Source organism: Phyllobacterium sp. 21LDTY02-6, from assembly GCF_023554255.2.
GTDB lineage: Bacteria > Pseudomonadota > Alphaproteobacteria > Rhizobiales > Rhizobiaceae > Phyllobacterium.
This window is the reverse complement of sequence record NZ_JAMJWD020000005.1, coordinates 345,206-402,876: the sequence shown is the minus strand read 5'-3', so window position 1 is coordinate 402,876 and position 57,671 is coordinate 345,206. Positions and strand designations below refer to the sequence as shown.

Here is a 57,671-nt window from a genome sequence, read left to right as displayed (position 1 = left end):
CTCGCGAAATTCCCTCATCCGGGCCTGTCGGTAGGCCGCAAGACCGACCGTCTCTCCATTATAGGCAACTTCAGTGCCGACATATTTTCCAAGGCTGTCCCAGTCCTGAGTATTGAGACAGTCGATATATTCTTGGTACAAATCGGCAAGTGCAATCGTCATCTTGGTTTTTCCCTTGCTTCAAGTGATCTGCTCTCGGACCCTGATGACAACGCTCGCGAAATCCTCGGGCCGCTCCTGCGGCACGTTGTGAGCCGCGTCAGCGACGCGGTGTACCCGCGCCGCCCCGGCCTGCGCCAATATCGGTGCGACGTCATCAAACGCGCATGCAAAAGGACCACCGGCCATCCGTCAGCCACGCCATATTCGAGGTAGGCGACGGACAAGGTCTCGGTATTCGCGGTCCGTGTCGAAGTCATTTCTGTCGCCCTCAACGCCTGCCGCCCTCAATCTTGGCGATGAAGGCGCGCAGGTCCCCAAGCAGCAACTCCGGTTGCTCGAGCGACGCGAAATGGCCACCCTTCTGCATGTCGCTCCAATGAACGATATTATAGGTCTTCTCGGCGAACGACCTCGGCGGTGGAAGGAATACTGGATCGGGAAACGCCGCTACGCCCGTCGGGACCTTGATGCGCGTACCCTCTGGAAAGGTCTGCGATCCTTCCAGTCGTTTGCCGTGATAGATCCAGGTCGACGTGACGACAGAGGACGGTGCCAGGTAGAGCATGATGTTTGTGAGCAGTTCATCTTCCGAGAACTTGGTCCAGATATCCGGACTGCCGTTTGTCGTCGTGCCCAGGTCGGCCCACTTGCCAAACTTTTCCAGTATCCACCCCGCGGTGCCGACCGGGCTGTCGGCGAGCGCTGCCCCCAGCGTCTGCGGGCGGGTTTCCTGCTCGTGATTGTAGCCTGTCTCCCAGTCGAGTATTTCAGCGCGCCTCCTGAACAGGTCCTTCTCGTCTGGAGTCGTCGGTTCAGCGTCCTTGGCAATGACGCTGACCATGTTTAGATGAAAACCGAGCAGTGCGTCCGGTTGGCTGTAGGCCATCCAACTCGCGATCCCTGCTCCCCAATCTCCTCCCTGGACGACGTATCGGCGACTCGGAAACAGCCGTGTCATTAGTACATGCATTAGTTCGGCTGCCCGTCGCGGTCCGATGACGCCGGTGATCGGCTGCGAGAATGCGAATCCAGGCAGGGACGGAACGACGACGTCATGACCGTCCGCGACGAGCGGATCGATAAGCCGTTCGAATTCGAGGTAGGAGCCCGGCCACCCATGCAGGAGAAGGAGGGGTGGCCTCGTTCCGTCGCCCCTGGCGTGCAGGAAATGTATCCCTTCGCCCTCGACATTGGTTTTGAAATTGGGAAGTTGATTAAGACGCTGTTCGACCTCGCGCCATTCATATGTGTCGAGCCAGTAAGCCACCAGGCGCTTGAGGTCATTCACCCCGACGCCGGCCGACCAGCCGCCTGCATCGGTAAGCTGGGACCAGTCATACGCCTCGACCTTCGTGCGGATGGCCGACAATCGTTCATCGGGTATGTGGATCGTAAAGGGCGAGATCATCGTATTTTCCGCTTCAATCAATTGCCCGACGGGAAAGCCCAGCGGGCAAGTAATTTCCATTGACCTGTCAGATGCAAAGATGGACATTTTTTCCGCCGTGTGTAAGCCTTTTTTCTATCAAACACTTTTGCACAGGACGCACAAATGGCCGGGATGGAAGTAATCGATGATCTCGAGGTGTTTACGCTTGTCGCCGCTGCGGGAAGTTTTTCCGCTGCTGGCCGCCGCATTGGTCTTGCGCCCTCTTCAATCGCGAGGATCGTCGATCGCATCGAAGCAAGGCTCGGCGTTCGCCTGTTGCTGAGGACCACCCGTCTGCTGACGATCACCCCGGAAGGCATGGCATATCTGTCTGCTGCCCGTAGAATCCTTGCGGACCTCAGGGAAACCGAGCAAATGATTTCGGACCGGAGTTCTCCGCGCGGGCGCCTGCGGGTGACAACATCTATACAGTTTGGGAGGCTGTCACTGGTTCCGCTCCTTGGCGAGTTCATTCGGCGTTATCCCGACATCATGCTCGACGTCAACCTTACCGACGCGGTCGTGGATATCGCTGCCGGGCAGGCGGACGTCGGTATCCGTTTTGGGCCGCTTGCAGACGGGCCACTGACGGCGCGAAAGCTCGGCGAAACTCGCAAAGTGATTGTCGCTTCTCCAGAATACCTTGCGCGTCGGGGCATACCGAGAGTGCCGGAGGACCTGCATGGCCACGACTGCCTTGGTTTCAACTTCAAGCGTGCTGCTCCGACGTGGCCGTTTCGGAAAGACGGGCGCGACTATCCACTGACCATCAAAGGCAGCGTGGAGGCAAACAACGGCGAGACGCTAGGACAACTTGCCGCCGACGGCGTCGGTATCACGCGTGTCGGAACCCAGACGGTGGAGGATGCGATCCGATCGGGGCAGCTCGTGCCGCTTCTCGAGGATTTCAATCCCGGAGACGTCGAAGAAATCCATGCGGTGTTCGTCGGTGGCACGCACACGCCGACGCGCGTCAGGTGCTTTATCGACTACCTCGTAGAACACTCACGCCTGCTCGGCACAGGGCGCCCTGTGCGTCCGGATGACGAATACACCTAGCAAATTCCGGAACTGCCGGATGAACTTGCTCCCGGTCCTCTGCACACGCATTCCTTATGAGCTCCCCATTTATCGGGGCGGGGGGCATGCCGCTACCTTGTTCAAAGGAGGGGCGTGTCAACCCAGAAGGCAAGATTCTGTTGTCCGGGTCAGCGTTCGCTGGGATCTTTCCAATCGAGCCGCAGCGAAGTCTTGCCGATCCCAGGATTGAACGAATTGGTTGGATCAAGCTGGCGATAGAAACTCTTTAGACTGTCGGTCGCTTCATATTGGTGGCCCACATTGTGCTCGGCCGGATATTCGGCGCCGCGCGCCTTGAGCAGCGACAGGATCGTATCCTTGACCGCGTCACAATCTTCGCCCTTCTTGACGAGATACTCCTGATGCAGGACGTGGCAGAAAAAATGCCCGCAATACATGGTAAAGTCGATCTTCTGCGTGATTTCGGGTGGCAAGTTTTCGAACCAGTCGATGGTGTTGCGTGGAAGTGCGACATCGAGCGCGACTATGTCTTCGACTGTCCTTGGATGCACGGCACGGTAGCGTACGATCGAGCCGCCAACCGCGAAGCGATTCAGGAAAGCCGCCTGCCCCTCTTTTTGGGTGCACTCAAAATAGCCGCTCTGTTGCGATGGAAAACGAGATGCAAGGTAGCTGCGGGCCTCATCGATGCCGTCATTGCCCATTTTCAGCAGAAGGTGATGTTCGTATCGGTCGCGATATTCATTGAGACGTCGGGGTAGGTGATTTGGGAGCACATCGGAGATGAACTGCAGAATCCGGTCGCTCACCGCTCCACCCAGGCCAAGCTTTTCGCTGACCCCGTCGAAACGGCTTTTCAGCGCAAAGGCGAGCGGAACCTTGTCCGTACCGAAAGCCTGGATGAACAGAAACAGGTCCTTGCCATAGCGCTTGCTGGCATCATAGGCGGAGCGATGCATATATTCGCCCGCGATAGGAAGCGAGTTGAAACCGCTTAGGATGTCCCGCCGGATTGCCTCGAGTTCAGAGGGGTCGTTGCTTCCAATGTAGAAAACCTGACTCTTCTCGTCAGTTGCAAACGTATCGAGCCGCACCGCGAACACGGCGATTTTGCCGGCAGAACCCGATGCTTCATACAACCGCCGCGGGTCAGCGTTGAAGCGCGCCGGTGTATTCGCCGAGATGTCACGCACGTGGTTGCAATATTCATGATCCGAAGCATGGAGATCCGACATGACGATATCCGAGTCAGAAATCCTCCCCTCGTCGAGCCTGGCCAGGATAGTTTCTGGCGTGGCGCCCAATTCAATACCCAGATTGTTCACCAGTTTGAGTTCTCCGGCAGCATCAATTCTGGCGAACAGGGCAAATTGCGTGAACGCCGGTCCGCGCCTTATGAGAGAACCGCCTGAATTGTTGCAGATACCGCCGACTACCGACGCACCTATGCAACTTGAACCGATGACCGAGTGGGGCTCCCGCCCGATAGGACGCAATCTCTTTTCAAGCTGATCGAGGGTGACGCCCGGTTGCGAGACAATTTGGGCACCATCTTTCAATAGATCGAGCCGACGAAGCCGCAGCGTGCTGATGATGACGACGGGCCGATCGTAACCTTCGGTGGCTGGGGTCGATCCGCCCGTCAGGCCGGTATTGGCAGCCTGGAAGATGATGATCATTTTTGCCTTGTGGCAAGCCTGAAGGACGCGCCACATTTCCACCAGCGTTCCTGGTCGGATAACCGCCAGCGCGTCGCCGCCTCCGTAGCGATAGCCCAGCCGGAACCGACGCGTCTCAGCATCGCCCGTCAAGACATGCCGGCGGCCGACGACAGCGCGAAGTTGCTCAAGAAAATCGTTCATGTGCTCAGCTCGGTCTATTGGTCGGTCCGCCATTGACCTTCAGAAGGTGCGCAACGGTCGGCTCCGCAATTTGGCTTGGGAGAGTATCAGGCGAAGTAACGTACTCGGATGGCGTCGATGGCCACGGCGATGAAGATCATGAAGCCGCCGATCATGCCGACATAGAAGGATGGCACATTGGTAATCGCGAGACCAACCTGGATCACGGTCAGAAGAAGCACGCCACCGAGAATGCCCACAACATTGCCGCGTCCGCCAAACACACTCACACCGCCGATGATGGGCGCGGCGATTGCGTAGAGCAGATAGCTCGAACCCTGGTTGGACGTTATCGCCATTTGCCAGGATGCGAGGAGAAAGCCGGCCACGCCCGCCAGGAAACCGGCGATCGTATAGGTGATGATCTTGATGCGGTTGACGCGTATGCCGGCCGAGTTCGAGGCAAGCGGATTGCCGCCCACTGCATAGATCGACCGGCCGAGAATTGTCATGCGCAACATGATGCCAACAACTGCAAGTGCGATCACCAGGATCAACGGCATCAGCGGCCATCCGCCCAACGTCGTAGCCTGGCCAATCCAGACGTAACCGTCGGAAAGGTTAGTTAACGTCTTGCCTTGCGTCAGCGCGAGCAGCGCACCCTGTAGAATGATCATCATCGACAGTGTCTGGATCAGCGACACCATGCGCAGTTTGGTGATGCAAAGCCCGTTAAAGAAACCGACTAGTGTGGCGACGCCCACACCAACCAGCATTGCCAGGAACCAGGGCATTCCCAGGTCCGAGTAGGCAAGTGCACCGATCGCAGACGAAAAGCCCAAATTTGCCGGGATCGAAAGATCGATCTCGGCTACCAGCAGGGGCAAGGCAACGGCGAGTCCAAGCATGCCGAGAACTGTCGCCTGCACGGTGATGTTCTGCATGTTCAGCACGGTCAGGAAAAATTCGTTGAACATGCCGAAGCCGATGACAAGTGCTACCAACCATATCCAGACCACGTTATGCAGAATCCAGCCGATCATCTTGTGCATCCCCGCATTTTTCTCGGCGGCTGCTTCTTTCGGTATGGATGTGGTCGTGACAGTGCTCATTTCTTGTTCCTCTACCGTTGCTTGATCACACCTGCGCGAGGCGGCGCAAACTTTCGGTTGTAATGTCATCGCCAGTTAGGGTTTCGTAGATGGCGCCGTTTCGAAATACGCAGACGCGATCGACGGAGCGCACCAGCTCGTCCGTATCGGTCGAGACGATGATGACGCTGACGCCGGTCTTGCTCAATGCATCGATAATGCGAAGCACGTCCTGCTTGACGCCGACGTCGATGCCTCTTGTTGGTTCGTCAAGTATCAGAAGCCGCGGCTCCGTCGCCAGCACACGGCCCAGGCAAACCTTCTGCTGATTGCCGCCGCTGAGCGTGTTCACAACGGCAGCAGCGTTTGGCGCCTTGATCCCCATGCTGGAAAAATAGCCGTCACAGAGATTCGCTTCCTCGCCGCGCTGTATGAAGCCGAACAGCGCGCGGCGCTGGAGCGACGAAAGAGCAATATTCTCAGCGATGGAAAGATGTCCCACGACACCGTCCCTGCGTCGGTCGTCCGAGAGATAGGCGATACCGTTGTCGAAGGCTGCCTGCGGATGGTTCGGCAACCCCTGCCCGGCCTTCCCCTCGAAGCTGATGCTTCCGGATCTTGAACGATTCAGGCCGAAGATGGCCTTGGCAAGCTCCTTCGCACCAGCACCGGGAAGTCCAGTGAAGCCGACGATTTCTCCCTTCCTGATATCAAGACGGTCAAGATCGACATCGTCCGCAACGACGTTGTGTAAACTAACGGCCACAGGTTCGGCTTCGAAGCTCCGCCGCTCTCGCTGGAACAAAACCAGACCACGTCCAAGCACAAGTTCCGAAAGTTGCGCCGACGTCATCGACCCAATGTCCTCGCTGCCACCGGCAAGAGAACCGTCGCGCAAGACCGATACGGCATCGCAAATTTCGAGGATTTCGTCGTTGTAGTGGGAAATGAAAATGAATGTAACGCCGTCATTCTTCAGCTGACGCATGAAATCGAAAAGCTGACGGCGATCCGGAACGGTCAAAGCAGCCGTTGGTTCGTCCAAAATGATGACCTTGCCGCCTGAGAACATAGCACGCAGAATGTTGAGCTTGCGGCGCGCAACGGCATTGAGCCTACCGGCGTTAATGTCAGGGTCTATACCCGAATCTTTGAGCATGCGCGCGGCGTCCGCTTTCAGCTTGCTCCAGCGTACGAAGCCGCCTTTTGCTGGCCAGATACCGAGCATGAGGTTTTCCGCGGCCGACATGTGATCAATGATCATGGGCTCCTGCGTGACGAGGAACACACCAGCCTGCTCCATGGCGCGCACGTCGGCGTCGGCTACATTGATGCCATCCAGGTAAATGGCGCCGCTGCTGGGAGCTCTCTGGCCGGAGATAATCCCGACCAGCGTGCTTTTCCCTGCACCGTTTTCGCCGAGCAGGCCATGAATGCTGCTGCGGCGAATATTGAGACTGACGGAGCGGAGTGCATAGAAGAGGCCGTACACCTTGCTTACATTTTCGACACGCAAGACGAACTCGGCGTCAGGCGCAGTGCTCGCTGCAGCGCCCATTGTCCTGTGTTTGGTCGTTTCGACTCTCAATTCGGTCTCCTCCCTACATCTCCTACCGTTCGATACGGTAACCCGGCCGCCAAAACGGAGCGGCCAGGCAACCGCCGAATATCACGTGTAAGGAACGCCCCATTCCTTTTCAGCGACATAGCCCCAGTGGCGCTTGTCAGAGGCGTTTTCGCCATTGATGATGAATGGCGGAATGATCAGCGTCGGGCCGGTAGTGCCCGCGACGATTTCGCCCTTCTCCCAGAAATACTTCTTGTTTTCATAGGTGCCGGTCGGAACCGCCTCGCCCTTCATGGAATGCTTCTCGAGCATCTCGACAGCGATCTCGCCATAGGCGATCGGATCCTGCGAAACGCAGGCATCCATGTAGCCTTCCTGCAGCAGCTTCACCGCAACGGGCTCACCGTCGATCGTCACGAAGATTACGTGGCCTTCTTCTCCGACCTTCTTCCAGCGCCCCTTCTGCTGAAGGGCCGTGGCGATACCGCGAGCGGGAGAGTCGCTTGGCGCGTGAACGGCATCGAGATCCGGATGCTCGGACAGTGTGGCCAAGGTAACGGATAACATCAGGTCGAGCTGACCTTCGGTCGGACGGGTGATATAGGTAATATCAGGATACTTGGCGAATTCTTCGTCCATGCCTTCCTTGCGCTGACGCCACGCGACGCTCGCCAGGGAGCCAAAGCAATTCAGCACCTTGCCACGCGCGGCGCCATGTTTCTTCGTCAGACGATCTATGATCTCGCGTGCCGCCATGACACCCCCGAGATGATTGTCAAAGCTGACAGTGATGGCAACGTCGCCGCCATCGGCCGGCGTATCTATGATGGCTACCGGGATTTTCTTCTGATTGTAGCGGCGGATGGCACTGACGATCGCCTGACTATCGATCGGATCAGCAACCATGGCGGCGGGCTGTGAGAGCATCAGGCTCTGCCACTGCTCCAGTTGCTTGGTATTGTCGAAGTTCGCATTGGTCGCCTGGAAAGCCCATTTCCGGCCCTCAACGGCGCGCTTGACGGCTTCTTCCTCGATGACGAAAAAATAGTAGTCGAGGCTTTTATTGCTGAACGGCAGGAACACCCGGTCTTGCGCATACGCCATGCGCCCCGCTGTCGCACTCACACCCAATGCAAGCCCTGTCGCCAGGACCTGGCGACGGTTCACTCTGAAATCATTTCCCACGTTTCAACCTCCCTGTTTTCTTGATATAGTTTCACTACATTTTGCCCGTCAGTGTCAAGTCACTTCCGCTCACACGCTAACTCCTCCGCTTAAAAACGACGCCTTTCGACTGAAAATGCCTAGATGTCCAGCGGTTTGGCTAGGTGGGTACCGGTGGTGTCGGGAAATGCGCTAAGGTCGACCTGAAGTTTTACTACATTTCTCGCATTTTTACATAGGACGATCCGTCCAAGCAGCCGACGACCATTCCTGCGGATTCGCGGGTGAAAAGACCATTCTCAACCACACCGGGGATCTGGTTGAGCGCGATCTCGAGAGACCTGGGATTTGAAATCACTCCACATTTGCAATCCAGAATAAAATTGCCGCTGTCGGTCACCACAGGTTGACCATCACGCATGCGTCGATCGATGCTTGCCTGGATGCCATGCTCGGCTAGCACGCGCGCAATCATCCTTTCGCTCTGCTTCCATGCAAACTGCACCACTTCAACCGGCAATGGAAACGCCCCGAGGCTATCAACGATCTTCGTTTCATCGCAGATCGTGATCATCCGTTTGGACGCGTGCGCAATGATCTTTTCCCATAGAAGACAAGCGCCGCCGCCCTTGATCATGTTGAACTGACGGTCAATTTCGTCAGGTCCGTCGATCGTCAGGTCCAGTTCGCCAATGTCGTTTGGGTCAGTAATGGCAATGCCAACTTCGCGTGCAACATCAATGGTCGACCGGGACGTGGTCGTACAGGTCAGCTTCATGCCATTGGCAACATGCTTGCCGAGTTCACGAACGAAGAAGTGGGAAGTCGTGCCGGATCCCAGCCCCAGCTTCATGCCGTCGTGGACGAACTCTTCAATGACCCTGCGGCCCGCTACTTTCTTGGCTTCATTCTGCTGGTCGGACATTTCTATTCCTTGATGACGAGTGAATTCAAATCTTGTCGGTCAGCCACGAATCGAGTGCCGGTAGCTGGTCCGGGAATTCGCTGCCGCTCGAGACGGCGATAGCTGTAACGAGCATGTTGATGACGAGGTGGTGGTTCAGGCGCGAGGCAAGCGGCGTCATGAGTTCCGTCTGATCATAGGGAAGGACCGCAATCAGAGCGTCGGTCACGTGGGCCAGCGGGCTTTGCGCAGCTGTGACCGAGACAACGCGGGCTCCGCCCGCTCGCGCCGCGATCGCGAGTTCCACCATCTGCTTCGTATGGCCCGATTGCGAAAAGATAAGCGCAACCTCGCTCGGGCGCGCGCTTTCAGCATGCATCCACTGTTTGTTCCGGCCAAGAATCGCCGCGCAACGCATGCCGAGCCGCTGGAATTTGTGTTCGGCGTCAATTGCCGTCACCTCGGATATGCCGCTTGCATAAATTCCGGTCCATGCCGCATCGCGCAGCAAGAGCGCCGCGCTCTCGATCTGCTGTGGGACCAGATCTTCCATTGCACGCTGTATTGCATTCAGCGAATTGCGGCACGTTTTACGCACAATATTATCAATGCCGTCATTCGGAATGATCTGCTCGTAAGCAAAGGGCGCGGAGGGAACCAGACTCTGGGCGAGTTTGAGCTTGAAGTCTTGGTAGCCTCCGTAGCCGAACCTACGGCAAAAGCGCATGATCGTGGGATCGCTGACGGAACAGCTTTCGGCCAGTTTTGCCATACTCATATGGATAACGTCGCCGGGCGATGTATTCACGAACGTTGCGATGCGCTGTTCGGCAGCGCCCATCTTGTCCATTTCCTGGTAAATGCGCTGCAGCAAGCTTACCGTCATGCGATCCGCCCCCTGCCAACGGCAGACTCTTGAGTTGTCGATGGGCGGTACGCCATAAGGTCGGAAATGCGTGTCAGACGCTGCCTGGGCTCAACATCGACACCGGCGCCGCCACCCCACGGCACCACGAAGAATGTCGCCTTGATGGCATCCGCCGTTGCCTTGTCGACATTCGTGTCTCCGACATAGGCCCAGCTTCCCTTGTTCACGCCCATGCGGTCAGCCACGGCCAGAAGGTGACGCGGATCGGGTTTGCAAGCGGGAACAGCATCGGCACCGAGCGCAACTTCAATAATATTGTCGAGTCCGAGAATTTGGAGAATTTGCTGTGTCAGCGCATGCGGTTTGTTCGTGCAGATACCGAGGCGAAAGCCGGCTTCATGAAGACTTTGCAGGTCCTCGTGAACATTGCTGAAGAAGCGCGTCCGACTGGCTGGGTCCCGTTCGTAATTCGCAATATAGCTTTTGACGGCCGCATCGACGGTCGTATCGTCGACGGGTATGCCTTGGTCGACGAAAATGTCCCATAACAAACGGCGCGGCCCGTTGCCGATGAATTTCTCCACATAATCCACTTCGAGTTCCGGCAAGCCGTTGGCCGCCATGTAGACATTGACCGCAGCGGCGATGTCGGGAGCGCTGTCGATCAGCGTACCGTCCAGGTCAAATATCAAAGCCGAATAGTTGGTCATAGCTGCCAGGTCCTCGCGGTTTCCGCAGTAATTTCGTCAGTCAGCAAAAGCAGGATCGGCCAACGCGGAAAAGCTCGCGCGAAGTGCCGGGTAGAGATCGCTATAAATTCTGTGCCCCTTGCGATAAACATCACGTGCGGAATCATTGGCACGTTCCCGTGTCAGCGCCCGGATCGTCCCGGCGGCCTCGGTCGCATCCTTCCAGGCGGCAACCCCGACGCCTGCGACCAGGGCCGCGCCGAATGCAGCACCTTCAGCGGCGCCTTCAGTGGTTACGACATCGCAGTCAAACATGTCCGCCTGTATCTGGCGCCACAACCGGGATTTAGCCCCGCCTCCAGACGCCTTGATTACTTTTCCCTCGATCCCCATCAGCTTCATCAACGCGTGCATGTCATAAAACGCGTGTACCACACCCTCCATGACGCTGCGGCCCATATCACCGAGCGTATGCCGCGCGGTCAGGCCGACAAAGGCCCCGCGCGCCACCGGGTCGGGATGCGGGCAACGCTCGCCATTGAGATAGGGCAGGAACAGCAAGCCCCGCGCGCCTGCAGGGCTCTCGGACGCTGCGTCGCAGATGGCCTCGAACGACAACTCGTCGCCGCGGCCAGCTTGTGCAAGGACAGATCGGAACCAGCCCATCGCGCCGCCGGCATTCAGCGAAACCCCCATGGCGTGCCACTTTGAAGGCGCGACGTTGCAAAACATCTGGATGCGGCCATCAGGGCTCGGCGACGGAGCATCGAGCGCTGCCGCGAGGATGCCGGCAGTTCCTATCGTGGTTTGCAAATCGCCAGGAGCGATGACGCCGGAACCGATCGTTTGGATCACGCTGTCCCCGCCCCCTCCTACCACCGGAATACCGGCTGGCAGTCCGAACAACGCCGCACCCGATGCGCTGACTTGCCCGGAAATCTCATGCGATTCATGGCAGATCGGCAAAAGTGAAGGATCAATACCGAGCATTTCAATCAAGTCGGTGGCCCAGACGCGGTTCTTCACGTCGAACAGGCCGGTCCCTGATGCGTCGGACACCTCCGTCGCCAGTTCCCCCGTCAGCATGAAACGCAGGTAATCCTTCGGGTTCAGGACATGGCGCAGCCGCGCGAAGAGTTCCGGTTCGTGCCTGCTCATCCAGACAATTTTTCCGCCTGTATAGCCAACCAACATCCGGTTTCCCGTTCGCCCGATGAGCGCCTCGATGCCTCCTGCCTTGCGAGTAATTTCTGCTGCCTCAGCCGCATTCCGCTGATCGTTCCAGAGGATTGCAGGGCGAAGAACCTTCTTGTCTTTGTCGAGCGGCGTCAGGCCGTGCATCTGGCCGGACAGCCCGATGCAGGCCAGTTTCACATCCCGGCGCTGGTCCATAACTTGGGCTACGGCCTTGCGAGTGCCCTCGACCCAAAGGGACGGGTCCTGTTCGGTCCAGCCGGCGCGCGGCTGAGAAAGGCCGTAGGTTGCAGTGCCCGTCGCCAGGACGTCGCCGTCCACGGACAGCAGCAGCGCCTTGCAGCCGGAAGTTCCGATATCGATGCCCAACAAAGCGGTCGTCATGGCTCACGCCCCGACGCCGTGAAAGAGGCGCACGTGCTTGAAATTGAAGTATTCCAGCAACCCTTCCCGGCCGTGTTCATAGCCGATGCCGCTCTGCTTGCGACCACCGTAAGGTGCATTCATAATGCCGGCGTCGACATTGTTGATGGCGACGTTACCATAGTCGAGTTCGGCTGAAAGCTGATAGATTTCCTCCAGATCGCGGGCATACACGTAGGAAGCAAGACCGTAGGGCGTATCGTTTGCGCGTGAGGCAGCCTCCTCCAATGAGTCGAACGGCGCGACCCCAACGAGAGGTCCGAACGTTTCTTCGCTCATGACCTTCATGTCCTGCGTACAGTCGGCGACGATCGTCGGTCTGAAAAAGAAGCCCTTTTCGAACTCCGGGCCTTGTGGTGCATTGCCACCTGCAACGAGGCGGGCGCCCTTGACCAGGGCATCATCAAGATGGTCGCGCGTTTTAGCCAGCGGATCGCGGGAGGCCATCGAACCAAGGTCCGCGGCGGGGTTGTCGAGGCCGTCACCGATTGTAAGGGCATCGGCAGCCTTGGCAAATCCATCGAGAAACGTCTCGTAGATCGGGCGTGCGACGTAGATGCGATTTATTGCGATGCAGATCTGCCCCATGTTGCGGAAGGACCTGCGCGTCGCGCCTTTCACCGCCGCATCGATATCAGCGCTTTTCGTGACGATCATCGGGCAGTTTCCACCGAGTTCCAGCGACAGGCGCTTGACGCTCGGGCAGGAGCGCTGAATATGCAGTCCGACAGCGCTGGAACCAGTGAAGGCGATCTTGTCGACACCTGAATGTTCCACGAGTGCCTGACCAACGATCGAGCCCTTCCCCGTCAATACGTTGACGACACCGGCTGGAATCCCGGCTTCGCTCACCTTTTCAGCGATGGCCAGTGCGGTAAAAGGCGTAAGTTCTGCCGGCTTTATGATAATGCTGCATCCGGCAGCAAGGCTGGCGCAAAGTTTCCACCCGACGAGCTCCGCCGGATAGTTCCAAGGCGTGATCGCTCCAACGACACCGATCGGCTCGCGCACTACCTGGCTTTGATAACCATTCTGGTCATTCGGTACGATTTCGCCGAAAACGCGTACAGCTTCCTCGCCATAGAAGTGGCAGGCTTCCGCAAGCTTGAGGATTTCACCTTTTGCCTCGTTCAGCGGCTTGCCCTGCTCGCTCGTCATGATCTGCGCCATATTCAGCACATCGGCAGCAATCAGCTCGCCAAGGGCGTGCAAAGCGTTGGCTCGCACTTTTGCCGGGACACGAGACCAAACCCTGAAAGCCGCGCGAGCACTTTCAACAGCGGCATCGACCTCTTCGGCTGTCGTGGCTGCAATCTGACCGATCATTTCGCCCCGTGCAGGGTTTATGACGTCGATGCGTCCGCCGCGTCCTTCGACAAACTGGCCGCCGATAAACAGCTTGCCGCTGATTTGCGACAGTTTGACTGCAGGCATATAGTCCTCCACATGTTTCCTTGTCGCCGGACGCGACGTGCCCGACTGATGTTTGAAACTAGCATAACTACCTGAAACACAATTGTTGAAATCATGCAATCAGGAATTTTCAACGACGGCGCCTCTTTTGCCTCATCATGCTGCTTTTGTTAAGGAAAATAGCCCATTGCTCCCGAGTTTCCTGATACTGATTGCCGAGAACTGCCGCGAAAATGCACATTTCTCCGAAAGCTCTCCCTATTTGCTCTTGACGAGATGAGCGTCATTTAAATAGTTTTACTACGCATAAAGTGGAGGAGTACGCGAAGCGGCAAACGCGTTGCTGCCATCCCATGATCTTTCATCAATCCAACAACGTTCGGATCAATAGAGTAAGATGACATATCGTTCGAAAATGGACTTGAGTGGACGGCTGGCCCTGGTAACCGGCAGCGGGCAGGGAATCGGTGCTGCCTGCGCACAGGCACTCGCCGAAACGGGCGCCACGGTGATCTGCACTGACATCGTCCTTGGTCGAGCCGAGAATACAGCGAGGGCCATCGGCGATATGGCCAAGGCCCGCGAGCTGGACGTCACAAACAGTCAGCAGCTGAATGCGTTGGCCGATTCATTGCCTCCATTGGATATTCTGGTGTGCAATGCCGGAATTGTCAGCAATGTGGCGGCCGAAGAGATGACGGACGAGCAATGGGATCGCGTCATTGAAGTCAACCTCAGCGGTGTCTTCCGCACGTGCCGGGCCTTCGGCCGGCGCATGCTCGAAAACGGCAAAGGTTCTATCATCAATATTGGCTCGATGTCCGCCGAGATCGTCAACGTACCGCAGCCGCAATGCCACTATAATGCGTCAAAGGCAGGCGTTCATCACCTGACACGGTCGCTTGCGGTCGAATGGGCCAAGCGCGGCGTGCGAGTGAACGCCGTCGCGCCCACCTATATCGAGACGCCACTGCTTCAGAACCTGGAAACCCAGAGCGGCCTCGTCGATCGATGGCTTGATCTCACACCCGCTGGACGGATGGGACAGCCGGATGAAATCGCATCGATCGTTCAATTCCTTGCTTCCGATGCTTCGAGCCTCATGACCGGTTCGATCGTGACAGCAGATGCGGGGTATACGAGCATCTAGAAAAAGGCCTTTGGCCTGCCGAAACATATCTGCGGCGCACGGTGTCCGAAGGTCGTGAGTCTGATATCCGGTCATGCAGACAGTACCGGCTGCAATGGGCGAAACGCGCTGGCGACTGTGATAGAGTCTGCACTTAAGGTAACAGTGCCCTTTTTCCTTGTATTGCCGGAGGAGCAGAAAGTGTCAGAGTTCCAGCCGATTTAGGCAAGCCACTAAATCTATTTCTGCGAAAGGAGGAGCGCATGAAAACACGCAGGCCACAGGCACTGTGCGTGGCGTTTGGTATATCGATAGCGGCCACGATCTCGCAAGCCAATGCCGAGGTGAAGCGTATCGCGATAGAAAGCAAGGTAGTTGTCGCAAACGGATCCGACGCAAACAACGAAATCGGGAATTATGAAATCATAACGGGTCGAGCCTACGGGACCCTCGACCCCACTGATCCTCTCAACGCCATTGTAACAGATATCGCGTTGGCGCCTCGTAATGCGGATGGACTTGTCGAATATGACACCAAGTTCACCCTCGCTAAGCCTGTCGACATGGATAAGGCGAGCGGTGTGCTTTGGTACGATATCGTTAATCGTGGCACTGGTGCAGCTGCGCCGAACGCCTACGGGCATGTTCAGTTGCTGAGCGGCTGGCAGGGCGATATCCCTCAGAAAAGTGACAACTATGCCGCAAGCGTTCCCGTTGCCATCAATTCCGATGGTACTCCGGTCACAGGCAAGGTGCTTGCGCGCATCGTCGACGCCAAACCCGGCACCAACACGATGCCCTTGGCGATCCTTGGCCGAGCCATTCCTTATGACGCTGCTTCATTGGACACGAAGCAGGCTCGACTCATCAAGAAGTCGTCGGAAAAACGTTCCGGTGAAGTCGGTCCAGTCAAGGAAGTCAGTCCAACAGATTGGGCGTTCGCAGATTGCAAGGACATCCCATTCCCGGGAAAGCCGGACCCCCGCAAGATTTGCCTGAAGGATGGATTTGACCCTCATTTTCTTTATGAGGTCGTTTACAATGCCAAAGATCCTCTTGTGCTTGGGATCGGGCTTGCAGGAATCCGGGACGTCGCCTCCTTCTTTCGTTACGAGAGCAGGGACAGGAGCGGCAACGAGAATCCGGTCGGCGGACAAATTAAGCATGCCATTATCAAGGGGGTGTCTCAGTCCGGAAACACCTTAAAGACCTTCCTGCTGCTCGGATTCAACGAGGATGAGAAGCATCGCATCGTTTTCGATGGAGCAAGCCCCCACATCGCCGGCAGGCTAACCACGATCAATGTCCGCTTCGGCCTCCCGAGCGGCTCGGGAACGCTTTATGAGCCAGGCGGCGAAGGTGTTTTGTGGTGGTCTCCATATGAAGACAAGGTCCGTGGGCGTGCAAAAGCGAGCCTTCTCGATCGGTGTATCAGGAGCAAGACTTGCCCAAAAATTATGGAAACCTTCGGCGCGGCCGAATTTAACGCACGTCTGTTTACCATCGCGTTGGTCGGAACGGACCGCAAAGCGGATCTCCCACTGCCTGACAACGTACGGCGGTATTATTTTCCAGGAACAACCCATGGCGGCGCCGACACGACCAGCTTCGAGGTAGCGGGAAGGCCAAGTCGTTCTTGCGTCTTAGCGGAGAACCCGAACGCTGAGACTGAGCAGATGAATGCGTTGGCGGTAGCTTTGGTCGACTGGGTTGTGCACGGTGTCGAGCCGCCTCCAAGTTCTTACCCGACACTTGCTCACGGCGATCTCGCTGAAAACACATCCGAAGCCATGGGTTTTCCGGGTATCCCTGGTGTTTTGGAACCAACTGGTCTCGCGATTGGATTGATGGATTACGACTTCGGCAAAGACCTCAATTACAATGATTTCTCTGGCGCCCTTTCCAAGCAGCCGCCTGACATCAAGCAAACGATTCCGCCATTCATGCCCAGGGTGAATGCGGATGGCAATGAAACATCCGGTATCCCCTCAGTTCTGCACGCAGCGCCACTCGGCACCTATACGGGTTGGAATGCGACGGCAGGCGGGTTTTTCAAGGGACAGCCTTGTGGCGGCGGGCTCACGGGCGGCTATGTTCCGTTCGCAGCAACCAAAGAACAGCGTGAGCAGGCCGGTGACCCTCGCCCATCACTCGAAGAGCGCTACGGCACCAAGGAAGGCTACCTTTGCGAGGTAAAAGCTGCAGTCAAGCGTGAGATCGAAAGGCGATTCCTCCTGCGGCAGGATGCCGACAAGCTTATTCGTCGGGTCGAAGGCGCGAACATCCTTCCAGAAGCGGATCAGGCGAGCCCCGTGGCGAGATCTGTTGCGCAACAACTTTGCAAGGACTAGCGCGGTCGTGCACCCAAACGGTCTATCTAGGAGGAATCCATGTTGAAATTAGTCGCTACCGCAGCAATGGCTGTAACAGCATTTGCCGGCACCGCCTTTGCAAGCAATGAGCACGTGGTGAACAAGGGCACGCCGGTGCCGGAATGTCGGGCGCATGTGAACTATGATCGCAATGCCGACCTGCCGGGTTATCTTGGCAGTGACGGCATTTGCCATCCCTTCATGCCGACCAATCAGCTTGTACCTGAAAACTATCGCGGCACTGATTACTACGCTGACGAGTTCACGGACGCGAAAATTCGTCAACGGTGGGAGGAATGCAAGAAAGAGGAGGCATGTGCAGCCGCTGCCCGTAAGGGAGCCAAGGGATTCGCCAAGATCGAGGACCACGACACCGGGGCCGTCGACAAGGCCGGCAAGATCGACCCGGAGGGGAAAGTCGATCTCAAGGACATCCGTCGGCCGTCTTATTTTGGTCAGTCACCCTATGGGGAACCGATCGCCAAGGTCGAGAAGCGCACCTACACGGTGGAGTTCACGGTGCCACGCGACAGCTATGAACGTCTTCACCTCCGGAAGACAGGCGACATCAAGCTTCGCGGTTGGTACATTGTCGGCTCTGAAGTCGGCGATCAAGAACGGCGGCGCGCGCTCGTCATCATGAACAATGGTGGCAGCAACGAGATTACCGCCATCGACAATCCGGCCACCGAAGGCGTTGTTAAAGATCCTGCCACCGGGAAATATCAAGCGGGAGAGTTTCCCGATGGTGTATCGGAAGAGCCGGGAATGCGGCACTGGCGAGGCTTCATCTATGCCTTGAACGAAGCCGGTTTTGATGTGCTTGTCACGGATCGGCGCGGGAACGGCATCTCAGGGGGCCTTAACGGCTACAACACCGCAGAGCAAGCCAATGACATGTTCCGCGAACTGGATCAGCTCGAGAAGGGTGAAGGCTTGCGTTTGCTCACGCCTGAGGGAAAAACCTTGTCCGGTGAGCAGGCCGTGAACGCAATTTTCAACGACGCATCGGTAACCGAAATGCCGGTCGTGCTCGGCGGTTATTCGCGCGGGTCGTACGCTGCGGCTTGGGCCATGCACAAAAACTTCGTCGAGAACTGCAATTATGACGTGTCAGACGCGAAATGCGGCCCGGCGATCGGCAACAAGAACGTCAAGGGAGCCATTCTCTACGGCCCCAACGCCGGTGGTCTGGGCTACCGCATGGGCGGGCACGACATGATCGAGGCTGCGCTCCGGACCGAATTCAGCACCACCTATTACGTCGACTCGGGCGTACTCGCGAACATCGGTAAATGGCCTGCGTTGCAGATAGTCAAAGGTACATGGGATTACGTGGAGGGTCTCGAAGGCTCGTTCGACGCGTACCGGAGAGCATCTGGATTGAAGGATATATTTGTATTCAATGGTCCGCATCAGTTGAGCACCCAGGCCTCAGATAACATGAAGCTTGTCGGAGATCGTATGGCAGCGTTCGCCAAGGCCGCTGTCCTTGGGCGCGATGCAATCGCCGGTACAACAGCAGTCAACAACCTGAAGGAATTGGTTCTGTCGGCGCCGGACCATTGGGAATTGACAACGACACCAGCAAAAACCGTGCAGCGGTAAACCGGCACTCTGCTCGACAGTCATTAAACAAAATTGCCGATTAGGTGGATATCCCCACACCGGGCTCCCGAGCAACTCGAGGGCCCGGTGTGCCTAAGTTTCGCAACGAACTCGCCGGCACCGATTTGTGAGTTTGATCGGTAATAGCACTGATAAGTCGCTAACTAGCACTGATAAAATGGACAGAGACGTATCAGATACTTCGCATCTTCTTAGGTTGTCGCTCACCAGATCCCTCCATCAGCAGTTGTTCGAGGGCGGCATTGCGGGCATTTGCCGAAGATTGTGCCATGGCAAGGGCGGCCCTTTCGGCATCGCGTTGTTCGATGGCCTCCAGGATAGCGGAAAGCTCGCTGATGCTGGTCTCCAGGCGCCCGGGCTGTGTCATCGCCTTGACGCGCAGCCAGTTGATGCGCGCATTCAGCTGGCCGAGTAGATCCTCGATCAGCTCATGATCAACGACATGCACGAGGTGCTCGTTCAGGCGGCGCATCAGCGCCACGATCTCATTGATCGAGTTCTTGGTCGCGGCTTCCCGAACAGCTTCGAAGATGGTCCGCAATTCCGCGATCTCTGCGTCACTGGCAATGTCGGTAAAGCGACGGATGAGCAGGCTTTCGAATAATGCGCGTACCTCGTAGATCTCCGCTGCTTGCTTCCTTGTCAGAGTGGAAACAACAGGGCTTTTACGTCCTTCGACACGGATCAGACGTTCCGCTTCCAGCCGACGGATCATTTCGCGTACCGATGCCCGGCTGATCCCGAGCGCCAAGCAAAGCTCCCGTTCGATCAGGCGCGTGCCGGGAGCGAGCGTCCCGGCCAGAATGGCGTCCCGAACCTGCTCGAATGCCTGTTCCCTCACGAGGACGGGCGGGCCCAGAAGACTCAATTTATCGGCCAAAACGCTCATTGCTCTCCTCTATCAGTCCGCCGTCAAAGCGGCAATGGTGAGCGCCAATGCTTGCGCGCGGGGAACGAGCGTCGAAAGCTCAACATATTCTTCTGGGCTGTGCGCCTTTCCCCCGACGGGTCCGACGGCGCACAAGGTCGGGGTTCCCACGGCAGCGGTCAGCCCCGAATCCGCGCAGGATCGGGTGAATTCCCCATCGACATCGAGCCCGATTGCGCTTGCCGCGCGAACATATCTCTCGAACAGGGCTTTAGATGCCGGCGATTGTGTCATCGGCATGAATTCTCCCAAAATCCGAATCTCCGCGGCCGTATCGTCAACGCTCGGCTGGCTTGCTATCGCTTCGACGGCAGCAATCAGCCGATCACGGTCCTCGAGTCTCTCATAGCGCAGATCAATATCGCAGGTTGCGTGCGGGGCAACGGTGTTGACGGATATGCCGCCCGCCACGGTCCCAACGTTCACGGTGATACCGCCAAATTGCTGCGGCAGCGTCATCCAGCGCTCAATCTTGCGGGCGACTGCCAGTATTGAACTGCGACCCTCATCGAAGTTCAAGCCAGCGTGCGCGGCCTTACCCGCGATATCGCAGCGAAAGAAGATGCCGCCGCGTCGGCCGGTGACTACATTGCCGCTGATGCGCCCGGGCTCGGCATTAAAGACGTAGCCGGCCTGCCTTGCCTCCCGCTCGATGAGCGGCCGTGAGCCCGGCGATCCGATTTCCTCGTCTCCGGTAAACAGCCCCACTAACGGCAGTGGTGCTCCGCCTGTGGCGGCAAAGGCAGCAAGAACAAAGGCGTTCATGACGAGACCGGCCTTCATGTCGGCAACTCCGGGCCCATAGGCGCGATCACCGGCGATGCCGAACGGCCGCCTCGCCGCCTCGCCTTTGGGAAAGACCGTATCGCGATGGCCAAGCAGCATTACCGGCGGGCCTTCCGTCTGTCCCGGAACGATGGCCCGGAAGCAGTCCCCTTGGTTAGGGAGCGAAATGCGCTCGCAGGCGATGCCTTGATCAATTAGGAAGCGCTGCAGGATGATGCCAGCAGCATCCACACCCGACTTGTCATAAGAGCCGCTATCCTGGTCGACGAGCTCCTTGAGGAGCTCCATCATCTGGTCGTATCTGGCATCAAGCCACCTGGCTATGGAACCCATCGCATTTCCCTTTGCTGTAAAAATAATCACGCCTCTTAGTTAGCCAAAAAAGCGTTGACGAAACATTTTTGATCTGGCTATCATATTGTCAGACAAGAAGGCAACAGGCGTTCGTCGCCGAGGCATCCGCTTGATGCCTCGCGCACGGCCGCAGTCAAAAAGCCCATCGCCCAAGGTTTTGAAAATGAGCGAGCTGCGGAACAAACCGCGGCGGTTAGATCGCGCGTCCAATCGGGGCGCCTGTCACCAGAGGGACAACGATGTCGCAAATAGCTTCGCAGCTGAGTGGGATGGAACCATCAGCCACAGGAAATCTCAATCTGATACGGCGGCGCGCCGTTCTATCGTGCGCTATCGGCAATTTCGTCGAATTGTTCGATTTCTTCATTTTCGGCCTGTTCGCATCACAGATCGCCGCGAATTTCTTTCCTACCGGAGACAAAGTGATCTCCTTGCTGGCCGCCTTCGCTACCTACGGCGTCGGCTTCATCATGCGTCCCATTGGCGCGATAGTCATCGGCACTTATGGAGACCGGCACGGCCGCAAGGCTGCCCTGGTTCTCACCGTAGGGCTAATGGCCTCCGCCACCGCCCTGACCGGGCTCATCCCGCCGCATGCCTGGATTGGCGTATGGGCACCGCTCCTCCTCGTTCTGTGCCGCCTAGTGCAGGGGTTTTCGACTGGCGGGGAATGGGGCGGGGCGGCCGCCTTTCTGGTTGAATATTCGCCACCGGGGAAGCGCGGTCTCTTCGGTAGCATTCAGCAGACCAGTGTGGGCCTGGCGCTGATTGCCGGTTCGCTTTCGGCGGCGCTCCTCAATTCACTGCTCACCAGCGATCAGATGATCGACTGGGGCTGGCGCATCCCCTTTATCGTCGGTTTCGTGCTGGCACCGGTCGGCTTCTATCTGCGTTCGAAGGTGGCCGAGACGCCAGCTTTCGAGAACGCAGTCGAGAAAAATCACACGACGACCAGCCCCGTGATAGAAACGTTGACTCGCTACCGCAGGCCTGTCCTTGCCGCCTTCGGCCTCTCCATCGTCGGCACGGTCGGAAACTATGTCTTCAATATCTTCATCCCCAGCTACGCCTCCAGCCAGCTCGGGATCTCGGCAGGCACCGCCTACTACGCCAGCACCATCGCTGCGATCGTTCTGACCGTATTCACGCCGGTCATGGGGGCTCTTTCCGACAGGATCGGTCGCAAGGCCGTGCTGCTCATCTCCTCCATCGGCTACATTCTTGCCGCCTACCCGTTGTTCGCACTGCTGTCCGGCGTGCCGACCGGTGCCAGTCTAATACTGATCCAATGCGTGGCGTCCTTTCTGCTGGCCATGTATGCGGGCCCGCTCTGCACCATCCTCGCAGAATTGTTCCCGACCAAGGTGCGCGTTACGGCCCTCTCGATCGGCTACAGTCTGGCCGTCACGATTTTCGGCGGATTTGCACCATTCATTTCGACCTTCCTGATCCGCGTGACGGGAAGCCCGATCGCACCGGCGATCTTCATCATCGTCTCCGCCATCATCAGCACAGTCACCCTTCTGCTCATCAAGGACCCCACCAATGCTCCGCTCGACTGATCCAGGTCCCAGCCAATTCGACCCGTCCGAGAGCGCCAACGTCTGCGACCCCGTAACGCTTGAAATCGTGCGGGGAGCAATTGGCGCTGCGCAAGCCGAAATGGAAGCCCTTCTCGAACGCACCGCGATCTCGGCCTTCATCCGCGAAAAGAAGGACTTCTATACCGCTCTGTTCGACCGGGACGGTGTGATGGCGGTGGGATCGATGGTGCCGATCTTCGGGGACATCACCGGGCCGGTCTTCGCAGAATTTTCTCCCGACAGCATGCGACCGGGCGATCTCTACTGGTACAACGACTGCTACGGATCGCGCGGAGCAGTCTCGCATTCCAACGACCAAGTCCTGTTGGCGCCCGTTTTCAAGGACGGCAAGCGCCAGGCCTTCGTAATGAGTTGGGCGCATTTCGCCGATATCGGCGGCATCCGTCCCGGCTCGATCAGCCCCGATGCCACCGAGATCTTCCAGGAGGGGATCATCGTTCCGCCAACGAAGCTCATCGATGCAGGACAGACGAATGAGGCCGCGCTTGCGATCTTCCACCGCAATTCCCGCTTCCCGGAGCAAAGTCTCGGGGACATGCGAGCGCTGATGGCGAGCGTCGAGCTCGGCGTCAAGCGCGTGACGGAAATCCTGGACCGCTTCGGCGCCGATGTGGTTGCCGACGCGCTGGCCCAGCTTCTGTCCCGTACGCGCCGTCTGGTGCGCAGCCGCCTGGCCGAGACCTTTCCCTATGGTACGCATTGCTTCACCGACGCCATCGACAGCGATGGACACGGAAACGGTCCTTTCAAGATTCGCTTCGCGCTGACGCGAGAAAAGGCCAACGGACACGACCGCTTCATCTTTGATGCGACGGAGACGGACGACCAGGCCCCAGGGCCGGTCAATTTCCTGATGAACCCGGGGGTTCCCGGCATGGCACTCGGGCTGTATTATCTCGGCGGCGACACGAGCCAGGTCTGCAATGCCGGCGGACCGCAGGCGCTGGACGAGGTGCGGTTGCGCGAAGGCTCGCTCCTCTGGCCACGGTTTCCCGCACCGCTCGGCATGCGCGGTCTCACCATGATGCGCACGCTCGCTGCTCTGAACGGCCTCGTGAACGTCGCCGGTGGCGGGGCACCGGCTGCCCATTCGGCGTATGTGATCGCCATCATGCGCGGCACCTTCATCAATGACAGCGGCGTGAGAGAGCGCTTCCTGCTGGCCGACGGCATCGGTGTCGGCTATGGCGCGCGGCCGTTCGCCGACGGTATCGATGCCGTCTATTTCGTCGCTCAGGAGAACTATCCCGTCGAATTCCTGGAGGTCGGCTATCCGGTTCGCCTCAGGGAATACGGCGTAGTGCGCGATTCCGGCGGCCCCGGACGTTTTCGCGGTGGCTGCGGCATAGTGCGGGAATATGAAATCCTGGCCGAGGAGCTCGTTCTGGCGATCCGCATCGACAGCGTCCAGAATCCGCCATGGGGCATCGCTGGCGGCATGTCCGGCGGCGTTGGTCGGGTGACCGTCAATCCGGGCGCTGCCGACGAGCGGGTCCTCGCGCCGCTATCCGATGGCAATAGGCTGCAGCGCGGAGACGTCTTGAGAATCGAGACCGGCGGCGGCGGCGGCCATGGCCATCCCTTTGACCGTCCGGACGCCGCGGTGCTCGAAGACGTGCTGGGCGGTTTCGTCAGCTACGAGGCGGCCGAGCGTCACTACGGCGTCGTCATTCTCAACGGCGTTGTCGACCATGCCGCGACCCGCGATCGCCGCGCCCCCCGGTTCCCCGTTCTTGCATTCCATCGTCGCGAGTATGTTGATGCTATCACCTAAATCTCCCCTCTCCGTCGCCGTCGATATCGGCGGCACCTTCACCGACATCGCCCTTCTCGATCGTACCACCGGGCAGGTCTGGCGGACTAAGACGCCAAGCACCCCGGCCGATCCATCGAAAGCTTTCCTGACGGGAATCAATCTTGCCCTGTCGATGGCGGATCGTTCGGCCGGTGCCCTGACACAGGTGCTACACGGCACGACCGTCGCCACCAATATGATCCTCGAAGGCAAGGGCGCGCCGACCGCCCTAGTGACGACGCGCGGCTTTCGCCATGTACTGGCTATCGGCCGGCAGGATATCCCGCGCAAGGCCAATCTCTACACATGGATAAAGCCGAAGCGTCCGGTGCCGCCGTCTCGTATCGTCGAGATCGACGAACGCATCGATCCTGGCGGCATCGTCCGACTGTCTCTCGACGAGAAGAGTGTGGCCGAAGCGGCCGAGGCCTTGCGCGCCATGCAGGTGAAGGCCGTTGCCGTCTGCCTCCTGCATGCCTTTGCCAATCCGGCTCATGAAAGGCGGGTGGTCGCGATCCTTCGCGAAGCGCTACCGGACGTCGCCGTCACATCTTCGACCGATATCCTGCCAGTGGTGCGCGAATACGAGCGTTCGCTGACGACCGTTCTCAATGCAACGGTGATGCCGGGTGTGACGACCTATATCGGCCGTCTGGAGCAGCGTCTTAAGACCAAGGGTGTCGAAGCACCATTGTTGCTGATGCAGTCGAACGGTGGCGTTGCCGGGTCTTCCACTATCCGTCAAGCGCCCGCCCTGACGGCGCTCTCTGGCCCTGCCGCCGGTGTCGTTGGCGCTCGGGCCATCGCTGCAGCCTGCGGCATCCGCGATCTCATCACCGTCGACATCGGCGGTACGAGCGCCGACATCTGCCTGATCAAGGACGGCAGGATCGGCCTCACTCAGAGCGGCAGGATCGGAGACTGGCCGCTGCCGCTGCCGATGGTCGACATGGTAACGATCGGCGCCGGCGGCGGCTCGATTGCGGACGTGGCCGACAGCACGCTTACCGTCGGTCCGCGTAGCGCCGGAGCCCGGCCCGGCCCAGCAGCCTATGGCCATGGCGGGGACCTGGCTACGGTCACCGACGCTCATGTGGTGCTCGGCCATCTGCCGGACCGGCTGCTGGACGGCGGCATGGCGCTGGATGTCGCGGCGGCCCGCGGGGTCGTCGCGGATCGCGTCGCCGAACCACTCGGCCTGTCGGTCGAAGCCGCGGCCCGCGGCATACTAGCGATTGTCGACAATCATATGGTGGGAGCCGTCCGCGTGGTTTCCGTCGAGCGCGGCCACGATCCCCGTGACTTCACGCTAGTGCCTTTCGGGGGCGCGGGGCCGCTGCATGGCTGCGCGTTAGCCACGCTTCTCGGGATCTCGCGCATAATGATCCCACCGGCACCGGGCGTTCTCTGTGCGGACGGGCTGCTTGCTGCGGACTTAAAGGCGGAATTCAATCGCACGCTTCCAAAGGCGGGCTTGATAGATTTCGACGTCGCCAACGGAATTTTCGCCGAACTCGAAGCGGAAGCCGGGTCTTGGTTCGAAGCCGAAGGCGTGCTGCCGGAGGTCCGTCTCAGCAATCGGGTCGCGCTGCTGCGTTACCATGGGCAGGGCGGTGAGCTCGCCGTCGCCTGGGGCGGGACGAAGGAGGAGACCGAGGCGGCATTCGCCTCCCAGCACCTTGCCCTCTACGGCTTTACGCTGGACAGTCCGGTGGAGCTCATCACCCTGCGTGTTGAAGCCACTGGCCGTACCGCTAAACAGCCGGTCACGATGCTGAGCGAAAGGGCTGCTGCGCCGACGGCTGGCTACAAGACGGTGCAGTTCGAAATGGGGGGAGTCGATGTGCCGGTCTTCGATCGCAAGCAGCTCGGGGCCGGGCAGAAATTGGCCGGTCCGGTCATCCTGACGCAGCTCGATACCACGACCCTCGTCTTGCCGGGCTGGAGCGGGGTCGTTCATCCGTCCGGTGCCATCCTTCTCACCCGTGATGCCGGAGTCCCGCAATGAGCGTTTCCAATTCCAATCTCGACGGAATCTTCCGCCATATAGACAGCAATAAAGAAAGCTTCATCGAACGGGTAATGGATTATGTCCGCCACCCGAGCATCAGCTCCCAGAACATCGGCATCCGCGAGGTCGCCGACATCCTCGTGCAGATGCTCGGCAAGCTCGGAATGGATGTCGAGGCCATTGCGACCCGTGGCCATCCGATGATTGTGGGACGGTGGGGCCACAAGCCCGGCAAGCCGACAATTCTTCTCTACGGCCATTACGACGTCCAGCCGCCCGAACCGCTGGAGGCATGGCTGAGCCCTCCCTTCGAACCGACCATCCGGGACGGGCGTATCTACGCGCGCGGTATCGGCGATAACAAGGGACAGCATTTCGCCCAGCTTCTGGCGATCGAGTCCCATCTGGCGGTCAACGCCGATCTACCATGCAATGTCATCGTCTTGTTGGAAGGAGAGGAGGAGATTGGCAGCCCGCACATCGCTGAATTCGTTCGCCAGCATGGTGAAAGGCTAAAGGCCGATCTAGTAGTTACGGCCGATGGTCCGATCCATGCATCCGGACGTCCCACCATGACATTCGGAGTCCGTGGCATGGCATCCTTCGAGCTGCGGGCCAAGACCGCAAGCCATGATGTACATTCGGGCAATTTTGGCGGCGTCGTGCCGAATGCAATCTGGAAGATTGTCCACCTGCTCGGTACGATGCGCAACGAGGCCGGCAACATAACGATCGAAGGGTTGCACGACGCGATCGTGCCTCCGTCCGATCTAGAACGGGCGGCTGCCACAGCGCTTCCCATCGACCTGGATGCAGTGAAGAAAGAGCTCGGGCTTGCCGCGCTCGACGCCCCGCAGGGCCGGCCCTATTACGATCGTCTGATGTTTCATCCGACCCTCACCATCAACGGCCTGCACGGTGGCTATGGCGGCCCCGGAACGAAGACCGTGTTGCCCTGCGAGGCCATCGCCAAGTGCGACATCCGGCTCGTCGAGGCGATGACGCCGACCGACGTGCTGGTGAAGGTTGGTGCCCATGTGAGGAAGCATGCGCCGGACGTCGAGTTCGTGCCACTGGACGGCATGCTGCCCTCCAAGACCCCGATGGATTCTCCCTATGGTGATGCCATCCGCAAGGCGGTGCTGGCCGCTCAGGGCGTGGAACCACTGCTCTACCCGACGATGGGCGGCAGCCTGCCCGACTACGTCTTCACGAAGACACTGAACATTCCAGCCTTTGTGGTGCCCTATGCCAATGCGGACGAGGACAACCATGCGCCCAACGAGAATCTGCGAATCGACTGTTTCGTGAACGGCATACGCACCGGGGCGGCTCTCTTGGCCGAGCTCGGCGAGATGGAGCATACTTGGTCATCAATGGAAGCAGACTAGAAATGCTTCGCGTTTTACCGCCTTCGGATCACGATCTGAAGTAGAGTTTGCAAGGCTCTGCCGCGTTCTGGACAAGCGTACGGTGTCACGATTGATGGCAGCCAGACTATGCCGTCATTTCTCCCATCGTCACCGCTGCCACTTCCGCCGTCCGCCGTCGCGTCTTTCACTCTTTCAAATTACGTCAACGCTGGATCATAACCACAACCCGGACCGATGTCCTGCTCCGACCGGGCCGAGCGTCGGAAGAATGTCCTAGTGGCTGGAGATACGGGTAAACGACGCTACCGATCGCATGGTGCTCATCAAGGCCGCGCGAACGACAATTTGCCTCGTCCACCCCCGCCCTGCTCCGCTACGCACAAGAGTCGGCCTCGCCTCACTGCCTGATCTCGTCATGTCGTCGCTGCGATTAAGATCCACTCGCATTCTGATTGGGGAAGTGCGCGATACTGCGTCTGAGGCTTCATAACAAAAAGTTCAGGTTTTGATTCTCCTCTTCAAAACTCAGTCATCTGCCTCCGGTCCGGGGGCCCGCCCAAGTTCTGAGCGGGGTCACCTTGCAAAATTCCATTTGCAAAATTCCATTTCTTATATAAAAGTCCTGTTTGGAGGACCGATGTCGTTGCGGTCGGTGATCGGAGGAAACATGTCACAAACACAAACATCATCGACGTCAGTACGCGCATTTCGCGTCCGCTGGCTCATTCTTGGAATCACATCTCTCGTACTTGTCCTAAACTACGCCGACCGCGCAGCATTCGGTGTGGCCGGCTCGGAGATTATTAAGGAATTCGGCCTGACGAAGACCGAGTTCGGCTTGATCACCAGCTTGTTCTTCTTCGGCTATGCTCCGTTCTGCTTTATCGGCGGTTGGCTCGCAGACAAATACGGCCCACGGGCCGTGATGGGCGGTGCCGTTGCCTGGTGGAGCATCTTCACCGCACTTACCGCAGCGGGCACTGGCTATATCAGTTTCCTTTTCATCCGCTTCTTCTTCGGCTTTGGCGAAGGACCACAGGGAGCGGTCACCGTAAAGACCATGAAGAACTGGTTCCCGAAAAGTCAGATGGGCACCGCCGTCGGCATCAGCCAAGGTTGCACGCCACTCGGTGGTGTAATTGGTACGCCGTTGGTCGCCTGGCTCTTGGCCATCTCAGGGGACTGGCGTATTCCCTTCATCGTTCTTGGCGTTCTCGGCGTTGTCATGGCGATCGGTTGGTGGGTTATTGTCCGGGACACGCCAGACATTCATCCCTGGGCGGATTCCAGAGAGGCCGAAGAACTGGCGAATGACAAACTAGCGGACGTCGATCCTGTCGTCGAAGCCAAGCAGCCTTTAAGCTTCTACTTGAAGCAGCCTCTTGTCCTTGCGACCGCGACTGCGTTCTTCGGGTATGCCTGGGTACTCTACACGTTTCTATCCTGGTTCCCCGTCTATCTGGTCGATGCACGTAATCTCGACATCAAGAGTGTCGCCTGGGTCGGAACAATCCCGTGGGTTCTTGGGGTGATCGGATATATGGCAGGCGGCGTTATTACTGACCGCATCGCAATTCGGACGGGCAATCCTGCCGCCGCCCGCAAGTGGATGATCATCTTCGGACTGACCGGAACGGCAATCCTTCTTTGTGGTATTGGCGTCGTGTCCTCGCTTGCAATGGCTGTTGCACTGATGTCTGCAGTCGTCTTCCTGCTCTACCTCACCGGGAGCCAGTATTTCCTATTGATCAGCGACACAATGCCGGGCTCGCGTCTTGGCGGAGTCGTAGGATTCGTTCACTTCATCGCCAATACGTCCGGAATCTTTGCACCATGGCTCGTCGGATACATCGTAGATCACACGGGATCCTGGGCTCTTACATTTGGTGTCTCCGCGGCTATCTGTGTCGTCGGCATTGCCACCCTGCTGATCTGGGGTCGGCTCGAAACCGCACAAGACGCGGTCTGATTGGAGGAAACCATGCCTGGTTGGCAGACTATTGAACGATACTTCGAAGATTACACTATCGGCGAACGCGATATCGAGCGCCGACGCACGGTAGATCAGGCTGACACCACCATGTTCGCAGGTCTTACCCTTGACTTCCATCCGGCTCATATCGATGAAAGTTTTGCGGCTCCCCGCTACGGCGGAAGGCTTGTGCACGGCATGCTGACCTTTTCTATCGTGACCGGGCTCTGCGTCGAATACAACATGAAGGCCATTTCCTACGGATACGAAAAAGTCCGATTTCCCGCCCCTGTCAGGGCGGGCGACACCATCGTCGCATGGAGCGAGGTCATGGAGCTTACGCCCCATCGCAAGCCGGAAATCGGTCTCGTTACCAAGAAATACACTGGTCAAAACCAAGACGGAGTGACCGTATTCAGTTGCCTTCACATTCTTGCCATCGACAGAAAGGCTTCAACATGAACCCATTCTTGAGCGAATTCCGCGGCACTGGTCCGCTCCGCGACGTCACCGTTCTCGATTTCACGCAGATGATGATGGGTCCGGTCGCTACGCAGCTGCTTGGCGACCTTGGTGCCGCTGTCATCAAGGTCGAGCGACCACAGGTGGGCGAGTGGGAGCGTAGCTACATGCCCCGCGGCCGGAAGTTGCTGGGCGAATCTCCTTATTTCCTTGCCTTCAACCGTAACAAACTTGCGGTGACGGCCGATCTGAATGATGAAGAAGACAGAGCTTTCCTTTTCGACCTGGTGAAGAAGTGCGACGTCGTCGTCGAGAACTTTCGCCCTGGGGTCATGGAACGTTTAGGCTTCAGCTACGAAGCTCTGCGGGAAATCAATCCCTGTATCGTCTACGCCTCCGGCTCCGGTTTCGGCCCGAAGGGCCCACTCGTCAAACGACCTGGCCAGGACATGCTACTGCAGTCGATGAGTGGACTTGCCGCCAATAGCGGTCCCAGAAATGGTCCACCAGTGCCGACGGGAGCTCCCGTCCTCGATGGATCCACGGCATTTTTGCTCGCATTCTCGATTGTCTCTGCCGTGCTTGACGCACGCGAAAACGGCATCTCAAGGAATGTATCGGCAAGTCTTCTCGGTGCATCATTAATGATCCAGTGCCAGGAGGCATTGGTCGCGATGAACACTGACCTTCAGTGGGAACGAAGCGAGTCCGGCATCGCTGCTCCATGGACGGACGCACCTTATGGCGTGTACCGCACATCCGATGGCTTCTTGGCAATGTCTATGACGCCGCGCGGGCGCCTGAAGGAGATCTTCGGTCTTTCCGATGAACTCTTGAACTGTACTGACGATGAGTGGTTCTTGAAACGTGATGAGGTCAATTCCATCCTCGTCGAGAAGATGGCGACGCGCTCGACCGAAGAATGGCGGGCTGATCTGACCGAGCAAGGCATGTGGGTCGCGCCCGTTCAGACGGTGTCTGAGATCGTGGAAAGCGAGCAGGTTCAGGAGAACGGATACGTCGAAAATATTTCCGGCCCTGGCGGCGAGAAGTTCCGCGCAATTGGTCTACCTTTTTCAATGAGCGGCATCGACAAGGTGGACCGTCTTCCTGTCCCGACTGTTGGTCAGCATGACGAGCTTGTCCGGACCGCCCTCGGGTACCCTACCAGCCAGTCGTGAGCTGGTTACGCATTGAACAAAGTTGAGATCAAAATCATGACGAATATACAACTCAAGGGAATAGCGTGGAGCCATTCCCGTGGGATCGATCCTTTGCGTGCCTGTATCCCACTCCTGGCAGAACGCGGTATCGATATCCAATGGGACACGAGGCCGCTTCAGGGCTTCGAAGAGGCTTCTATCGAGATGCTTGCAGCAAGTTACGATTTGATGTCGATCGATCATCCGTTTATGGGTGACGCCTTCGCACAAAAGGCGCTCCAACCAATTTGCGAGATCATCGGCAAGGGTACCTATCAGGACTACCGTGATAACGCCGTCGGCCCCAGTACCTCAAGCTATGAATGGATGGGGAAACTGTGGGCGGCGCCGGTCGATGCAGCATCCCAGGTTGCAGCCTATCGACCAGACTTTCTGGCAGAGATTGACGTCCCAAAAACCTGGGATGACGTTCTCAAGCTGTCCAACACTGGAAAGGTTGGAATGGCGGCCAATCCGACACATATGCTTCTGGCCTATGCAACCATATGCCACGCGTTCGCCGATACCGACGCCGTATTGCCGGACCTGCGCCCCGTTTGGTGGAGTGACGAAGGCATTGAAAGGGAAACCGCTTTGAAGGCACTCGCCTGTCTGAAGAGACTGATGAGCAAGGCTGTCGAACTTTCGTGGAATGCAGACCCAATCGACATCTTTAATCATATGACTACACATGACGATATCTTCTATACGCCCGTCGCATTCGGCTATTCGAATTATGCACGCCCTGGTGAATATGCCAAGCCGCTCAACTTTACGGCGGTCCCGAGCTGTACTGGCACAGTGGGAGCTGGGATGCTTGGGGGTGTCGGACTTGCAGTGTCTCGTCGAAGCACGGAAATCGATGCCATCCGCGCCGTGCTGGAAGTCTTGTCGTCGCAGCAGATTCAGTCCGGCATTTATGCAGAATCTGGCGGACAGCCTGCACACCGCCATGCGTGGACCGATAAGAAGGTCAATGAAATCTGCCCGAATTTCTTTGAACCTACATTGGAATCCCTCGACAAGTCGTTTGTAAGGCCGCGTGTGCCCGGCTATCCTGCCTTCCAACGCAAAGGCGGCGAGCTTCTTCACCAGTTGGTTCGGGAGGACGCACCGGACCGTGTCATCGTCGACAAGTTCAACGATCTTTGGAGGCATTTTTGCCGACCGGAAGCACGAGTGAAGTGACCCGCCCGCTCGCCGCGACACCGATCACACAGGAAACTTGGGCCGGTCTTCTTAAAAGGGCTCATCAGTCATTTCCTGGCAGTCGCGCCGTGCTCACCCCAGGTGGCTGGTACACCTATGACGATGTGCTTGTCAGGGCCCGCAAAGTGGCCGCTTGGATGCTGCAGCACGGCATTGCGGTTGGAGCGCGCATCGTTCTAGCGCTGGACAATCGCTGGGAAATGCTCGTCGTTGAGCGAGCGCTTGCGCTTTGGGGCTGGGTGCGGGTTGCACTCAGTCCGCGGCTGCATCCGGAGGAAATCGACTACGTTATTGAGGACTGTAATGCCGCACTGATCATTTGCGAATCGCGAATTGCCGAAGCGTTGCGGAGTTCCATTCCCATCATCGTCCCCGAGGACGCTTCCGATCGTTTCATCACTCTTAGCGCGCTCATCAACTGCGATCTTCCAACGCCGCCCGCCCCATCGATCGCTTCGGATGACCTTGCATCGCTCATGTATACGTCGGGCACGACCGGCCGTCCAAAGGGTGCCATGAACAGCCATGGTTCCTGGTTCGCGATGGCAACAAACACGCGTGCCTTGCTTCCAACCATCGGCGAAGGCGACGTCCTATTGCATGCTGCACCGATGAGCCATTTTAGTGGCTCTGTGGCATCCGCCTTCGCGGCCTATGGCGGTGCGATTGCTTTGATGTACAAGTTTGACCCGTCAACCTTTGTGGATCAAGCCAACCGGGTCGCTGCGACCTGTATCCCGATGGTCCCGACGATGATTGGGGACCTCGTTTTGCACAATCGTTCAGGCCCAATCAGAAGCCTGCGGAGTATGCCATATGGTGGATCAACAATCAGCCCTGAGACGATCGTTGCCGCACGCCAAATGTTCGGCAATGTACTTCTGCAAATCTACGGGATGAGTGAGGCTTTGATCCCTGTGTCGAGCTTCTCCGCGAGGGATCAGGCGTCGTCTTCCGAAGCCCGCTTGCGCTCTGCAGGCAAGGTATGCCCAAATATTGAGGTGCGCCTTGCCAACCTCTCCGATGAGGTCGGCGAAATTCAGGTCCGTGGCCAGAACGTGATGAGCGGGTACTGGAACCGTCCCGCAGAAACCGCCGAGGTTCTCAGCGAAGACGGCTGGTACTCATCCGGCGATTTAGGACGCTTCGACACTGACGGATATCTGGAAATTGTCGGAAGAAAGCGCGACGTGCTGATTTCTGGTGGTTTTAATATCTATCCGGCTGAGATCGAACGAGTAATCTCAAGGATACCCGAAATCGCCGAGGTCGCGGTCGTGAGCCAGCCAGATCCTCGCTGGGGAGAGAAAGCGGTCGCCGTCGTTGCCTGCAAGCCTGGCAGTTGGGTTAGCGTAGATCATATCATCGACCATTGCTGCCAACATCTCGCCAGCTACAAAAAGCCCTCTCAGATCTTCTTCGTCGAGAAGCTTCCAAAAACCAGCACTGGCAAGATTAGTAAGTCGGCCATTCGTCAACTTCTTGATCAAGAAGCCTAATCAGTCAAACCTCTTCAGCCTGCAACAAGCACCAAACAGAACTGGATATCATGTGACGAGCAGTCCTTCAGTAGCCTACAAGGGCGTTTTTCCTGTCGTCCCCACCATCTTCAACCAGGATGGAGCACTCGACCTCGAGGGCCAACGTCGTTGTATCGACTTTATGATTGATGCCGGGTCGGACGGTCTGTGCATACTTGCAAATTTTTCGGAACAGTTTTCGCTGACCGATAGCGAACGGGAGACCATCATGCAGGTTGCACTTGAACAGGTCGCCGGACGTGTGCCTGTTATTGTTACGACGACTCATTTCTCCAACAAGATTTGCGCCGAGCGCAGCAAGCGCGCCCAAGATGCTGGTGCGGCCATGGTCATGATCATGCCCCCCTATCACGGCGCTACGTTCAGGGTCGCAGAGCCGGGCATCTTCAAATTCTTCCAGGTTGTCTCTGACGCGATTTCAATCCCGATCATGATCCAGGATGCTCCCGCATCGGGTACAATTCTGACCGCCCCGTTCCTTGCAAAAATGGCGAAAGAAATCCCCAACGTCTCCTACTTCAAGATTGAAGTTGCGCAGGCTGCCTCCAAACTCCGTGACCTGATCGCGATCGGCGGTGATGCCGTGCTTGGCCCGTGGGATGGCGAGGAAGCGATCACACTGATGGCGGATCTTGATGCCGGAGCCACCGGAGCAATGACGGGTGGTGGTTATCCCGATGGTATCAAAACGATCCTCGATGCTTACTTCACAGGCGATCGCGGGCGGGCGCTGGAACTCTATGAATCGTGGCTTCCGCTGATCAATTACGAGAACCGCCAATCGAGCATCGCTACTGCAAAAATCCTGCTGAAGGAAGGTGGAGTCATTCAATCTGATCATGTCCGGGCGCCGCTTGCTCCGGTGCACGAAGATACCAGAAGAGGTCTCATCGAACTTGCTCGACGACTGAATCCGCTTGTCCTGCGTTGGGGGAAGTGAACTAGCTTAGCCAGTAGATACTACGCCAAAGAACTCCGCTGCGGACTTGCCTGCCCGCGTGCCCTGAAGTGGTCGCGTGAACCGAATGAGAATAACCTGTTGCCGGCCGAACGGGACATGGAAATGATGGGACGTTAATCATCCTCTATTTCATTTCTAAGAGCGTCGCCTGCAACTCCCAACGAGGCCGAGCACTGGTTAACAAAACAATTTTTAAAAATGAAACCTAATTTCTTAAGCAAAATGCACTAACCTGGTCGATGAGGCATCGGGGAAATGTCGTTAACCTCGGTCGGCTGGTATTCGGAACTACGTCGTTGACTCGGCATGTTGCCCAAACTGGATGATCATGAGATGACATCGACTTATGATCATCAACTTCAGGGTTGTGACCGACAGGACGGATCGAGAATGCACAAGAAAATGAATGATAGCGTTGGGTCGACGACCAGAAAATATACGTCGCCCGCTTCAGATAAAGCCTTGGATGTCCTGGAACTCCTTAGCAAAACTGAGGCAGGCCTAACACAGCAAGAACTCGCCAAGGCACTCGGACGCAATGTAACGGAAGTCTTTCGCGTCCTCGTAACACTTGAGGAGAGAGGATATCTCTTGCGGGAGGATGGAAAGTACATTCTCTCAGACAAATTTTTTGAGTTGGCATACAGGCACCCTCCAGTCGAGCGCCTGCTCCTGGAAGCATTACCGATTATGCGCTCATTGGCAGATCAAACTGGCCAATCTTGCCACCTCGCCGTCCGAAACAATATGAACGCGCTTATTATTGGGCAAGTTAGCTCACCGCTGCCCATCGGTATCGGAGCTAGACTAGGCGCGCTTATCCCGGTTCTTGAGACGACGTCAGGTTTAGTTCTGCTAGCCTTCGAAGATGATAGCTCACGGGAGCGCTGGCTCGGACAGCTGTCTCCCAGTAATATGAGTTTCGCCGCCCAGCGTGGCATTCCCGGAAGGCTCGATGAAGTCCGCAAGGCAGGCTTTGTTCGCGAGGCGAGTACGACGATCGACGGAGTAACAAACATCGGTGCGCCAGTTTTCGATTTGACCGGTCAGGTGCAGGCATCATTAACCATGCTGTTTTTGACTCAGAAAGCTATGTACGTTCCCATCGATACCGCCCAAGAAATGTTGCTGGCTGCAGCGAGGAACATATCGAATGCCCTTGGCATGAAAGTGTTCTAATCTGCCGAATACGCTTCTCCCGCGGAGAGGACCGACAGAAATTGCTGTAAGGATCCGATGGATCCAAACCCTTGACGTGTCCAAGCCGAAACATCCCTGGACCAATGGCAGGTCGAACGAATGAATCGGACCCTCAAGCATGCAACAGTCAAACGCTATTATTATGAAAGCCATGATCAACTCCGCCAGCACGTCGCTGACTTCATTACCGCCTACAACTTTAGGCGTCGCCTCAAGACCCTCAAAGGACTCACACCTTACGAACATATCTGCAAATGTTGGACAAAAAGAGCCAGAAACATTCACACTTGATCCAACCCATCAAATGCCGGAACTAAGCACCTAGGATATCAGGCAGCAAGACTAGGGCGGACCTTTGACGAGGGCAGATATTCGCGAAGATGAAACGGATGACCTGGTCTTGATGCGGCCGAGCCTTGAACGCGCAAAGGCACTCAACCCGGCAAATCGCCAGCAAATCTATGCCGACTCCGGACATGCACGCCATTCTTGGAGGAAGCGCAACGGTTCAATCGCGACCTAGCCGAATTTCGGGAACTGATTTCAACGCGCTGACGGTAAACGGCGAGAGAGCTCTCGCTATTCGTGTTTCGGTGTGGAGCGATGCTGAGATGCCCGACAATGCTGCCGAACAACAAAGGCCGTGGCCTGGCGAATATGAGCTAACCTTGTGTCCAGCCAGCCTGTGGCTCGACAGCCTCATTATTCACTGCTGGCGGATTGGAGCACGACATGCCCCTCCCCCACATCAATGAAGCAATCGCCGTCATTGTGCAGCGGCAGGCGGACGACAACTGGTTTCTGCCCAGTCCGCCGCCGGCCAAAGCGCGGCACTGCATCGAGCAGGTTACGTGTGTATGGATGCTGTGGATTCTCGATAATGGCGCTGACTGAGCCGCATTCGACGATCCGCCCACGGTGCATAACTGCCACGCGATCACAGAGACGAGCAACTACAGCCATGTCGTGCGAAATGAAGATATAAGAAAGGTCTCCCTGCTTCTTCAGTTCGGCAAGTAGATCAAGAATCTGTGCCTGTATGCTGACGTCGAGGGCAGATACAGGCTCATCGGCAACCACTATGTGCGGATCGGGCGCCAGCGCCCGGGCTATGGCGATGCGCTGACGCTGGCCTCCGGAGAATTCATGCGGATAGCGCTTGGCGAACTCCCGCTTCAGCCCTACGCGATCGAGGAGATCGGCGACCGTAGCGTCGATCGCCCGCCAGTCGCTTTCGCCCCGTGCGAAAAGACCTTCGCCAATCTGTCGGCCCACAGGCAATCTCGGATTGAGCGACGAATACGGGTCCTGAAAGATCATCTGACACCGCCGCAATTTATCGCGGCGCAAGCGCGGCGACATCGTATCGATGCGCATGCCTTCGACATGCAATTCCCCCGCAGTCGGCGTTTCCAGTCCAACGGCAATCCGCCCGAGTGTAGACTTGCCCGACCCACTCTCGCCGATGATCCCAAGCGTCTCGCCTTGTTCGAGCGCAAGGGAAACGCCGTTGAGTGCATGCACTGTGTGCCGGTTTGCCGAGAAGGACTTCCGCAGCCCCTCAACCCTCAGCAACGGTTTGGATGTCATTGCCGTGCCCTTTCGCATTGCGCACCGCGCTGCATCAGGCCTTTTTCCACCGTCAGGTGCGAGGCGAGCAGCGCTTTGGTGTAATCATGTTGCGGAACGCCCAACACGTTATCGACCGCCCCCATCTCAAGGATACGCCCGCCGCGCATGACGGCGACGCGATCAGCGGTTTCGGCGACCACCCCGATATCGTGGGTGATCAGCAGTATTCCCGATCCGAGCCGTGCTTTCAGATCAACCAGCAGATCGAGCACCTGCGACTGCACGGTGACGTCGAGCGCCGTCGTCGGTTCGTCCGCGATCAAAATACCAGGCTGCAGCGCAAGTGACGCCGCGATCATGACACGCTGGCGCATGCCACCCGAGAGCTGATGCGGATATTGCGCCAGCACTCGATCCGGTTCCGCAATGCCCACATCTTCCAAGCAGGTGCGTGCCGTAGCCAACGCGTCCCGCCGGGAGACGCCGTTGTGGCGCACCGGCCCCTCGGTCATCTGGCGCGCAATCGTCAGGACCGGATTAAGCGATGTCATCGGCTCCTGGAAAATCATACCGACCTTTGCCCCGCGCACATCCTCGATCTCCCGGCGACCGAGAGCGGAGATATCCCGTCCGTCGATCTCGATACGGCCGCTCATCTCGGCCGCCTCGGGAAGAAGGTGCATGATTGACAGCGAAGTCATGCTTTTGCCGCTGCCTGATTCTCCAACGAGCGCGAGAATCTCCCCGCGGGCAAGGTCAAAGCTAATATCGTCGATCGCGTGGAAAGTGCCTGCCTTGGTCGGAAATGTGACCGATAGGTTCCTGACGCTGAGATAGGGAGCGCTCATGACCGACCCTTTCGACGGGGATCGACAATGTCGCGCAGGCTGTCACCGATCAGGTTGAAGGAGAGAACGGTCAGGCAGATGGCGAGACCCGGGAAGATCAGGATCCAAGGCGCCTTGGTTATATAATTGCGGCCTGCGGCAAGGATCGCTCCCCATTCCGGCGATGGTGGTTGAACACCGAGACCGAGAAACGAAAGGCCGCTAGCCGACAGAATGGCAGAGGAAAATCCGAGCGTTCCCATCACGATCAGGCTTTGGGTGATATTCGGCATCACATGCACCCGCACCAAGCGACCCGAGCGGATGCGGGCAAGCCGCGCTGCCTCGATATAAGGTTTGGCTCGTTCAGCCGCCGCCAGCCCGTAGGTCACGCGGGCGTAAAAGGGAACGAGACTGATGGCAATGGCGAGCGTTGCGTTCCCAATACCCGGCCCCAGGAAGGCAACGAGCGCCAACGCTATCAGCGTGTCCGGAAAGGAATAGAGCACATCGATCAGCCGCAGGAGCACGGTCTCGATAGTTCGGCCGGAAAAGGCCGCGAACAGCCCGACAAGTCCGCCGACAAGGAGACCGCTCACCACAGCTGTGATGCCGATACCCAGCGACAAGCGCCCGCCGATGAGGACGCGACTAAAAAGATCGCGGCCAAACTCGTCCGTACCGAACAGATATTTCATGGATGGCGCCGTAAGCCGCGGCCCAGCCGCCATCCGCATAGGATCGAAGGGCATTAAATATGGCGACAGCAACGACGCCATAATGATGACTATTGCAAGCCCGAGGCCAAGAGCGACGCTGAATGGCAGGTGCCGGCGCTGTACGGAGGTCTGTATCGTGCTGGTCATCTGTGCCTCATGCGTGGATCCAGAAAGCCGTAAACAATGTCGATCAGCATCGAGACGATGACTACCGAGATGGCGAAGACAACGATAAAGCCCTGGATCATCGGATAATCGCGCTCAAGCATAGCCTGGATGGCGAGACGACCGATACCGTTCCAGGAGAAAACGTTCTCGATGATTACCTGGCCGCCGAGAAGATAGGCAAAGACGAGACCGACTACCGTCACAATACTGATCAGCGCTGGCCGGAGCGCATGAACCAGCAGCACTTCATGCTCACGCAGTCCCTTGGCCCGGGCCGTGCGGATATAGTCTTCGTTCAGCACTTCTATCAGAGCCGACCGAGTCATGCGGGCGACAAGTGCGCAATAGGTCAGGCCGAGCGTCAGGGCTGGCAGGATGATGTTGCGCCAACTCGATCCCGCGACAGGTAGCCAGCCGAGCTTAAGCGAAAAGACTTGCATCATAATAAGACCGAGCCAGAAGGCCGGGATCGACACGCCAAGAACGGCTACAATCATGACTGCGGTATCCGCGATCCGGCCGCGATTGACAGCCGCCAGAAAGCCGAGCGGGATGCCGATCGCCAGGGCCACACCGAGACCCGACACGGCAAGCGCAAAGGTGTTAGGCAAACGCTGCAGAAGCAACGTGGCGACGGATTCGTTGCCGCGAATCGTCGTACCGAGATCGCCTTGCAGAACCTGGCCCAGATAGAGCAACACCTGCTGCCAAATTGGAAGATCGAGCCCGAGTTTGGCGCGCATCTCCGCCATTGCCTCCGGTGTCGCAGAAACAGACTGCGCCATCATGGCTGTCACTGGATCGCCCGGTACCAAATGGATGAGCGTGCCGGACAGCATGATCACCGCTATGACGGTGCCGCATGCGGCAAGAACTCGCTTTGAAATCAGAAACAGCATCGGAACCCCTCCTGTCAGTGGCCGCCCTATCTGATGGGGACAGGTCGGCCGGAAACCCCGTTATTGCTTCAGGGTAACGTCATTGAACAGGAGCGATACCATGAACCCCAGCTTGAAGCCTTCGACTTTTGCGCTCGAAGCCATGAGCCAATTCCAGCCTGGAGACAGTAGTGGAACCGTGTAGGTATTCTGTATCAGGTACTTCTCAATTTCATGGATCTTGGCGGCGCGAGCGTCACCCGACAGTCTGCGCTGCTCGTCTAGCATGGCGTCGACTTGTTCATTCAAGCCCATATTGACGAAGCCAGGGCGCTTCCACAGGAGGTTGAGATAGTCTGGATCGACACCCGACATGCCCATCGTCCAGACGAAGGGGGCTCCGTCAGTGCGCTCGTTCTCGTTTGTCATGTGATCGAAGTGGGATGCCACCTCACGCGTTTCGATTTCCGCCTGGACATTGATGGCAGCCAGATCCTGCTGCATGATCTGATGCATCTGGTCCCAGCCTGACAATTTGTGAGCAATTATCTTGATCTTAAGCGGATTTTCGGCCGTAAAGCCGGCGTTCTCCATGATCAGTTTGGCGCCGTCAGGATCGTATTCCGCCCCCCAGGTGGCGCACAATTCGTCATCCGTCGCAAACAGCTTCGGTGCGACGGGGCAATTGGAGGTGTTGACCAAACCTTCGAACGCGATGTTGGCATAGGCATCGCGATTCATCGCCATACCGATGGCCTTTCGAATTTCCGGGTTATCCAGCGGTTTGATCTTCCAAGAGAAAGCAGCCAGCACCTGCTGGCCTGAAAGCTCAGCGGCATAGATTTTGAAGTTGCTGTCACTCTTCAGATCCGTCGTTTCCTCCAATGAAGGCTCAACGACATCGGCCTCGCCGGAACGCAATGCCGCCATGCGGGCAACCGCTTCAGGAATTACCTTGAATGTCAGCTTGTCGATATGTGGCTTGCCCGGGTTCTCTATGAGCGGATTAAAGTTCTGGTATTCGGCATTGGCCTCGAGCTGGAGGTTATCGTTTCGCGTCCAGCTGACGAACTTGAAGGGGCCAGTTCCGATCGGCTTAAAATCGGCGCCAGCGAATGCGGATGGGCAGACGAAGCCCGCCTGGATGCCGGTCAGGAATGACAGGAAGGGACTATAGGGTTCCGACAACGATACTTTCAGCACTTTGCCTTCCACGCTCGTGCCCGTGATCGGTCCCCAGAGGGAGCGGTCCGGATTGACGGTAGCCGGGTCGATAGCACGATCAATTCTCGCCTTGGCACCGGAAGCGTCGAAGACGCTACCGTCATGACACTTCACTCCGTCGCGGATGGTGAAGGTATAGGTTTTGCCATCCTCCGCAACGGACCACTCGCTTGCTAGGCCCGGATGCAAAGAGCCGTTCTTGTCCATGGTCAGCATCGTGTCAAAAATCAGGTTGGTCATCTGCAGCGACTGGGTCGTACTGGTCTTGTCGGGATCGAGACTGTCGGCATCGACGGCACGTGCTACGATCAGGTCTGCAGCGGCGGCGATGGAGATGCTCAATCCAGTGCCGACGGCCACGGCTGCCAGCAGCGCGAGGATATTTTTGCGGAGATGGTGCTTTTTCATGCGCTTGTTCCCTTTTTTATGATTGAATCTCGAGTGGCGGATTAGGCCACTGATATTGGCGGTCGCTTGCCCTCCCATGGTCTTGCCACTTCCAGCTGTGACGCGAGCCGAAAGAGCAGGCCTTCAGCGGCAGGAGCGGCGGCGAACTGAACGCCTATCGGCAAACCTTCCGCGTTCCAGACAAGCGGTACTGACATCGCCGGTGAGCCGTTGACATTGAAGATATGCGTGAAGGGCATCCAAGAAAGGTAGAACTCGTAGTGCTCGCGCATTGACGTTGCCATCGGGAACGCCTCATGTGGAAGGGGCGGCTGCGCGAGTGTCGGCGACAGGAAGATGTCATATCGGTTGAACGTGGAGGTTACGACTGAGGCTACGGCGTGCAGGCGTGTTGTTGCGATATTGACGTCGACCGCCGAGATACGGTTCCCAGCATCGATCATTTCCCACAGCATGGGCGGGAAATCTTGTTCAGTGAGCTTACGTCCCAAGACGCCTTCCTCGATCCGCATATCGGTCGCGTATTCCGCCAGGATAAATGTTTCGAAAGCACTCCAGCCGTCATCCGGTAATTCGATGTCATGAGGCTCGCAAATATGGCCTAAGCCTTCGAGCAACTTTACGGTTTCCTCGACCGCCTTGATGCAATCAGAGTGGGTGGCCGCTCCATAGGGCGCCTTGGTCGAGACACCTATGCGCAATTTCCCGGGATCGCGGCCGACCTCACTTGCGAAATCGCCGCCGCTGGGGCTGTTGAAGAACTGGCCGACATGCAGGCCCTGTGTTGCATCCAGCATACCGGCGCTATCGCGGACAGAGCGGGAAAGTACATGCTCGACCAGCATGCCCTGCCAGGTGCTGCCTGACGGGGCCACGGGGTTGCGGCCGCGGGTCGGCTTCAACCCGAAGCAACCGCAGGCGGACGAGGGCACGCGGATGGAGCCACCGCCATCATTGCCATGCGCCATCGGCACCACTCTGGCCGCAACGGCCGCTGCCGTGCCGCCACTCGACGTACCGACCGTGCGTGCTGGGTCCCAAGGATTATTGGTGACACCATGTGCGCGCGAGCGTGTCGTCCAGTCCATGGCTAGTTCAGGAACTGACGTTTTGCCGAAGATCACGACTCCGGCCTTTTTGAAGCGATGGACTAGCTCGGAATCTTCCGTAGGCTTGACCGCACTGCGCGGTGGCCACCCGGCGCCCGTTGGCTGGCCACCATAGTGGGCGGTAAGATCCTTCAGCAGAAAGGGAACGCCCTTAAATGGACCGTCCGAAATCTCGTGCGAGATGAAACGTCGGGCTTCCTCTTCGAAGGTGGAGACCACCGCATTGAGCTTGCCGTTAACGGCCTCGGCGCCGACAAGTGCCACATCGAGCAATTCACTGGGTGTTACCTCCCGCATCGCGACAAGTTTGGCTAGTCCTGTGGCGTCGAAGTTCTGGTATTCACTGAGCTGCAACTTATTAGACCCCCATTCGGTAATCCTAAGAAGTTAAATCGCGCTCAAATTCTCCGCATGATCCCCCAGGGTGAGAACAGAAAGTTATTTTCTCTCACCCTAAAGAGTGATACTTGCGGTCTTGATCCAACTAGATGCGCGGATGTCCTTTTGTCGAAGCAATCGAGTCTCATCCATCGCCACACGTCGCCACCCCGCTCTTCGCAGGGCGTTATCAACCGGCCGCGACTAACAACAATGGCCGGCTTGCTGCAGCAACGCCGTCTCTGCCTCGTACATGCTCCCGCTGGATCGGGCAAGACCACGCTGCTCGCACAGTGGTACGAATCCCTACGGGAGGCCCGGTCCAAAACAGTTTGGTATTCGGCAAGCGAGGCCGACCGCGACCCCCTCTCGTTCGCGGATGGCTTGAGTCTCGCTGTCGAAGCAAGCTTCACCCAACTTGGAGCGTTCGCGCAATTTCGTGACGAGCCAAATTCTCTCGCTCGGCTCGTGGCAACGATGGCCCGGTGTGCTGCGATCACTCCGCTTGCTATGTTCATCGACGACTACCATCTCGTGGAAGGAGGCGACGGCGGCGAAACGATCAGTAGTATTCTTACGGCACGCATTCCGAATTTGACTGTCATACTGGCGAGCCGCAGCCGTCCTTCGATACCGCTAGGCCGCCTACGGGTTAGCGGTGAAGTTCTCGAAGTACCTGTCGGAGAGCTGTTTTTTGATGAGAGTGAAACAGAGGCTTTCTTCCAGGCGGCGCTTGGCGGAGCGCTGACATCTGAAGAGAGCCGGCAGATGCATAGCTATACCGATGGCTGGGCAGCGGGCCTGCGACTTGCGTCACTGGTCCTCGGACGGGTGCCGGGTGCATTTGCAAATACACCCCCGACGGGAAGCCATCGCGCTTTTGTGGAATATTTTCTTGAAGAAGTAATCCTTGGCCTACCGGAAAAAGTCTACCACTTCCTCACGAAGACCTCAATTCTCGACGCGCTGAATGCTGGTCTTTGTGACGCCGTGACCGGGCGGGATGATGGTAACGAAACTCTTTCTTACCTCGAAGAAGCTCAGCTTTTCGTCGTCGCCCTGCCGGGAGCGCATCGATGGTACAAATACCATCACCTGTTTCAGGAATTTCTGCTTGCTCGACTTCAGTCCGAAACCGATACCGACCTGTCTGACCTACATTCGCGAGCCGCCCGATGGTTTATCGAGAACGGCGCGCCAATGGATGCCGTACGACACGCTTTCCTTGCGCGCCGGCCAGATTGGGCAGCAGAAATGATCGAGAGCTATTGTCTCTTCGACTATCTGAGCCATGGACGGTTCGAAGTCTTTTCCCGCTGGATGCAACAGCTGCCACGAGATGCGCGCGAGGAACGGCCGCTGCTCCTATTCCTCCAAGTTTGGCGTTACATAAACATGCGGCGCTTTCTGCAGGCGGAGCAAACACTTCGAACGATCGAGACCCTTGCTGCCGACAAGGCAAGCCGAATGTCGGTCATTGCTTGCGAGACAGGGCTTGATGTCGAGGGTCGCCTGCATCTGATGCGTGCGCTCATCGGGGCCTATGGTGGCGACCTAAAAAGCGGCCTAGCTCATATCGATGCGCTCGACGGCCGTGAGCTGGATCAACTGGCCTTCGGGCAGGTGGATCTCGATTCCATCCACAGCTATCTTGCCCTACAGGCTGGCGCCCTCGAGCTTGCCGAAAGACTGACCTGGCGGGCCAAAGGCATCTATGAAGAAATGGCCGTGCACTGGGGCGGCCTTCATTCCCGCTCGATCGCTGCCATGTGCTATATCGCACGTGGCCTCATGCGCGAGGCAGAGAGTGTAGCAGAAGACGCGCTGCGGATAGCTCGTAGCAATTTCGGTGAACATTCCTACATGGTTGCGCTGCCCTCCGTGCTGTTGGGTGTTGTTGCCTTCGATCGAGGCGAATTCGAAAAGGCAGAGCAGCTTTGGCTTCGTGCCATCCCATCTGAGAATACGACCGATGTCTCCGGTCTCTGCGAGCGCATACTGATACCGACGGTTGGTCTTGCCCGTGTCTACGACGCGACAGGCCGGTCCAACGAGGCAAACAACGTGTTGGTGCGCGCCAGCCGCCGTGCCTACGAGACCGAGGACTTTAGACTCGAATTTCAGCTCGCTGTCGAACGGACTAGCCGTGCGTTCCGCCTTGGCTACAAAGCCGAAGGATTGCGAGAATGGGAACGCCTCTCGCTCCACCTGCCCGAGGCAGAGCGTCGATATCCGCCGTCAGCGTGGCAGATTTGGGATGCGTATCGTGTCGTTGAGGCACGGGTAATGATCGAATCTGGCCAGCGGGCTCTTGCAATCGAAAAACTGCGCGCAGTTGAGACTTTAGCGGCCCAACAAGGCCGCACATTAAGTGCCCTGCAAATTGGTCGCCTGATTATATGGCTGGCTGGCGGCAATAGTGCCGCCTTGGAGCCGCACCCGGAGCTCGGCAATTCACTGGACGTCTACCTGGACGTCTCACAAGCAAGCCCACCTGCTCGTGCGAACCGGCGAACTGGGAGCACAGCGGATGTTGCGCTAAATACTCTGACGCAGCGGGAAGAGGAAGTGCTGGAGCTGTTGCGATGGGGGCTTTCCAATAATGAGATCGCCAATAAGCTCGATATCAACATCAATACAGTAAAGACGCATACCAAGAACATTTTTTCTAAGCTCCGCGTCAAAAACCGTACCCAGGCAGTGTTAAGATCGATGCCCTAGATGAACGTTCGAGAATTGTTCGTCATGAGTGGGCCGATGGTCATCATAGACTCGTGCCGGCCTTTGTGTGGACAAAACCGGATTCTAAGTTAGCGCCAGGATAGACCCTGACCCATCCAGGCGTAGGTCCAAGACCGTCCAAACGGCACTGGGCTATTTCGCTAGGCGGTAGCGGCGGTAGTACTCGTCCGGCGTATCATGCTGCCGCAGCGCCAGATTTATTCTCTCCCTGATGCGATTCTCGATCCCAACATCCCGAAAGGGCCTGGATTGCGCTGCATCCGCCTGAAGATCGTACAATGTCGTTCCGACATCCGGCGCCCATCCGACGCGATCATTGTTCGGGATTCGGCGAGCATCTCTCAATGCGTCGATCCTCAGGACCGGCATCTGCTTGGTGAAATCGAATGCGCTGCGGAGCTCGGATGTCTTCATCTCAGCAGCTGTGAACATGGACGTCATGTGCATTGGCATGAGCGTGTACTCGTGAAGTCCCGGCGCATAAAGGTCCTCCGGATAGAGATAGTAGGTGTATCGCCCGTCGCTGGCGCCAATCGGTCCTCCAAACACGCCAAATATCACAACGTCCCGGACGCTGATGTCCCTCTCCAACTGCGGCAGGAGTGAGAAGCCACGAACCTCCGGCGGCACCGGTATCCCAAAGAGATCAAGGAAGGTCGGCATCAGGTCTGTGGCCTGGGTGAGCGATCTGCGTCGCTCTCCTGCTCTGGCCGCGTGATCGGGGTGATGGACGATCAGCGGGATGTTCGAAATCTCCGCATAATAGGGCATGCGATTCTTGCCCCACCAATCATGTTCGGAGAGCAGGAAGCCGTGGTCGGTCGACAGTATCAGGGCCGTGTCTTTCCAAAGGTCGTATTCATCGAAATAATCGAGCAAACGCCCGAAATACTCATCGCACATCGACACGAGCGCGGCATAATTGGCGCGAATCTCCGCTATTTCTTCCGGACTGTCGGCCACCTTCTCATATTTCGGCCAGTCCAGGATACCGCCTTTCCAGCCCGTGCTGTATTGTTCCTTGAACCGATCCGGCGCCGCAAACGGCTCGTGCGGATCGAAACATTCGAGCATCAAAAACCAGTTGTCGGCTTCACGATTAATATCCAGGAATTCGAACGCCGACTTGAAACATTTCGGCCCGGGATAATCATCCTCCGTGAGAAGCGATTGCCTATTGATGACGCTCTGCAGGCGCTTCCACGGATCGTCGAAATCATAGTGCTGCGAAGAATACCGCTCCTTGAAGCGCTCCAGAGGTGGCTGCACCATCGCTCTCCACGGATCGTCTTCCTGGCCGCGGATGAACTCCCAGGTCTTGAACCTGTTGTGGTATGTCGAGCCGCCGTCTTCGAAATAATGCTGATGGTCGGTCACCAGATGCGTATGGATACCGCGGTCCCGCATCAGTTCCGGAAAGGAATTATCAAAGGGTTCAAGCGGTCCCCAGCTTCGATGCATGAAATTGAGGCGCCCAGTGTGGAGATCGCGTCGCGCCGGCATGCAAGGGAGGCTGCCCACAAAATGAGTGTCAAACGTTACGGCTCGTGCCGCGAAGCGGTCGAAGTTGGGTGTTTTGACAGCCGTGGAACCATAGCAGCCCATGGCGGTTCGATTGAGCGAATCGAAGAGAACGTAAATCGCGCGCATCAGGCAACATCCGGTTCGGCTGCATCGCCGGACGGCAGCCCGAGACGGCCAAAGGCCTCGCTCGGCGCTTCGTTTTTGCGCATGAGGCTCGCCAGCAGGGCAATCATACGCCGCTCGATCGCCGGATCATCGAGCGCCCGCTCCTGACCCGGATCCGATACGAGGTCGTAAAGCCGCGTTTCCTTTTCCAGAAGCGCACCGGGTCCGTAGTTCGCATACATGGGCGAGCGGTTGGTGACGGGTACTTTCAGCAAGGGCACCCGTTTGGTCCAACCGAAAGGAGGTGTAAGCGTGGAGGAAGCAAGTTCTTCGGGCGTGAAGCGCTCATTCATGTGATTCGGCATCAACGTGTATTGAAAGATTTCCTGGTTCTCCAGATCTTCGGGAAAACGGTGGTAGGTGTAGCGGCCGTCCGTGACATTCACTGCCCCGCCGAAATAGCCGAAGAGAACAGCCTCGCGCTCCTGATCGCTGAGCAGCGAATAGCCTTCAGCTTCTGTGGGAGCGCTCAACCCATGAAGATCAAGGAAGGTCGGCCCGACGTCGATCGACTGCGTAAGGCGCTGGACGCGGCGTGTGCTGGGGTTTCTTGCATCGTGGATGAACAAGGGAATATGAACGATCTCCTCATACATGTTCATCCGGTTCTTCGCCCAGAAATCATGTTCTCCAAGGAGAAAGCCATGATCTGTGGTGACAACGAGGGACGTATCATTCCACAGACCGTGTTCATCGAAGTAGTCGAGCAATTGTCCGAGAAGAAAGTCGCAAAGCGACATGATGGCATAATAATTGGCGCGCAATTCCTCTGCCTCCTCTGGCAGTTCCTCGACGCGTCCATATCGCGGCCAATCGCGGATGGGACCGTTCCAGCCGGTCTTGAAGAGTTCCTTGAACCGCTCAGGCGCAAAGAAGGGCTCGTGGGGATCAAATGTTTCTATCTGAAGCAGCCAGTCATCGGCATCGCGGTTCATATCGAGAAACTCAAACCCGTGCGCAAAACACTGAACCGACGGGAAATCCTTCTCTTCCTTGATGAACTCCCGATTGATGATGTGTGGTCCGTATTTGCTGATCGGCCCGCTTGCCGTTTGCGTCTCATGATACTTCTCGCGGAGCCGCTCCCAATGCGGTTGTACCATGGCCTTCCACGGATCGGATTCCTGGCCGCGGACGAACTCGAACGTCGAATAGCGATTGTGATATGTCGCCCCACCATCCTCCCAATAATGATAATGATCCGTAATCAGGTGCGTGTGAACGCCCTTGGTTTTAAGAAGCTCTGGGAAGGCGTTGTCGAAGGGCTCCAATGGTCCCCAGCTACGGTGGAGGAAGGTCAACCGTCCGGTCAGCAGATCCCGGCGCGCCGGCATGCATGGCAGCGAGCCGACATAATGCTTGTCGTAGACGCTCGATCGCGCCGCGAGCCGATCGAAATTCGGCGTCGGGATACGGGTGCCGCCATAGGCGCCGAGCATGTGCCGATTGAGGGAATCGAACAGGACAAAAACCGTTTTCATGGATTGACCTTCCAAAGCATCAAGAGCGCTACTTCACCGCACCGGCGGTCAGCCCACGCACGATGAAACGTTGACCAATGAACATCATTATCAATGCCGGTATCGTCGACAGTATCGAGGCTGCCGCCATCTGGCCGTACTGGACCTCGTATTGCTGGGCGAAACGGGAAATCGCAACGGGAACAGTGGCAGTGTGGCGGCTGGTCAGGGTCAGCGCCACCGAGAACTCGTTCCACGAGAAGACAAAGGCAAGCACGCCGGCGGCGATCAATCCGGGAACCGCCAACGGCAAAGCAATGCGCATGAAGATCACCGGACGCGTACAACCATCGACCAGCGCTGCCTCTTCGATTTCCTGCGGTATCTCGCGGAAATAAGCCATCATCATCCAGACGGTCATCGGCAGGTTCAAGGCAATGTGGGTCAGCACCACCGCGGTCAAGGTGCCGGAGAGCCCAAGCTCCCTGAAGATCAGGTACCACGGCCCGACAAGCGTCAAGGGCGGGATCATGTTGAAGATGAGCGTCCAGCCAAGGAGCAAGCGTGAAATCGCCGCGCGCGACTTGAAATGGACAAGGGAATAAGCGGCAAGTGTTCCGATAAGGAGCACGCCCACAGTGGAAAGGAAGGCCACCACCAGGCTGTTATAGACATTCTCCGGAAAGTCCGAGCGGCGTGAATAAAGCACGTCGGCATAGTTGAAAGAGGTTGGATTGAATATCCATGAACCTTGAAGGATATCGATCTCATATTTCAGCGACTGTAGAAACACCCAGAGAAATGGGGCCAGGATCGCGAAGACTCCTAACGAGAGAAGCAAATAGGCGGCCAGGCGGCTCGGGCCGCGAAGATCAAGCATCTCTCGCCCTCACGAAACGGCCCGCGCGGTAAGCGACCCAGATGAAAGCAACGGTGGCGGCAATGACGGCAAGCGACAGCATGGAGCCGAATCCAAGGTCGTTCTGCTGAAAATAGACCTTGTGGAGATGCAGGCTGACGACCTCCGTTGATGTGCCGGGCCCTCCGGACGTCAAGAGGAAAATCTGGTCGAACACCTTGAAAGCAAGAATCGTTCTGAAGAACAACGCAACGACGATCGTCGGCCAGATCAGCGGAATGATGATACGGAAAACGATCGAGCGGTTCGACGCGCCGTCGATACGCGCTGCTTCGATCACGTCGTTCGGGATGGCTTCGACAGCGGCGAGCAGGATGAGGAAGACGAAGGGCGTCCAATGCCATACATCGACGATAACGACGGACAGCAGCGCCAGCGACGTCGAGCCAAGCCAGTTGACGGCGGGCAGGCCGATCAGCGTGATTGCCTGGTTCAAAACGCCGAAGTCCAGGCTGTACATCAATTTCCACATGGAACCGATGGCGACCGGCGGCATGAGAATCGGGATAATGAGGATCGTTCTTAAGATAGCCTTCGCCTTGCCGGCCGACGAGACCAGGATGGCAAGGCCAATACCGAAGCACACTTCGATCACCACGCTTACCAGGGCAAAGACGACGGTGTTTTTCAGAGCGATGCGGAATATGTCATCATCCAACAACTGCCGAAAATTCTCCACCGGCGTGAATCGCCATATCTCCCTCGCCCGCTCGAACGTGATCGTGGACGTCGCCATCGCGATCAGTTCGAGCACCGGATAGACGGTCAACAGGACGAGGAAGATACAGGCTGGCGCAAGCGCCAGCCAATGGAATTGACGATCGGCAAAATTAGAAAGAGAGCCGGTTCTTTTGATACCTGTGGTCATTGATGCGTTCCGCAGCCGTCCGCCCAGGCGAACGGCCGCTTTTTGGTTATTCGGCGAGTGGCGCGATCTGACCGGTCTTGCGGCCACCCTTCTTGAAGATGGCTTCGATGTCCCTGGCAGCCTGGTTCAGTGCGGCCGCGGATGAGAGTTCGCCGATCAGCGCCTGGTTCAATCTCAGGCCGAGCGCCTGATTAACGGCAGGACCTTCCGAGTAACCGAGCAACTGCTTGCCGTATTTGATCTCCTGCTGATAAGCAGGCATCCAGCGAAATTGGGGCTTGTCCTTGAGGTCGGATATGAATACGTCCTCGCGAACTGGAATGCCGCCCCCCTCGGCGTAAGCATATTGGGCCTTGTAGGTGAGGAACCATTTCGAGAAGGCGATGGCGCCTTTCTTCCCATCATCTGAGACATTTTTCGGAACAGCCAGGACCCAGTTGCCGATTGCAACACCTGGCTCGCCATCGGCCTTCGCTTTTGGCAGCACGGCAGCATTGATTTTGCCGACTACGGCGGACTTCTGGGGATCGTCGAAGTTCGGGAAAGCGGCTACGACGGCATGCGCTTGCTGTCCCTTGCCGGTCTGCATGAGCTGAATGAGATCACCTTGTCCAAGCGAAGCAAAATTCTGAGGGCCGCAGGACCTGGAAACTTCGATAAACTTGTCGAGGGCAGCTTTGACCTCTGGGCTGTTCACCGTCACCGTATAGTCGCCGGTTGCAGCATCCTTCTCGATTGAGCCGCCATAGGACAAGAGATAGGCCATGAAATCGTAATAGATGGAGTCACCCTTCTCGCCCCGCTGCAGATAGCCATAAGTCTCCGGCGGATTCTGCAAGACCTTGCAGTTGGTAAGAACGTCATCGAACGTTACGGGAACCTCAAGTCCCTTTTCCTTCAACACATCGGCCCGATAATAGAAGAGCTGCACATTTCCATTGGGCGAGTAGCCCATGAGCTTGCCGGTGGAGCAAGTGCGAAACTCTTTCGCCTCATCCCAGCAGCCGCTGTCACCAAACGAATAGACTTCCTTTGGCACCTGGAATTGTGGATCGATCTCGTTCAGCGGCTCAAGGAAGCCGCCTTTGTAGAATTCGACGGTAGATGTTCCATTGATATTCACAAGATCGTAGGGACTGGTGTCTCCGGCGTGGACGGCCGAGCGAGCTTTCTCCAGCATTCCGTCGAATGGCGTCACTTCCAGATCAACCTTGTTGCCGGTCTGCTCCTCATAAAGGGCGACGACGTTTTCGAAACCCTTGTACCAGGGTGACGCATTGATCAGGATCGTGATCGGCTCTTGCTCTCCGACATCGAGAAAACTGTCCTCTGCAATTGCCTGGTGTGCCCAGGCTATCACCGTCCCAGCGGCCAGAAGGAGGGCAAGCGCTTTCAACTTCATGATTTCCTCCGTGGTAAAGGTGGCAACAGTAAGCGACAAGTTTGGCCGTGATAAAGGAAGGCTTTTCTATTCCGTGGCCCTCATATGAAATGACTGATGCTGATTTCATCCAGTTTAAATGACATCTTAGGCCAGCAATAACTGGGAGGAATATCGTGGATCGCACGTTGCTTGCATTTCTTGTGGTAGCCGAGGAAGGCAACTTGACGTCTGCTGCCACCCGTGTGGGCTTGACCCAACCGGCACTCACCAAACTCATCAAACGTCTGGAGCGCGATTACGAAGCGCCGCTTTTCGAGCGAACATCGCGTGGCATGAATCTCACCCGCGCCGGTGCGAAGCTTCGCGAGCGTGCGCGGCGGATTGAAGTGCACTATCGACAATCGCGAGAAGAGATCCGATCGATGGCCACAGGCATGCTGCCACATTTTTCCATCGAAGCAGGCGCTGCCTATCACATGGAGATCGCTCCCGATCTCACCCACATCCTGAGCGAGGAATTCCCGGACACAAAACTCAGGCTCGATTTCAACGTCGCGACACTGACCCTCCCACGACTGATTGCGGGCGAGGTCGATCTCATGCTCGGAGCGATCCATGACAGCCCTCCCGAAGGGATCGAGACCGCCGAAATCATGCAGGTCGAAATTGTGCCATATTGCTGGAAGTCCGACCGGCTGGCGAATATTGAGCAGATCAAGCCAACCGACCTCAGCGATCGCCGATGGGTGATCTATAGTCGTGACGATGCAATCATCTCCAGAATGGCAGGTTATTTCCGCGAATGGTGTTTGCCGCCGCCGCACATCTCCATGGAGGTGGAGGCACTTGCTGCAAGCTTCCGGATCGTATCCGGATCGAACAAACTGGTACTTGCACCCCGGAGCCTGTCAAATGTCGCCGAGGAGTTCGGCCTGGTGCCTCTACATCTTTCTCCGCCGATCTGGCGTTTCGGTTCAGGCGCCTGGTTCAGAGGATCGTCCCGGGATTATCCGATCATGCGGCGAGCGCTCGATCTACTCCCCCGCCTGACGACGGAGGCTGCTGCCATTCCCGGAAGTTATGGGCGTGGACTCGTGAAGTCATTTCCATAAGGCGCTTCAATTACCTACAGTCGCCGCCACCACACATGGAGGCACCAAATGCGTCGACCAAACGTCATCGTTTTCTTCACCGATCAGCAGCGCCACGACACCACTGGCGTGCATGGAAATCCCATGGGCCTGACGCCGAACTTCGACCGTCTTGCGATGCAGGGCACGCATCTCTTCAACTCTTTCACCAGCCAGCCACTCTGCGGGCCGGCACGCTCATCGATGCAGACCGGGCAGTTCGCGACGCAGACGGGCGTCTTTCGGAATGGCATTCCACTTGCCGATGATGCCGAGACGATTGCAAAAGTATTTGCGCGCAACGGATACAAGACCGGCTATATCGGCAAGTGGCACCTTGGCGGTTCCGATCCCGTGCCGAAAAGCGAGCGTGGCGGCTATCACAGCTGGCTCGCCGCCAACCTACTAGAATTCACTTCGGATGCTTACGATACGGTCGTTTACGATGTCGACGACCAAAAGAAGAAGCTGCCGGGCTATCGAGTCGATGCATTGACCGATGCGGCCATCCGCTATTGCGACGATCATCAGAACGACCCATTATTTCTCTTCGTGTCGTTTCTCGAACCTCACCACCAGAACCATACCGACGCCTATCCCGCCCCTGATGGCTATCGCGAAGCCATGGATGGCAGGCTTTGGACGCCGCCGGATCTCGCAACGCTCAAGGGAACTAGCACCTGGCACCTCGGCGGGTACTATGGGATGGTCAAGCGCCTTGACGAGGCATTCGGACGTCTCATCGACGCGCTGAAGAGCCTCGACATGCTGGACGATACAATTGTCATGTTCACCTCCGACCACGCCTGCCATTTCAAGACCCGCAACAATGAGTACAAGCGCTCTTGCCACGAAAGTGCGGTCCGTGTGCCGACCATGATCATCGGCCCGGGTTTCGAGGCAGGCGGCCAGGTGCGCGCGCTTTTTTCGACGGTCGACGTTGCGCCCACGCTTATCGACGCTGCCGGTCTGGAGGTGCCGGAAGTGATGACGGGCAAATCGATACTGCCTGTCATTCGCGATCATCGCGCTCCTTGGCGACAGGACGTGTTCTTCCAGATCTCCGAGACAGAAACGGGACGCGCCGTCAGGACGCGTCGGTGGAAATACGGTGTAACCTCCAGCTACGACAGGGACGAAGCTCGTTCGGAATCCTATAAGGAGGCTTACCTGTACGATCTGGACAATGATCCCTATGAGATGGTCAACCTCGTCGGCCTGACATCTTTTCGGGAGGTTTCGGATGATCTCAAGGCGCGTCTCCTGCGATGGATCGAGCAGGTCGAGGATGGCCAGCAACCCGAGATCATTGACGCGAAGCCACGCTTCCCCCGCCAGTACCGCCTCGACGCCCGCGACCTCATCGACGCAGTCGACCGCGAAAGGGATGTCGATCCGATCGAGTAGCGTCAATCATGTTGGCTTTGTCGCAGGCAAAGCCAACATAACAACAAACGCAGTCACCGCCGCGGCCTCAAAATTTAATCAGCTTTTTGGCAGGCCGGGCGGATTGGTCCGCGACTCCGGCAGCGCCTCTTCGGAAAGCCGCCAGCGTGCCAGTATCCTGGCGTAGACGCCATTCTTTATAATGCCGTTGGTCGCAAGTGTCAGTGTATCCGCGAGGCCCGATCCTTTGCGTGTGGTGATCGCGACATCGGAGCGCTCAGGCCAGCCGGCCGAAAGCGTGCCGACGCGTTTGATGTTCTTATCGCGTGCCTCGATATAGACGAGCTGAGCATGTGGCTGGACGATCACATCGACTCGGCCGGACCGCAGTGCCACGAGCCGGGCGGCATCATCGTCGTGATATACGAGCTCGATCGGCTTTAGCCCTGCCTTGACGTTCTCGTCGCTCCATTTCAGCAGGATACGCTCTTGGTTCGTGCTGGCGCCAACCGTGATGCGCAGGCCCGCCGCATCCTTGGGTTCCTTGATCTCCTGGATGTTGCTGTCGGTCCTGACGAAGAAGCCGTGCAGGCCCTGTCGATAGGTGGAGAAATCGAACTTCTCCTTGCGCTGCTCGGTGACGCCGACATTGGAGATCACCGCATCGTATTTGCTGGAGGCAAGCCCCAATGGCCAATCGGCCCACGCAACCGGGATCAGGTCCAGCTCGAGGCCCAGGCTGTCGGCGATCGCGAGCGCATAGTCGGGGTCTGCACCCACAACGGTCTTGGCGTCGGTGGCATAGGTGGCAAGCGGCGGGCCGCCTGGCGAGACCGCCACGGTGAACTTGCCAGGAGCCGTGAATTTGAAATCCGTCGGGATCGCCGCGATCGCCGCTGGATCTTTTTCGGCGCGAATACGCCCTGGCTGATCGGGAGAAAGGTCAAAGATATCTTCGGCCGAACCGGATGCGACAGACAAGATCGAGACGAAGGTGCTAACGGCGAGGAATGCGGCTTTTCGCGTGAAAATATTCATGGTCGGGTTCCGTTCTGAGAGTAAAACGGGACGCGGGCGGAGGAAGCCAGCGTCCCGGCTGCGGCGCGTCACCGCATCAGCTTTTCGGAAGGCCAGGAGGATTGGTCCGCGATTGTTCTATCCCTTCGGAAGTGAGGTTCCAGCGCGCAAGCGCCTTGCCGTAATTGCCGTTCCTGATCTGGGTGTTCAGCGCCTCGGTTATCGCGTCAGCGAGCCCGGTTCCCTTTTTCGTGGCGACGGCGATCTCCGCAGTTTCCGGCCAGCCACCCGAGAACGTGCCGACCAGCTTTGTCTTGTCCTCAGTCTTCGCCTTGTAAGCAGCGATGGCGTTTGGTCCAAGATAGGCGTCCGCGCGGCCCGATGCGATGGCGAGATCCTGCACCACGACGTCGTCGTAATATTGCACTTCCGTTGCGGGAAGGCCTTTCGCCTTGTTCGCCTCGATCCAGCGTAGCAAGATTTGTTCCTGATTGGTGCTAGCGCCGACAATAACTCTCAATCCGGCAACATCCTCCGGCTTGGCGATGCTATCGATCTTGCTGTCCTTGGCGACGTAGAACCCGAGCAGGTCGTTGCGGTAACTGGAGAAGTCGTATTTCTCCTTGCGAAGCTCGGTAACCGTGACGTTATGGATCGCCGCATCAAAACGGCCGGAATCGAGACCAAGCGGCCAGTCTGCCCAAGTGACCGGAACGAGCTCAAGTTCGAGCCCGAGACTGTCAGCGACGAGCTGGGCGATATCGGGTTCGCTGCCGACCGGCGTCTTATTATCAGTTGCATATGCTGCCAGCGGCAGATTGCCTGGCACGGAAGCGACTGTGAATTTGCCCGCCGTAACGAACTTATAGTCTTTCGGTAGGAGGTCGATCGCTGCCTGCACCTTCTCGGCCCTAACCCGATCCTTTTGTTCCGGGGAAAGGTCGACATCCTGCGCGCGGGCGGTCGCCGCAGGAAGAGCGGAAAGCGCCAGCAGGCCGCCGATGGCGAGACTGAAAAGCTTGGTCCTGTAAGACATGCTGAGTGTTTCCTTATTTGTGCCTGGTTGTTCAGAGGACTTTGGCGAGGAATTCGGCGGTGCGCGGGTGTTCAGGCCGGCGAAAGACCTTTTCCGGTATACCGGTTTCGAGGATTCGGCCCTGTTCCATGAAGACCACCAGATCGGAGACTTCACGGGCAAAGCCGATTTCATGGGTGACGATGACCAGCGTCGTGCCGGAGCGAGCGAGCTCCTTGATGACGTCAAGCACCTCGTTGACGAGTTCCGGATCGAGCGCCGAGGTGGGCTCATCGAACAGCAGAACTTTCGGTTTTAGGGCAAGCGCCCGGGCAATCGCGACGCGCTGTTGCTGACCACCGGAAAGCTGGCGCGGATATGCATTCGCCTTGTCGGCTAGCCCCACGCGGGCGAGAAGGTCACGCGCTTCGCCTTTCGCCTGCTCCGGTGGAAGCCCGCGCACG

General features: G+C 57.5%; 45 protein-coding genes and 1 pseudogene (2 of these 46 running past the window's edge). 19 read left to right on the top strand and 27 right to left on the bottom strand.

The genetic code is table 11. The features are described from left to right. Together M8997_RS18535 and M8997_RS18530 are read right to left on the bottom strand one after the other, a co-directional pair. On the bottom strand, positions 1-162 hold the 5' end (the start) of the coding sequence (locus M8997_RS18535; protein ID WP_250015815.1) for an ester cyclase. Its footprint begins 225 nt before the window's first position; the window shows 162 of its 387 coding nt (coding positions 1-162); its start codon is at positions 160-162; the stop codon falls past the left edge of the window. Positions 163-430: 268 nt separating this feature from the next. Next, positions 431-1,657 (bottom strand): epoxide hydrolase family protein, encoded by a 1,227-nt coding sequence (locus M8997_RS18530; RefSeq protein ID WP_250015813.1) that lies wholly within the window; start codon positions 1,655-1,657, stop codon positions 431-433. Positions 1,658-1,714: 57 nt separating this feature from the next. On the opposite strand from M8997_RS18530, the gene M8997_RS18525 reads away from it, so the two are divergent. Continuing rightward, entirely contained in the window at positions 1,715-2,650 is a 936-nt protein-coding gene (locus tag M8997_RS18525) for a LysR substrate-binding domain-containing protein (RefSeq protein ID WP_250015812.1), read from the top strand. Between the two features lie 149 nt (positions 2,651-2,799). Here M8997_RS18525 and dld read toward each other — a convergent pair whose 3' ends face one another. The 9 genes from dld to M8997_RS18480 all read right to left on the bottom strand — a co-directional run bounded on the left by dld (position 2,800) and on the right by M8997_RS18480 (position 13,807). Continuing rightward, positions 2,800-4,494, bottom strand: a complete 1,695-nt coding sequence (dld, locus tag M8997_RS18520) for a D-lactate dehydrogenase (RefSeq protein WP_250015811.1) — start codon at positions 4,492-4,494, stop codon at positions 2,800-2,802. Positions 4,495-4,580: 86 nt separating this feature from the next. After that, a complete protein-coding gene (locus M8997_RS18515; RefSeq protein WP_250015810.1) occupies positions 4,581-5,654 on the bottom strand; it encodes an ABC transporter permease in 1,074 nt (357 codons plus the stop codon). Continuing rightward, positions 5,611-7,152, bottom strand: a complete 1,542-nt coding sequence (locus M8997_RS18510) for a sugar ABC transporter ATP-binding protein (protein WP_250015809.1) — start codon at positions 7,150-7,152, stop codon at positions 5,611-5,613. Before M8997_RS18510 ends, M8997_RS18515 begins: the two co-directional genes overlap by 44 nt. An 81-nt stretch (positions 7,153-7,233) precedes the next feature. Further along, positions 7,234-8,316 carry a substrate-binding domain-containing protein gene (locus M8997_RS18505; RefSeq protein ID WP_250015808.1) on the bottom strand — a complete coding sequence of 361 codons (1,083 nt, stop codon included), beginning with the start codon at positions 8,314-8,316 and terminating at the stop codon, positions 7,234-7,236. 193 nt (positions 8,317-8,509) lie between these two features. Next, positions 8,510-9,220, bottom strand: a complete 711-nt coding sequence (rpiA, locus tag M8997_RS18500; protein ID WP_250015807.1) for a ribose 5-phosphate isomerase A — start codon at positions 9,218-9,220, stop codon at positions 8,510-8,512. Between the two features lie 25 nt (positions 9,221-9,245). Further along, complete coding sequence (locus M8997_RS18495) at positions 9,246-10,085, bottom strand: MurR/RpiR family transcriptional regulator (protein WP_250015806.1); 840 nt, start codon at positions 10,083-10,085, stop codon at positions 9,246-9,248. Further along, positions 10,082-10,777, bottom strand: a complete 696-nt coding sequence (locus tag M8997_RS18490) for an HAD-IA family hydrolase (protein WP_250015804.1) — start codon at positions 10,775-10,777, stop codon at positions 10,082-10,084. The genes M8997_RS18495 and M8997_RS18490 overlap by 4 nt, the downstream gene beginning before the upstream one ends. A 36-nt stretch (positions 10,778-10,813) precedes the next feature. Then, positions 10,814-12,334, bottom strand: a complete 1,521-nt coding sequence (xylB, locus tag M8997_RS18485) for a xylulokinase (RefSeq protein WP_250015802.1) — start codon at positions 12,332-12,334, stop codon at positions 10,814-10,816. Positions 12,335-12,337: 3 nt separating this feature from the next. Further along, positions 12,338-13,807, bottom strand: a complete 1,470-nt coding sequence (locus M8997_RS18480; RefSeq protein WP_250015800.1) for an aldehyde dehydrogenase — start codon at positions 13,805-13,807, stop codon at positions 12,338-12,340. A gap of 376 nt (positions 13,808-14,183) precedes the next feature. Between M8997_RS18480 and M8997_RS18475 the strand changes: the two genes are divergently transcribed. The 3 genes from M8997_RS18475 to M8997_RS18465 all read left to right on the top strand — a co-directional run bounded on the left by M8997_RS18475 (position 14,184) and on the right by M8997_RS18465 (position 18,895). Continuing rightward, positions 14,184-14,936 (top strand): SDR family NAD(P)-dependent oxidoreductase, encoded by a 753-nt coding sequence (locus M8997_RS18475; RefSeq protein ID WP_250015798.1) that lies wholly within the window; start codon positions 14,184-14,186, stop codon positions 14,934-14,936. A gap of 242 nt (positions 14,937-15,178) precedes the next feature. Next, entirely contained in the window at positions 15,179-17,266 is a 2,088-nt protein-coding gene (locus M8997_RS18470) for an alpha/beta hydrolase domain-containing protein (RefSeq protein ID WP_250015795.1), read from the top strand. Between the two features lie 39 nt (positions 17,267-17,305). Continuing rightward, positions 17,306-18,895, top strand: a complete 1,590-nt coding sequence (locus tag M8997_RS18465) for an alpha/beta hydrolase (protein ID WP_250015793.1) — start codon at positions 17,306-17,308, stop codon at positions 18,893-18,895. 193 nt (positions 18,896-19,088) lie between these two features. On the opposite strand, the gene M8997_RS18460 is transcribed toward M8997_RS18465, so the two are convergent. After that, positions 19,089-19,805: a GntR family transcriptional regulator gene (locus M8997_RS18460; RefSeq protein WP_250015791.1), complete on the bottom strand. Its 717-nt coding sequence runs from the start codon at positions 19,803-19,805 to the stop codon at positions 19,089-19,091. A 12-nt stretch (positions 19,806-19,817) separates the two neighbouring features. Beyond that, on the bottom strand, positions 19,818-20,963 hold the full coding sequence (locus M8997_RS18455) for a M20 family metallopeptidase (RefSeq protein WP_250015789.1): 1,146 nt from the start codon (positions 20,961-20,963) through the stop codon (positions 19,818-19,820). Positions 20,964-21,223: 260 nt separating this feature from the next. Here M8997_RS18455 and M8997_RS18450 point away from each other — a divergent pair, with 260 nt between their 5' ends. From M8997_RS18450 to M8997_RS18395, 12 genes and pseudogenes are all read left to right on the top strand, one after another. Further along, entirely contained in the window at positions 21,224-22,546 is a 1,323-nt protein-coding gene (locus tag M8997_RS18450) for an MFS transporter (RefSeq protein ID WP_371929603.1), read from the top strand. After that, a complete protein-coding gene (locus tag M8997_RS18445) occupies positions 22,530-24,362 on the top strand; it encodes a hydantoinase B/oxoprolinase family protein (protein WP_250015785.1) in 1,833 nt (610 codons plus the stop codon). Before M8997_RS18450 ends, M8997_RS18445 begins: the two co-directional genes overlap by 17 nt. Further along, complete coding sequence (locus tag M8997_RS18440) at positions 24,349-26,391, top strand: hydantoinase/oxoprolinase family protein (protein ID WP_250015783.1); 2,043 nt, start codon at positions 24,349-24,351, stop codon at positions 26,389-26,391. Before M8997_RS18445 ends, M8997_RS18440 begins: the two co-directional genes overlap by 14 nt. After that, on the top strand, positions 26,388-27,785 hold the full coding sequence (locus M8997_RS18435) for a M20/M25/M40 family metallo-hydrolase (protein ID WP_250015780.1): 1,398 nt from the start codon (positions 26,388-26,390) through the stop codon (positions 27,783-27,785). Before M8997_RS18440 ends, M8997_RS18435 begins: the two co-directional genes overlap by 4 nt. Before the next feature lie 649 nt (positions 27,786-28,434). Next, on the top strand, positions 28,435-29,736 hold the full coding sequence (locus tag M8997_RS18430; protein ID WP_250015776.1) for an MFS transporter: 1,302 nt from the start codon (positions 28,435-28,437) through the stop codon (positions 29,734-29,736). Positions 29,737-29,748: 12 nt separating this feature from the next. Beyond that, positions 29,749-30,201, top strand: a complete 453-nt coding sequence (locus M8997_RS18425; RefSeq protein ID WP_250015774.1) for a MaoC/PaaZ C-terminal domain-containing protein — start codon at positions 29,749-29,751, stop codon at positions 30,199-30,201. Next, positions 30,198-31,382 carry a CaiB/BaiF CoA-transferase family protein gene (locus M8997_RS18420; protein ID WP_250015772.1) on the top strand — a complete coding sequence of 395 codons (1,185 nt, stop codon included), beginning with the start codon at positions 30,198-30,200 and terminating at the stop codon, positions 31,380-31,382. Before M8997_RS18425 ends, M8997_RS18420 begins: the two co-directional genes overlap by 4 nt. Before the next feature lie 12 nt (positions 31,383-31,394). Continuing rightward, on the top strand, positions 31,395-32,591 hold the full coding sequence (locus tag M8997_RS18415) for an ABC transporter substrate-binding protein (protein ID WP_250015770.1): 1,197 nt from the start codon (positions 31,395-31,397) through the stop codon (positions 32,589-32,591). Further along, positions 32,564-34,111, top strand: a complete 1,548-nt coding sequence (locus M8997_RS18410; protein ID WP_250015768.1) for a class I adenylate-forming enzyme family protein — start codon at positions 32,564-32,566, stop codon at positions 34,109-34,111. Before M8997_RS18415 ends, M8997_RS18410 begins: the two co-directional genes overlap by 28 nt. Before the next feature lie 52 nt (positions 34,112-34,163). Continuing rightward, positions 34,164-35,093, top strand: coding sequence for a dihydrodipicolinate synthase family protein (locus tag M8997_RS18405; RefSeq protein ID WP_250015766.1), 930 nt, complete (start codon positions 34,164-34,166; stop codon positions 35,091-35,093). A gap of 354 nt (positions 35,094-35,447) precedes the next feature. Further along, positions 35,448-36,293, top strand: a complete 846-nt coding sequence (locus M8997_RS18400) for an IclR family transcriptional regulator (RefSeq protein ID WP_250015764.1) — start codon at positions 35,448-35,450, stop codon at positions 36,291-36,293. A 76-nt stretch (positions 36,294-36,369) separates the two neighbouring features. Beyond that, a pseudogene (locus M8997_RS18395) lies at positions 36,370-36,639 on the top strand (integrase core domain-containing protein); the annotation flags it as partial. A gap of 377 nt (positions 36,640-37,016) precedes the next feature. Here M8997_RS18395 and M8997_RS18390 read toward each other — a convergent pair. Genes M8997_RS18390 through M8997_RS18365 form a run of 6 tightly spaced genes read right to left on the bottom strand, consistent with a single transcriptional unit; the run spans position 37,017 to position 43,573 of the window. Continuing rightward, positions 37,017-37,904, bottom strand: coding sequence for an ABC transporter ATP-binding protein (locus M8997_RS18390; protein WP_250015762.1), 888 nt, complete (start codon positions 37,902-37,904; stop codon positions 37,017-37,019). Then, a complete protein-coding gene (locus M8997_RS18385; protein WP_250015760.1) occupies positions 37,901-38,734 on the bottom strand; it encodes an ABC transporter ATP-binding protein in 834 nt (277 codons plus the stop codon). The genes M8997_RS18390 and M8997_RS18385 overlap by 4 nt, the downstream gene beginning before the upstream one ends. Next, complete coding sequence (locus M8997_RS18380; RefSeq protein ID WP_252597213.1) at positions 38,731-39,579, bottom strand: ABC transporter permease; 849 nt, start codon at positions 39,577-39,579, stop codon at positions 38,731-38,733. The genes M8997_RS18385 and M8997_RS18380 overlap by 4 nt, the downstream gene beginning before the upstream one ends. After that, complete coding sequence (locus M8997_RS18375; RefSeq protein WP_250015756.1) at positions 39,576-40,499, bottom strand: ABC transporter permease; 924 nt, start codon at positions 40,497-40,499, stop codon at positions 39,576-39,578. Before M8997_RS18375 ends, M8997_RS18380 begins: the two co-directional genes overlap by 4 nt. A gap of 60 nt (positions 40,500-40,559) precedes the next feature. Then, positions 40,560-42,110, bottom strand: a complete 1,551-nt coding sequence (locus tag M8997_RS18370; RefSeq protein WP_250015753.1) for an ABC transporter substrate-binding protein — start codon at positions 42,108-42,110, stop codon at positions 40,560-40,562. Positions 42,111-42,151: 41 nt separating this feature from the next. Further along, entirely contained in the window at positions 42,152-43,573 is a 1,422-nt protein-coding gene (locus M8997_RS18365; RefSeq protein ID WP_250015751.1) for an amidase, read from the bottom strand. A 237-nt stretch (positions 43,574-43,810) separates the two neighbouring features. On the opposite strand from M8997_RS18365, the gene M8997_RS18360 reads away from it, so the two are divergent. Then, on the top strand, positions 43,811-46,318 hold the full coding sequence (locus tag M8997_RS18360; RefSeq protein WP_250015750.1) for a LuxR C-terminal-related transcriptional regulator: 2,508 nt from the start codon (positions 43,811-43,813) through the stop codon (positions 46,316-46,318). A gap of 153 nt (positions 46,319-46,471) precedes the next feature. On the opposite strand, the gene M8997_RS18355 is transcribed toward M8997_RS18360, so the two are convergent. The 5 genes from M8997_RS18355 to M8997_RS18335 are packed head-to-tail and all read right to left on the bottom strand — an operon-like array spanning position 46,472 to position 52,677. Further along, complete coding sequence (locus M8997_RS18355) at positions 46,472-47,944, bottom strand: sulfatase (RefSeq protein ID WP_250016057.1); 1,473 nt, start codon at positions 47,942-47,944, stop codon at positions 46,472-46,474. Between the two features lie 44 nt (positions 47,945-47,988). Continuing rightward, positions 47,989-49,509 (bottom strand): sulfatase, encoded by a 1,521-nt coding sequence (locus M8997_RS18350; RefSeq protein ID WP_250015749.1) that lies wholly within the window; start codon positions 49,507-49,509, stop codon positions 47,989-47,991. Positions 49,510-49,537: 28 nt separating this feature from the next. After that, on the bottom strand, positions 49,538-50,368 hold the full coding sequence (locus M8997_RS18345) for a carbohydrate ABC transporter permease (protein ID WP_250015748.1): 831 nt from the start codon (positions 50,366-50,368) through the stop codon (positions 49,538-49,540). Next, positions 50,361-51,362 carry an ABC transporter permease subunit gene (locus M8997_RS18340; RefSeq protein WP_250015747.1) on the bottom strand — a complete coding sequence of 334 codons (1,002 nt, stop codon included), beginning with the start codon at positions 51,360-51,362 and terminating at the stop codon, positions 50,361-50,363. The genes M8997_RS18345 and M8997_RS18340 overlap by 8 nt, the downstream gene beginning before the upstream one ends. Then, complete coding sequence (locus M8997_RS18335) at positions 51,322-52,677, bottom strand: extracellular solute-binding protein (protein WP_250015746.1); 1,356 nt, start codon at positions 52,675-52,677, stop codon at positions 51,322-51,324. The genes M8997_RS18340 and M8997_RS18335 overlap by 41 nt, the downstream gene beginning before the upstream one ends. Before the next feature lie 155 nt (positions 52,678-52,832). On the opposite strand from M8997_RS18335, the gene M8997_RS18330 reads away from it, so the two are divergent. Continuing rightward, the gene (locus tag M8997_RS18330; protein WP_250015745.1) at positions 52,833-53,771 is read left to right on the top strand and encodes a LysR family transcriptional regulator; all 939 of its coding nucleotides are present in this window, start codon (positions 52,833-52,835) and stop codon (positions 53,769-53,771) included. 48 nt (positions 53,772-53,819) lie between these two features. Further along, on the top strand, positions 53,820-55,196 hold the full coding sequence (locus M8997_RS18325) for a sulfatase-like hydrolase/transferase (protein WP_250015743.1): 1,377 nt from the start codon (positions 53,820-53,822) through the stop codon (positions 55,194-55,196). 78 nt (positions 55,197-55,274) lie between these two features. On the opposite strand, the gene M8997_RS18320 is transcribed toward M8997_RS18325, so the two are convergent. The 3 genes from M8997_RS18320 to M8997_RS22210 all read right to left on the bottom strand — a co-directional run. Then, positions 55,275-56,213: an ABC transporter substrate-binding protein gene (locus tag M8997_RS18320; RefSeq protein ID WP_250016055.1), complete on the bottom strand. Its 939-nt coding sequence runs from the start codon at positions 56,211-56,213 to the stop codon at positions 55,275-55,277. Between the two features lie 76 nt (positions 56,214-56,289). Beyond that, a complete protein-coding gene (locus tag M8997_RS18315; RefSeq protein ID WP_250015741.1) occupies positions 56,290-57,228 on the bottom strand; it encodes an ABC transporter substrate-binding protein in 939 nt (312 codons plus the stop codon). A 31-nt stretch (positions 57,229-57,259) separates the two neighbouring features. Further along, on the bottom strand, positions 57,260-57,671 hold the end of the coding sequence (locus M8997_RS22210; RefSeq protein WP_305884379.1) for an amino acid ABC transporter permease/ATP-binding protein. The gene runs 1,376 nt beyond the window's last position; only the last 412 of its 1,788 coding nucleotides appear in the window; its start codon lies beyond the right edge, outside the window; its stop codon occupies positions 57,260-57,262.

Excerpts from the sequence above, each read along its gene's own strand:
- M8997_RS18530 (WP_250015813.1), bottom strand. The coding sequence starts at position 1,657 with ATGTCCATCTTTGCATCTGACAGGTCAATGGAAATTACTTGCCCGCTG.
- M8997_RS18525 (WP_250015812.1), top strand. The coding sequence starts at position 1,715 with ATGGCCGGGATGGAAGTAATCGATGATCTCGAGGTGTTTACGCTTGTC.
- dld (WP_250015811.1), bottom strand. The coding sequence starts at position 4,494 with ATGAACGATTTTCTTGAGCAACTTCGCGCTGTCGTCGGCCGCCGGCAT.
- M8997_RS18515 (WP_250015810.1), bottom strand. The coding sequence starts at position 5,654 with ATGACATTACAACCGAAAGTTTGCGCCGCCTCGCGCAGGTGTGATCAA.
- rpiA (WP_250015807.1), bottom strand. The coding sequence starts at position 9,220 with ATGTCCGACCAGCAGAATGAAGCCAAGAAAGTAGCGGGCCGCAGGGTC.
- M8997_RS18495 (WP_250015806.1), bottom strand. The coding sequence starts at position 10,085 with ATGACGGTAAGCTTGCTGCAGCGCATTTACCAGGAAATGGACAAGATG.
- M8997_RS18490 (WP_250015804.1), bottom strand. The coding sequence starts at position 10,777 with ATGACCAACTATTCGGCTTTGATATTTGACCTGGACGGTACGCTGATC.
- xylB (WP_250015802.1), bottom strand. The coding sequence starts at position 12,334 with ATGACGACCGCTTTGTTGGGCATCGATATCGGAACTTCCGGCTGCAAG.
- M8997_RS18480 (WP_250015800.1), bottom strand. The coding sequence starts at position 13,807 with ATGCCTGCAGTCAAACTGTCGCAAATCAGCGGCAAGCTGTTTATCGGC.
- M8997_RS18475 (WP_250015798.1), top strand. The coding sequence starts at position 14,184 with ATGACATATCGTTCGAAAATGGACTTGAGTGGACGGCTGGCCCTGGTA.
- M8997_RS18470 (WP_250015795.1), top strand. The coding sequence starts at position 15,179 with ATGAAAACACGCAGGCCACAGGCACTGTGCGTGGCGTTTGGTATATCG.
- M8997_RS18465 (WP_250015793.1), top strand. The coding sequence starts at position 17,306 with ATGTTGAAATTAGTCGCTACCGCAGCAATGGCTGTAACAGCATTTGCC.
- M8997_RS18460 (WP_250015791.1), bottom strand. The coding sequence starts at position 19,805 with ATGAGCGTTTTGGCCGATAAATTGAGTCTTCTGGGCCCGCCCGTCCTC.
- M8997_RS18455 (WP_250015789.1), bottom strand. The coding sequence starts at position 20,963 with ATGGGTTCCATAGCCAGGTGGCTTGATGCCAGATACGACCAGATGATG.
- M8997_RS18450 (WP_371929603.1), top strand. The coding sequence starts at position 21,224 with ATGTCGCAAATAGCTTCGCAGCTGAGTGGGATGGAACCATCAGCCACA.
- M8997_RS18445 (WP_250015785.1), top strand. The coding sequence starts at position 22,530 with ATGCTCCGCTCGACTGATCCAGGTCCCAGCCAATTCGACCCGTCCGAG.
- M8997_RS18440 (WP_250015783.1), top strand. The coding sequence starts at position 24,349 with ATGCTATCACCTAAATCTCCCCTCTCCGTCGCCGTCGATATCGGCGGC.
- M8997_RS18435 (WP_250015780.1), top strand. The coding sequence starts at position 26,388 with ATGAGCGTTTCCAATTCCAATCTCGACGGAATCTTCCGCCATATAGAC.
- M8997_RS18430 (WP_250015776.1), top strand. The coding sequence starts at position 28,435 with ATGTCACAAACACAAACATCATCGACGTCAGTACGCGCATTTCGCGTC.
- M8997_RS18425 (WP_250015774.1), top strand. The coding sequence starts at position 29,749 with ATGCCTGGTTGGCAGACTATTGAACGATACTTCGAAGATTACACTATC.
- M8997_RS18420 (WP_250015772.1), top strand. The coding sequence starts at position 30,198 with ATGAACCCATTCTTGAGCGAATTCCGCGGCACTGGTCCGCTCCGCGAC.
- M8997_RS18400 (WP_250015764.1), top strand. The coding sequence starts at position 35,448 with ATGACATCGACTTATGATCATCAACTTCAGGGTTGTGACCGACAGGAC.
- M8997_RS18390 (WP_250015762.1), bottom strand. The coding sequence starts at position 37,904 with ATGACATCCAAACCGTTGCTGAGGGTTGAGGGGCTGCGGAAGTCCTTC.
- M8997_RS18385 (WP_250015760.1), bottom strand. The coding sequence starts at position 38,734 with ATGAGCGCTCCCTATCTCAGCGTCAGGAACCTATCGGTCACATTTCCG.
- M8997_RS18380 (WP_252597213.1), bottom strand. The coding sequence starts at position 39,579 with ATGACCAGCACGATACAGACCTCCGTACAGCGCCGGCACCTGCCATTC.
- M8997_RS18375 (WP_250015756.1), bottom strand. The coding sequence starts at position 40,499 with ATGCTGTTTCTGATTTCAAAGCGAGTTCTTGCCGCATGCGGCACCGTC.
- M8997_RS18370 (WP_250015753.1), bottom strand. The coding sequence starts at position 42,110 with ATGAAAAAGCACCATCTCCGCAAAAATATCCTCGCGCTGCTGGCAGCC.
- M8997_RS18360 (WP_250015750.1), top strand. The coding sequence starts at position 43,811 with ATGGCCGGCTTGCTGCAGCAACGCCGTCTCTGCCTCGTACATGCTCCC.
- M8997_RS18355 (WP_250016057.1), bottom strand. The coding sequence starts at position 47,944 with ATGGGCTGCTATGGTTCCACGGCTGTCAAAACACCCAACTTCGACCGC.
- M8997_RS18350 (WP_250015749.1), bottom strand. The coding sequence starts at position 49,509 with ATGAAAACGGTTTTTGTCCTGTTCGATTCCCTCAATCGGCACATGCTC.
- M8997_RS18345 (WP_250015748.1), bottom strand. The coding sequence starts at position 50,368 with ATGCTTGATCTTCGCGGCCCGAGCCGCCTGGCCGCCTATTTGCTTCTC.
- M8997_RS18335 (WP_250015746.1), bottom strand. The coding sequence starts at position 52,677 with ATGAAGTTGAAAGCGCTTGCCCTCCTTCTGGCCGCTGGGACGGTGATA.
- M8997_RS18325 (WP_250015743.1), top strand. The coding sequence starts at position 53,820 with ATGCGTCGACCAAACGTCATCGTTTTCTTCACCGATCAGCAGCGCCAC.
- M8997_RS18320 (WP_250016055.1), bottom strand. The coding sequence starts at position 56,213 with ATGAATATTTTCACGCGAAAAGCCGCATTCCTCGCCGTTAGCACCTTC.
- M8997_RS18315 (WP_250015741.1), bottom strand. The coding sequence starts at position 57,228 with ATGTCTTACAGGACCAAGCTTTTCAGTCTCGCCATCGGCGGCCTGCTG.